Origin of the sequence: Streptomyces sp. NBC_01508, assembly GCF_045040315.1 — a bacterium.
In the GTDB taxonomy this organism is placed as follows: Bacteria; Actinomycetota; Actinomycetes; order Streptomycetales; family Streptomycetaceae; genus Streptomyces.
This window is the reverse complement of record NZ_CP109419.1, coordinates 630,334-685,564: the sequence shown is the minus strand read 5'-3', so window position 1 is coordinate 685,564 and position 55,231 is coordinate 630,334. Positions and strand designations below refer to the sequence as shown.

Annotated in this window: 59 protein-coding genes and 3 pseudogenes (2 of these 62 running past the window's edge); 32 read left to right on the top strand and 30 right to left on the bottom strand. The window is 69.7% G+C overall.

Annotation, left to right across the window (positions count from 1 at the left end; all coding sequences use genetic code 11):
• A protein-coding gene (locus OG700_RS03170) for a hypothetical protein (RefSeq protein WP_405608515.1) crosses the window boundary here: on the top strand, positions 1 to 472 show its 3' portion. The gene continues 35 nt to the left of window position 1, outside the view; only the last 472 of its 507 coding nucleotides appear in the window; the start codon falls outside the window, past its left edge; its stop codon occupies positions 470 to 472.
• 35 nt (positions 473 to 507) lie between these two features.
• On the opposite strand, the gene OG700_RS03165 is transcribed toward OG700_RS03170, so the two are convergent.
• Positions 508 to 732: a dodecin gene (locus OG700_RS03165; RefSeq protein ID WP_405608512.1), complete on the bottom strand. Its 225-nt coding sequence runs from the start codon at positions 730 to 732 to the stop codon at positions 508 to 510.
• A gap of 225 nt (positions 733 to 957) precedes the next feature.
• On the opposite strand from OG700_RS03165, the gene OG700_RS03160 reads away from it, so the two are divergent.
• Positions 958 to 2,199, top strand: a complete 1,242-nt coding sequence (locus OG700_RS03160; RefSeq protein WP_405608509.1) for an extracellular solute-binding protein — start codon at positions 958 to 960, stop codon at positions 2,197 to 2,199.
• 477 nt (positions 2,200 to 2,676) lie between these two features.
• Here OG700_RS03160 and egtD read toward each other — a convergent pair whose 3' ends face one another.
• The 4 genes from egtD to egtA are packed head-to-tail and all read right to left on the bottom strand — an operon-like array spanning position 2,677 to position 7,090.
• A complete protein-coding gene (egtD, locus tag OG700_RS03155) occupies positions 2,677 to 3,639 on the bottom strand; it encodes an L-histidine N(alpha)-methyltransferase (protein ID WP_405608506.1) in 963 nt (320 codons plus the stop codon).
• Positions 3,636 to 4,391 (bottom strand): ergothioneine biosynthesis protein EgtC, encoded by a 756-nt coding sequence (gene egtC, locus OG700_RS03150; protein WP_405608503.1) that lies wholly within the window; start codon positions 4,389 to 4,391, stop codon positions 3,636 to 3,638. The genes egtD and egtC overlap by 4 nt, the downstream gene beginning before the upstream one ends.
• Before the next feature lie 6 nt (positions 4,392 to 4,397).
• Positions 4,398 to 5,819: an ergothioneine biosynthesis protein EgtB gene (gene egtB / locus OG700_RS03145; protein ID WP_405608500.1), complete on the bottom strand. Its 1,422-nt coding sequence runs from the start codon at positions 5,817 to 5,819 to the stop codon at positions 4,398 to 4,400.
• Positions 5,816 to 7,090 carry an ergothioneine biosynthesis glutamate--cysteine ligase EgtA gene (egtA, locus tag OG700_RS03140; RefSeq protein ID WP_405608497.1) on the bottom strand — a complete coding sequence of 425 codons (1,275 nt, stop codon included), beginning with the start codon at positions 7,088 to 7,090 and terminating at the stop codon, positions 5,816 to 5,818. The genes egtB and egtA overlap by 4 nt, the downstream gene beginning before the upstream one ends.
• Positions 7,091 to 7,253: 163 nt before the next feature.
• On the opposite strand from egtA, the gene OG700_RS03135 reads away from it, so the two are divergent.
• On the top strand, positions 7,254 to 8,129 hold the full coding sequence (locus tag OG700_RS03135; protein ID WP_405608494.1) for a TIGR02452 family protein: 876 nt from the start codon (positions 7,254 to 7,256) through the stop codon (positions 8,127 to 8,129).
• Here the strand turns inward: OG700_RS03135 and OG700_RS03130 are convergent.
• Positions 8,114 to 8,374 (bottom strand): annotated as a pseudogene (locus tag OG700_RS03130) (type II toxin-antitoxin system PemK/MazF family toxin); the annotation flags it as partial. The gene OG700_RS03135 and the pseudogene OG700_RS03130 sit on opposite strands and share 16 nt — an antisense overlap.
• Before the next feature lie 12 nt (positions 8,375 to 8,386).
• Between OG700_RS03130 and OG700_RS03125 the strand changes: the two are divergent.
• Positions 8,387 to 9,310, top strand: coding sequence for a hypothetical protein (locus OG700_RS03125; protein WP_405622254.1), 924 nt, complete (start codon positions 8,387 to 8,389; stop codon positions 9,308 to 9,310).
• On the opposite strand, the gene OG700_RS03120 is transcribed toward OG700_RS03125, so the two are convergent.
• Both OG700_RS03120 and OG700_RS03115 read right to left on the bottom strand, forming a co-directional pair.
• Positions 9,240 to 10,133 carry a virginiamycin B lyase gene (locus OG700_RS03120; protein WP_405608491.1) on the bottom strand — a complete coding sequence of 298 codons (894 nt, stop codon included), beginning with the start codon at positions 10,131 to 10,133 and terminating at the stop codon, positions 9,240 to 9,242. The genes OG700_RS03125 and OG700_RS03120 overlap by 71 nt on opposite strands.
• Before the next feature lie 32 nt (positions 10,134 to 10,165).
• A complete protein-coding gene (locus OG700_RS03115; RefSeq protein WP_405608488.1) occupies positions 10,166 to 11,074 on the bottom strand; it encodes an alpha/beta fold hydrolase in 909 nt (302 codons plus the stop codon).
• 228 nt (positions 11,075 to 11,302) lie between these two features.
• Here OG700_RS03115 and OG700_RS03110 point away from each other — a divergent pair, with 228 nt between their 5' ends.
• The 3 genes from OG700_RS03110 to OG700_RS03100 are packed head-to-tail and all read left to right on the top strand — an operon-like array spanning position 11,303 to position 12,128.
• A complete protein-coding gene (locus OG700_RS03110; RefSeq protein WP_405608485.1) occupies positions 11,303 to 11,497 on the top strand; it encodes a hypothetical protein in 195 nt (64 codons plus the stop codon).
• Positions 11,482 to 11,769, top strand: coding sequence for a hypothetical protein (locus OG700_RS03105; protein ID WP_405608482.1), 288 nt, complete (start codon positions 11,482 to 11,484; stop codon positions 11,767 to 11,769). The genes OG700_RS03110 and OG700_RS03105 overlap by 16 nt, the downstream gene beginning before the upstream one ends.
• Before the next feature lie 2 nt (positions 11,770 to 11,771).
• The gene (locus OG700_RS03100) at positions 11,772 to 12,128 is read left to right on the top strand and encodes a hypothetical protein (RefSeq protein WP_405608479.1); all 357 of its coding nucleotides are present in this window, start codon (positions 11,772 to 11,774) and stop codon (positions 12,126 to 12,128) included.
• A gap of 344 nt (positions 12,129 to 12,472) precedes the next feature.
• Here OG700_RS03100 and OG700_RS03095 read toward each other — a convergent pair.
• Together OG700_RS03095 and OG700_RS03090 are read right to left on the bottom strand one after the other, a co-directional pair.
• Positions 12,473 to 12,687, bottom strand: a pseudogene (locus tag OG700_RS03095) (hypothetical protein); the annotation flags it as partial.
• A gap of 171 nt (positions 12,688 to 12,858) precedes the next feature.
• Entirely contained in the window at positions 12,859 to 13,566 is a 708-nt protein-coding gene (locus OG700_RS03090) for an alpha/beta fold hydrolase (RefSeq protein ID WP_405608476.1), read from the bottom strand.
• Between the two features lie 98 nt (positions 13,567 to 13,664).
• Between OG700_RS03090 and OG700_RS03085 the strand changes: the two genes are divergently transcribed.
• The 3 genes from OG700_RS03085 (at position 13,665) to OG700_RS03075 (ending at position 16,426) form a co-directional block, all read left to right on the top strand.
• A complete protein-coding gene (locus OG700_RS03085) occupies positions 13,665 to 14,768 on the top strand; it encodes a LacI family DNA-binding transcriptional regulator (protein ID WP_405608473.1) in 1,104 nt (367 codons plus the stop codon).
• 81 nt (positions 14,769 to 14,849) lie between these two features.
• Entirely contained in the window at positions 14,850 to 15,137 is a 288-nt protein-coding gene (locus tag OG700_RS03080) for a hypothetical protein (RefSeq protein ID WP_405608470.1), read from the top strand.
• Positions 15,138 to 15,235: 98 nt separating this feature from the next.
• The gene (locus OG700_RS03075) at positions 15,236 to 16,426 is read left to right on the top strand and encodes a thiolase family protein (protein WP_405621394.1); all 1,191 of its coding nucleotides are present in this window, start codon (positions 15,236 to 15,238) and stop codon (positions 16,424 to 16,426) included.
• A gap of 176 nt (positions 16,427 to 16,602) precedes the next feature.
• Here OG700_RS03075 and trxA read toward each other — a convergent pair whose 3' ends face one another.
• On the bottom strand, positions 16,603 to 17,067 hold the full coding sequence (gene trxA / locus OG700_RS03070; protein ID WP_405608467.1) for a thioredoxin: 465 nt from the start codon (positions 17,065 to 17,067) through the stop codon (positions 16,603 to 16,605).
• Positions 17,068 to 17,148: 81 nt separating this feature from the next.
• Between trxA and OG700_RS03065 the strand changes: the two genes are divergently transcribed.
• Both OG700_RS03065 and OG700_RS03060 read left to right on the top strand, forming a co-directional pair.
• On the top strand, positions 17,149 to 18,588 hold the full coding sequence (locus OG700_RS03065) for a dihydrolipoyl dehydrogenase family protein (RefSeq protein ID WP_405608464.1): 1,440 nt from the start codon (positions 17,149 to 17,151) through the stop codon (positions 18,586 to 18,588).
• Positions 18,585 to 18,767: a hypothetical protein gene (locus tag OG700_RS03060; protein WP_405608461.1), complete on the top strand. Its 183-nt coding sequence runs from the start codon at positions 18,585 to 18,587 to the stop codon at positions 18,765 to 18,767. The genes OG700_RS03065 and OG700_RS03060 overlap by 4 nt, the downstream gene beginning before the upstream one ends.
• 138 nt (positions 18,768 to 18,905) lie before the next feature.
• Here OG700_RS03060 and OG700_RS03055 read toward each other — a convergent pair whose 3' ends face one another.
• Positions 18,906 to 22,031, bottom strand: coding sequence for a tetratricopeptide repeat protein (locus OG700_RS03055; protein WP_405608458.1), 3,126 nt, complete (start codon positions 22,029 to 22,031; stop codon positions 18,906 to 18,908).
• Positions 22,032 to 22,297: 266 nt separating this feature from the next.
• Between OG700_RS03055 and OG700_RS03050 the strand changes: the two genes are divergently transcribed.
• Together OG700_RS03050 and OG700_RS03045 are read left to right on the top strand one after the other, a co-directional pair.
• Positions 22,298 to 24,001 carry an NB-ARC domain-containing protein gene (locus OG700_RS03050; protein WP_405608455.1) on the top strand — a complete coding sequence of 568 codons (1,704 nt, stop codon included), beginning with the start codon at positions 22,298 to 22,300 and terminating at the stop codon, positions 23,999 to 24,001.
• Between the two features lie 5 nt (positions 24,002 to 24,006).
• Positions 24,007 to 24,648, top strand: coding sequence for a tetratricopeptide repeat protein (locus tag OG700_RS03045; RefSeq protein ID WP_405608452.1), 642 nt, complete (start codon positions 24,007 to 24,009; stop codon positions 24,646 to 24,648).
• Between the two features lie 27 nt (positions 24,649 to 24,675).
• Here OG700_RS03045 and OG700_RS03040 read toward each other — a convergent pair whose 3' ends face one another.
• The 5 genes from OG700_RS03040 to OG700_RS03020 form a co-directional block, all read right to left on the bottom strand.
• On the bottom strand, positions 24,676 to 25,095 hold the full coding sequence (locus OG700_RS03040; RefSeq protein ID WP_405608449.1) for a hypothetical protein: 420 nt from the start codon (positions 25,093 to 25,095) through the stop codon (positions 24,676 to 24,678).
• Between the two features lie 14 nt (positions 25,096 to 25,109).
• A complete protein-coding gene (locus OG700_RS03035; protein WP_405608446.1) occupies positions 25,110 to 26,393 on the bottom strand; it encodes a hypothetical protein in 1,284 nt (427 codons plus the stop codon).
• 243 nt (positions 26,394 to 26,636) lie between these two features.
• Complete coding sequence (locus OG700_RS03030; RefSeq protein ID WP_405608443.1) at positions 26,637 to 30,026, bottom strand: hypothetical protein; 3,390 nt, start codon at positions 30,024 to 30,026, stop codon at positions 26,637 to 26,639.
• A gap of 128 nt (positions 30,027 to 30,154) precedes the next feature.
• On the bottom strand, positions 30,155 to 32,395 hold the full coding sequence (locus tag OG700_RS03025) for an ATP-binding cassette domain-containing protein (RefSeq protein WP_405621392.1): 2,241 nt from the start codon (positions 32,393 to 32,395) through the stop codon (positions 30,155 to 30,157).
• 143 nt (positions 32,396 to 32,538) lie between these two features.
• Entirely contained in the window at positions 32,539 to 33,630 is a 1,092-nt protein-coding gene (locus OG700_RS03020; RefSeq protein ID WP_405608440.1) for a magnesium and cobalt transport protein CorA, read from the bottom strand.
• Between the two features lie 178 nt (positions 33,631 to 33,808).
• Between OG700_RS03020 and OG700_RS03015 the strand changes: the two genes are divergently transcribed.
• The 6 genes from OG700_RS03015 (at position 33,809) to OG700_RS02990 (ending at position 36,949) form a co-directional block, all read left to right on the top strand.
• The gene (locus OG700_RS03015) at positions 33,809 to 34,603 is read left to right on the top strand and encodes a VOC family protein (RefSeq protein WP_405608437.1); all 795 of its coding nucleotides are present in this window, start codon (positions 33,809 to 33,811) and stop codon (positions 34,601 to 34,603) included.
• A 191-nt stretch (positions 34,604 to 34,794) separates the two neighbouring features.
• A complete protein-coding gene (locus tag OG700_RS03010) occupies positions 34,795 to 35,055 on the top strand; it encodes a hypothetical protein (protein ID WP_405608434.1) in 261 nt (86 codons plus the stop codon).
• Positions 35,056 to 35,090: 35 nt separating this feature from the next.
• On the top strand, positions 35,091 to 35,483 hold the full coding sequence (locus tag OG700_RS03005; RefSeq protein ID WP_405608431.1) for a hypothetical protein: 393 nt from the start codon (positions 35,091 to 35,093) through the stop codon (positions 35,481 to 35,483).
• Between the two features lie 298 nt (positions 35,484 to 35,781).
• Entirely contained in the window at positions 35,782 to 36,279 is a 498-nt protein-coding gene (locus tag OG700_RS03000; protein ID WP_405608428.1) for an ATP-binding protein, read from the top strand.
• A 121-nt stretch (positions 36,280 to 36,400) separates the two neighbouring features.
• Positions 36,401 to 36,577 carry a hypothetical protein gene (locus OG700_RS02995; protein ID WP_405608425.1) on the top strand — a complete coding sequence of 59 codons (177 nt, stop codon included), beginning with the start codon at positions 36,401 to 36,403 and terminating at the stop codon, positions 36,575 to 36,577.
• Positions 36,578 to 36,949, top strand: a complete 372-nt coding sequence (locus OG700_RS02990) for a WhiB family transcriptional regulator (RefSeq protein ID WP_405608422.1) — start codon at positions 36,578 to 36,580, stop codon at positions 36,947 to 36,949.
• Positions 36,950 to 36,985: 36 nt separating this feature from the next.
• Here OG700_RS02990 and OG700_RS02985 read toward each other — a convergent pair whose 3' ends face one another.
• Positions 36,986 to 37,339: a tetratricopeptide repeat protein gene (locus tag OG700_RS02985; protein ID WP_405608419.1), complete on the bottom strand. Its 354-nt coding sequence runs from the start codon at positions 37,337 to 37,339 to the stop codon at positions 36,986 to 36,988.
• Between the two features lie 145 nt (positions 37,340 to 37,484).
• Between OG700_RS02985 and OG700_RS02980 the strand changes: the two genes are divergently transcribed.
• On the top strand, positions 37,485 to 38,450 hold the full coding sequence (locus OG700_RS02980) for a pirin family protein (protein ID WP_405608416.1): 966 nt from the start codon (positions 37,485 to 37,487) through the stop codon (positions 38,448 to 38,450).
• A 618-nt stretch (positions 38,451 to 39,068) separates the two neighbouring features.
• Here the strand turns inward: OG700_RS02980 and OG700_RS02975 are convergent.
• A complete protein-coding gene (locus OG700_RS02975) occupies positions 39,069 to 39,407 on the bottom strand; it encodes an SDR family NAD(P)-dependent oxidoreductase (protein ID WP_405608413.1) in 339 nt (112 codons plus the stop codon).
• Between the two features lie 169 nt (positions 39,408 to 39,576).
• Here OG700_RS02975 and OG700_RS02970 point away from each other — a divergent pair, with 169 nt between their 5' ends.
• On the top strand, positions 39,577 to 39,801 hold the full coding sequence (locus OG700_RS02970) for an ArsR/SmtB family transcription factor (RefSeq protein ID WP_405608410.1): 225 nt from the start codon (positions 39,577 to 39,579) through the stop codon (positions 39,799 to 39,801).
• A gap of 473 nt (positions 39,802 to 40,274) precedes the next feature.
• Positions 40,275 to 40,928, top strand: coding sequence for a hypothetical protein (locus tag OG700_RS02965; RefSeq protein ID WP_405608407.1), 654 nt, complete (start codon positions 40,275 to 40,277; stop codon positions 40,926 to 40,928).
• A 1-nt stretch (position 40,929) separates the two neighbouring features.
• Here OG700_RS02965 and OG700_RS02960 read toward each other — a convergent pair whose 3' ends face one another.
• On the bottom strand, positions 40,930 to 41,853 hold the full coding sequence (locus tag OG700_RS02960) for a class I SAM-dependent methyltransferase (RefSeq protein WP_405608404.1): 924 nt from the start codon (positions 41,851 to 41,853) through the stop codon (positions 40,930 to 40,932).
• Between the two features lie 337 nt (positions 41,854 to 42,190).
• Here OG700_RS02960 and OG700_RS02955 point away from each other — a divergent pair, with 337 nt between their 5' ends.
• Positions 42,191 to 42,391 (top strand): hypothetical protein, encoded by a 201-nt coding sequence (locus OG700_RS02955; protein WP_405608401.1) that lies wholly within the window; start codon positions 42,191 to 42,193, stop codon positions 42,389 to 42,391.
• A 170-nt stretch (positions 42,392 to 42,561) separates the two neighbouring features.
• Here OG700_RS02955 and OG700_RS02950 read toward each other — a convergent pair whose 3' ends face one another.
• Both OG700_RS02950 and OG700_RS02945 read right to left on the bottom strand, forming a co-directional pair.
• Positions 42,562 to 43,194: a hypothetical protein gene (locus OG700_RS02950; RefSeq protein WP_405608398.1), complete on the bottom strand. Its 633-nt coding sequence runs from the start codon at positions 43,192 to 43,194 to the stop codon at positions 42,562 to 42,564.
• 148 nt (positions 43,195 to 43,342) lie between these two features.
• A complete protein-coding gene (locus OG700_RS02945; RefSeq protein WP_405608395.1) occupies positions 43,343 to 44,026 on the bottom strand; it encodes a hypothetical protein in 684 nt (227 codons plus the stop codon).
• Positions 44,027 to 44,070: 44 nt separating this feature from the next.
• Between OG700_RS02945 and OG700_RS02940 the strand changes: the two genes are divergently transcribed.
• Positions 44,071 to 44,547: a hypothetical protein gene (locus OG700_RS02940; RefSeq protein WP_405608392.1), complete on the top strand. Its 477-nt coding sequence runs from the start codon at positions 44,071 to 44,073 to the stop codon at positions 44,545 to 44,547.
• A gap of 23 nt (positions 44,548 to 44,570) precedes the next feature.
• On the opposite strand, the gene OG700_RS02935 is transcribed toward OG700_RS02940, so the two are convergent.
• Positions 44,571 to 45,017, bottom strand: a complete 447-nt coding sequence (locus OG700_RS02935; RefSeq protein WP_405608389.1) for a hypothetical protein — start codon at positions 45,015 to 45,017, stop codon at positions 44,571 to 44,573.
• A gap of 86 nt (positions 45,018 to 45,103) precedes the next feature.
• Between OG700_RS02935 and OG700_RS02930 the strand changes: the two genes are divergently transcribed.
• The 3 genes and pseudogenes from OG700_RS02930 to OG700_RS02920 form a co-directional block, all read left to right on the top strand.
• Positions 45,104 to 45,271, top strand: coding sequence for a hypothetical protein (locus tag OG700_RS02930; RefSeq protein ID WP_405608386.1), 168 nt, complete (start codon positions 45,104 to 45,106; stop codon positions 45,269 to 45,271).
• Between the two features lie 118 nt (positions 45,272 to 45,389).
• Positions 45,390 to 46,886, top strand: coding sequence for an IS110 family transposase (locus OG700_RS02925; protein ID WP_405608383.1), 1,497 nt, complete (start codon positions 45,390 to 45,392; stop codon positions 46,884 to 46,886).
• Positions 46,887 to 46,902: 16 nt separating this feature from the next.
• Positions 46,903 to 47,130 (top strand): annotated as a pseudogene (locus OG700_RS02920) (transposase family protein); the annotation flags it as partial.
• Positions 47,131 to 47,150: 20 nt separating this feature from the next.
• On the opposite strand, the gene OG700_RS02915 reads toward OG700_RS02920, so the two are convergent.
• Positions 47,151 to 47,666 (bottom strand): hypothetical protein, encoded by a 516-nt coding sequence (locus OG700_RS02915; protein WP_405608380.1) that lies wholly within the window; start codon positions 47,664 to 47,666, stop codon positions 47,151 to 47,153.
• Between the two features lie 266 nt (positions 47,667 to 47,932).
• Here OG700_RS02915 and OG700_RS02910 point away from each other — a divergent pair, with 266 nt between their 5' ends.
• Positions 47,933 to 48,151: a cold-shock protein gene (locus tag OG700_RS02910; protein WP_405608377.1), complete on the top strand. Its 219-nt coding sequence runs from the start codon at positions 47,933 to 47,935 to the stop codon at positions 48,149 to 48,151.
• A gap of 150 nt (positions 48,152 to 48,301) precedes the next feature.
• Here the strand turns inward: OG700_RS02910 and OG700_RS02905 are convergent, their stop codons facing one another.
• Together OG700_RS02905 and OG700_RS02900 are read right to left on the bottom strand one after the other, a co-directional pair.
• Entirely contained in the window at positions 48,302 to 49,636 is a 1,335-nt protein-coding gene (locus OG700_RS02905; protein ID WP_405608374.1) for a peptide ligase PGM1-related protein, read from the bottom strand.
• 161 nt (positions 49,637 to 49,797) lie between these two features.
• The gene (locus OG700_RS02900) at positions 49,798 to 51,267 is read right to left on the bottom strand and encodes a class I SAM-dependent methyltransferase (protein ID WP_405608371.1); all 1,470 of its coding nucleotides are present in this window, start codon (positions 51,265 to 51,267) and stop codon (positions 49,798 to 49,800) included.
• Between the two features lie 185 nt (positions 51,268 to 51,452).
• Here OG700_RS02900 and OG700_RS02895 point away from each other — a divergent pair, with 185 nt between their 5' ends.
• Positions 51,453 to 51,776 carry a hypothetical protein gene (locus OG700_RS02895; protein ID WP_405608368.1) on the top strand — a complete coding sequence of 108 codons (324 nt, stop codon included), beginning with the start codon at positions 51,453 to 51,455 and terminating at the stop codon, positions 51,774 to 51,776.
• Positions 51,777 to 52,011: 235 nt separating this feature from the next.
• Here OG700_RS02895 and OG700_RS02890 read toward each other — a convergent pair whose 3' ends face one another.
• From OG700_RS02890 to OG700_RS02875, 4 genes are all read right to left on the bottom strand, one after another.
• A complete protein-coding gene (locus tag OG700_RS02890) occupies positions 52,012 to 52,701 on the bottom strand; it encodes a transposase (RefSeq protein ID WP_405608365.1) in 690 nt (229 codons plus the stop codon).
• A 100-nt stretch (positions 52,702 to 52,801) separates the two neighbouring features.
• Positions 52,802 to 53,389, bottom strand: coding sequence for a GNAT family N-acetyltransferase (locus OG700_RS02885; RefSeq protein WP_405608362.1), 588 nt, complete (start codon positions 53,387 to 53,389; stop codon positions 52,802 to 52,804).
• Between the two features lie 324 nt (positions 53,390 to 53,713).
• Positions 53,714 to 53,860, bottom strand: coding sequence for a hypothetical protein (locus tag OG700_RS02880; RefSeq protein ID WP_405608359.1), 147 nt, complete (start codon positions 53,858 to 53,860; stop codon positions 53,714 to 53,716).
• Positions 53,845 to 54,096 (bottom strand): hypothetical protein, encoded by a 252-nt coding sequence (locus OG700_RS02875; RefSeq protein ID WP_405608356.1) that lies wholly within the window; start codon positions 54,094 to 54,096, stop codon positions 53,845 to 53,847. Before OG700_RS02875 ends, OG700_RS02880 begins: the two co-directional genes overlap by 16 nt.
• A 73-nt stretch (positions 54,097 to 54,169) precedes the next feature.
• Between OG700_RS02875 and OG700_RS02870 the strand changes: the two genes are divergently transcribed.
• Positions 54,170 to 54,934 (top strand): transposase, encoded by a 765-nt coding sequence (locus tag OG700_RS02870; RefSeq protein WP_405608353.1) that lies wholly within the window; start codon positions 54,170 to 54,172, stop codon positions 54,932 to 54,934.
• Between the two features lie 171 nt (positions 54,935 to 55,105).
• On the top strand, positions 55,106 to 55,231 hold the start of the coding sequence (locus OG700_RS02865) for an IS1380 family transposase (RefSeq protein WP_405608350.1). 1,296 nt of this gene lie beyond the right edge of the window; 126 of the gene's 1,422 nt are visible here — the first part of the coding sequence; it begins with the start codon at positions 55,106 to 55,108; its stop codon lies off the right edge, out of view.

Below are 55,231 nucleotides of genomic sequence, written 5' to 3'. Positions count from 1 at the left end.
ACCCCTGGCCGTATTCGATCTGGACGGGACGCTCGCCGAGACCGCGCACCGCCAGCACTTCCTGGAGGGCAGACCGAAGGACTGGAAGGGCTTCTTCGACGCGGCGGGCCGGGACACACCGCTGCCCGAGGGGGTGGCGCTGGTCCTGACGAGCGCCGAGGAGTGCGAGATCGTCTATCTGACCGGCCGTCCCGAGCGCTGCCGCAAGGACACGCTGGCCTGGCTGCGGGCGAACGGCCTGCCCGACGGCCGGGTGTTCATGCGCCGCAACGACGACCGCAGGCCCGCCCGCACCACCAAGGTGGAGCGGTTGCGCGGGCTGGCCGCGGGCCGGGTGATCCGCATGCTCGTGGACGACGACGAGTTGGTGTGCGACGCGGTGGAACGTGCGGGATTCCGGGTCGTACGCGCCCGCTGGGCCGACACGTCACAGGCACTGAAGGACGGGCAGGAGCGCGAGGGGCGCACCTGACAGCGCTCGGGGCCGCAGGGCCGGCGCCCGGGTGGTCAGACCGCCGCGTCGCCGTCCTCCAGACGGAAGCCGACCTTGAGCCCCACCTGGTAGTGCTCGATCTCGCCGTCGACGATATGGCCGCGGACCTGCGTCACCTCGAACCAGTCCAGCCCGCGCAGGGTCTGGGACGCCCGGCCGATCCCGTTGCGGATGGCCTCGTCGACGCCCACCTCGGAGGTGCCGTAGATCTCGGTGACCCGGTAGGTGTGCTTGCTCATGAGGTCGTTCTCCTCTGCGCGCGGTCGCGGGTGTCGTTCCACCGTGCCCCACCACGCGGCGGTGCGCGCGGCAGAAGAAGGGCGCCGCCGCGGCCTCGGGTAGCGGCGCGGGGCTTGACCGGCCACCTGGTCCATACCAAAATCGCGCCAATGCCCGTGCGAGCACCCTTGCTCCCCCCACGTCGGGTTTCACTCTTTCGTGCCGCACGCCAGAAGGTGACCTACGTGAAGAACCGCTTCCTACTCGGCTCCGCCGTGTTCGCGTCCTCCGTCGCGCTCGCGGGATGCGGAATGCTCCCCGGCGGTGACGACAAGGTCATCACCGTCTGGCTCATGAAGGACAGCGTCTCCACGGCCTATCTGGAGCGGTTCACCGAGGCGTACGAGAAGGAGAACCCCTCGATCCAGCTGGACGTCAAGATCCAGGAGTGGACCGGGATCGGCAAGAAGGTGATGACCGCGCTGGAGTCCGACGACTCGCCGGACATCATCGAGGTGGGCAACACCCAGGTCGCGCAGTACGCGGAGAGCAACGGCCTGCGGGACCTGACCCTGGAGTCCGTACGCGACCTGGGGAGCGAGGACTGGCTGCCCGGCCTCGCCGAGCCCGGCAGCATCAACGGCTCCCAGTTCGGCATACCGTGGTACGCCGCCAACCGCGTGGTCATCTACAACAAGGACCTCTTCGCCGAGGCCGGCATCGACGGGCCGCCCAAGACCCGGGCCGAGTGGCTGGACATCACCGCCGAACTCGACCAGGGGGACCAGCAGGGCATCTATCTGGCCGGTCAGGACTGGTACACCCTCTCCGGCTTCATCTGGGACGAGGGCGGCGAGCTGGCGGTCGAGGCGGGCGGCGAGTGGGAAGGCCGGCTCGACACCCCCGAGGCGATCAGGGGCATGAAGTTCTACAAGCAGTTGCAGGCGCTCGGCGACGGCCCGAAGGACTCCGACGAGGTCAAGCCGAGACAGGAGGGCGAGTTCGCGAAGGGCGATATCGCGCAGATCATCGACACCCCCAACTCCGCCGTTCAGATCGAGGAGAAGAACCCGGACCTCAAGGGCAAGCTCGGCTTCTTCCCGATCCCCGGCAAGACCGCCGAGGCGCCGGGCGCGGTCTTCACCGGCGGCTCCGACCTCATCGTCCCCAAGAACTCCTCGCACCGGTCGGCGGCGGTCGAGGTGGTCAAGGCGCTGGCCGGCGAGAAGTGGCAGACGGAGCTGGCCAAGACCATGAGCTACGTCCCGAACAAGACGACGCTCGCTGACGTCATCGAGGGCCAGGAGGCCACGGCAGCGATGGCGGCGGGCGCGGCCGAGGGGCGCGCGACGCCCAACTCGCCGAAGTGGGCCAACGTCGAGCTGGACAACCCGATCAAGCCGTACATGACGGCGGTGCTTGAGGGCGAGGACCCGAAGACCGCCGCCGAGGTGGCGGTCGCGAAGATCTCGGCGGCGCTGCGGTAGCTCGCTTACTCGCTCGCTCGCTCGTGGGTGGGTTCGGCGGTCCGCCGGTCCGCCGGTCCGCCGATCCGGCAGTCCGGCGGTCTGTCGCCTCGTCCCGGAGCGCCGGACGAACCGGGCGCGGCCGTTCTGCCGACGCGTGACCCGTCGGTTCCGGCCATTCAGCCGTCTCACATCCGCGCTCCGCCGGGCTGTCATGTCGAATCCGGCCGGTCACGGAAGAAACAAGGTGCCGGGTCGCCGCGCCAGTGGCGTCCCTCCGCCGCTCGTTCTTCCGTCCGGCGCAGGAGACAGCCATGTCCGCCGTCCCGTACGGATCGGTTACCGCCCGCTGGGTCCCGCCGCCTTCGTCGGGGACGACCCGCCCGCCGTGTCACTGTGGCGGATCGTGCCGGCCCGCGGGCGCCCGGCGGAGATCGAGGTACTGCCCCCGATCCCCGCCGGGCGCCACGCGGACCGCCGTTCGCCGGCCGGCGCCGCTCAGCGCGCCGTCGCCAGCGACAGCGCGAACCGCCCGGCGTCATCCGTCCACCAGTGCGTCAACTCCATTCCCGCATCCGCCAGTTCGGCACGGACCCGGTCCTGAGTGAACTTCGCCGACACCTCCGTACGCATCTCCTCACCCGCCTCGAAGGTGACCACCAGATCCAGCTCGGGGATCTTCACGGCGAGAGCCCGGCGCGCCCTGAGCCGCATCTCGATCCACTGCCGCTCGGGGTCCCAGCGCGCCACATGGTCGAAGTCCGCCGGGTCGAAGTCGGCGCCCAACTCCCGGTCGACGACGGCCAGTACGTTCTTGTTGAAGGCGGCCGTCACACCTGACGCGTCGTCATAGGCCGTGACCAGTACGGACTCGTCCTTCACCAGGTCCGTCCCCAGGAGCAGCGCGTCGCCGGGCGCGAGCAGCGCGCGCACCGACGCGAGGAAGTCGGCGCGCTCGGCGGGCAGCAGATTGCCGATCGTGCCACCGAGGAAGGCGATCAGCCGGGGCCCCGGCATCTGTGGCAGCTCCATCTCTTTGGTGAAGTCGGCGATCAGCGCGTGCACCTGGAGGTCCGGCCGCTCGGCGAGCAGCGACTCGGCGGCCCCGGTGAGCGCGCTCTCGCTCACGTCCACCGGCACGTAGCCGCGCAGCAGCGGCAGCGCGTCGAGCAGGTGCCGGGTCTTCTCGGAGGACCCCGAGCCCAGTTCCACCAGCGTGCGGGCGCCCGTCGCCGCGGCGATCCCGGGCGCGCGGGCGAGCAGGATCTCCCGCTCGGCGCGGGTCGGGTAGTACTCGTCGAGCGCGGTGATCTCCTCGAACAGCTCGCTGCCCCTGGCGTCGTAGAACCACTTGGGCGGCAGGGACTTGGGGCTTCGGGTCAGCCCGTGCCGCACGTCGGCGCGCAGCGCGGCGTCGGTGGCGTCCTCGGGCAGGGTGCGGGTCAGCTTGTACGGGCTCACGCGGGAGGCTCCTTGAGGGGAGTGAGCAGGACGTCGGTAGGGGTCGCCGCCAGCAGGGTGTGGTCGGGGACCTCGCACCAGCGCGGATCGTCGTCGTAGGGCTCCGAGGCGACGACGGTGCCCCGGCCGGGCTCGGTGAGATACCAGAGCGTGTCGCCCCAGGCCGTCGCCGTGACCGTCGCACCGTCCGTGAGCAGCAGATTCAGCCGGGAGCCTGGCGCCGCCTCCGCCACCTCCAGGACCGTGTCGGACAGGGCCTGGCCCATCCCGTCGCCGTCCCGCAACCGGTGCAGCACCAGCGCCCACACGAGTGCCGAGTCGGTGCGGGCGTCCAGCGACAGCAGTTCGGCGGGGGAGAGGTCGGCGGCCAGGGGCGCCAGGCTCGACGGCCAGCCGCGCACGGCGCCGTTGTGGCTGAAGAGCCAGGGTCCGGAGGCGAACGGCGCCGCCGCGGCCTCACCGTCCGCGCCGGACTCGGTGGCGTCCCGCACGGCGGCGAGCAACGCACCGCTCCTGACCACCCTGGCCAGGTCGACGACGCTCTGATCGCCCCAGATGGGTCCCGGGCGCCGGTAGCGCGCGGGCACCGGGTCGCCGTCCGCGTACCAACCGACCCCGAAACCATCGGCGTTGACCGTCCCGTACCGCTGCCGACGCGGCTCCCAGGACTGCCGGTACAGCGCGTACTCGGGGCTGACCAGCACCGCGCGCAGAGCCAACGGCTCTCCCACGTAAGCGATATGACGGCACATCACCTCTCACGCATCCCCGGCGACGGCGCTGCGCGCGGTACGGAAACCGGCGAAGATCTGCCGGCGCACCGGCAGGTCCCAGTTGCGGAAGGTGCCCCGGCACGCCACCCGGTCCACGGCGAAGGAGCCACCGCGCAGCACCTTGTGCGCGCCGCCGAAGAACACCTCGGAGTACTCCCGGTAGGGGAAGGCGACGAAGCCCGGATAGGGCAGGAAGTCGCTCGATGTCCACTCCCACACATCACCGATCAACTGCCTTACGCCCAGCGGCGAAGCGCCCCGCGGATAACTGCCCGCGGGTGCCGGGCGCAGATGGCGCTGGCCGAGGTTGGCGTGCGCGGGGGTCGGGTCCTCGTCGCCCCACGGATGGCGCCGCGAGCGGCCGGTGACCGGGTCGTGCCGGGCCGCCTTCTCCCACTCCTCCTCGGTCGGCAGCCGCCGCCCGGCCCAGCGGGCGTACGCGTCCGCCTCGTACCAGCTGACGTGCAGCACCGGTTCGTCGGCCGGGACGGGCTCGACCGCCCCGAACCGGCGGCGCAGCCACTGCCCGGCCTCGCGCCGCCAGAACAGCGGTGCCGCGATGGAGTGTTCACGGATCTGGGCCCACCCCTCCGGGGCCCACCACCGCTCGTCCGTGTAGCCGCCGTCCTCGATGAAGCGCAGATAGTCGCCGTTGCTCACCGGCACCGTGTCCAGGTGGAACGCGGGCACGAGCCGGTGGTGCGCGGGCCGTTCGTTGTCCAGGGCCCACGGCTCGGCCGAGGTGCCCATGGTGAACTGCCCGGCCGGTACGAGGACTTCACCCGGCAGGTCCGCCGTCTCCATCGGATCGGGAGCCGGCGGCTCCGGCGCCGTGAGCGCGGCCGGGCCACGGCGCAGCTGATGGGTGATCAGCATCGTCTCGTCGTGCTGCTGTTCGTGCTGCGCGATCATCCCGAAGGCGAATCCGGCGTCCAGCAGCGGACCGCCCCGCAGCGGACTGTCGCCGAGGATGTCCAGGACCCGGCCCCGGATGTCGGAGGCGTACGCCCGCGCCTCGGCGGGGGCGAGCAGCGGGAGCGTGGGACGCAGCGCGCGGGGATGCTCGAAGGCGTCGTACACGGAGTCGATCTCCGGCCGGACGGCCTGCCGGCCGCCGACCGTACGGAGCAGCCACTGCTCCTCCTGATTGCCGATATGGGCCAGGTCCCAGACCAGCGGTGACATCAACGGCGAGTGCTGCGCGGTCAGTTCGGGCTCTTCCACGCAGGAGGTGAGCAGCGCGGTGCGCTCGCGGGCGGTGGTCAGCGCGTCGAGGGCCCGCCGCCGCAGGGTGTCGATGTCCTGGGCCTGGACCGTGTCGGCGGATATCCCGGCGGTGTTTCCGTCACTTGCCCCGTCGGTGGTCCCGTTCGCCGTCCCGGCCGGTGTCCCGGCGTGCTCGCTCATGTGCGGATCTCCTTCCCGGCCACGGGGACGCTCATGTCGTCGGCGGGGCAGCGGCCCGGCACGACGTACCGCTCGGTGAAGGCCGCGACGGCCTCCCGCACGGCCTCGGACGCTCCCGTACGGGGCAGCGCCTCCCGCGCGACGGCGAAGCACTCCACCGCCGCCGCGTGCAGCTCCGGGTCGGTGAGCCCGTCCCGCGCCGCCGTGATCCACAGCGGATTGCCCGGCGCGGGCAGCGGGCCCGCCGTCTCGGCGAGCGTCTTGACCGTGCGGTACACCGTCTCGGCGGCCTCGGGGTCGTCGAACAGCGCGGTGGTCACCGCCAGCGGCACCATCCAGCCGTCGTTCCCCGGCTGGGCGTCGATCATCCGCAGTTCCAGATGACCGCGCGGACGCACCGGCGGGAAGAGGGTCGTGATGTGGTAGTCGAGATCGGCGCGCACCGGCGGGCGCGGCAGACCCGAACGGATCCACTCACGGAAGGTCAGCCCCTTGGGCACGGCCCAGGGGCCGTCCGCCGTCCGGACGCACATCACCGGCGCGTCCATGGCGTACGCGGCCCAGGCGGCACGCGGCTCCCGCCGTGTGTCGGGCGCTCTGGTACGCGCCGGGTCCAGGTCCGTCCACAGCGCCTGCCGGGTGGACCGCCAGCCGGTGGTACGGCGCGCCTGGACGGGCGAGTTGGCGAACGCGGCCACCAGCACCGCGCCCAGCAGATGGGCGAGCTGCCAGCGCCTGCCGTACCCGAGCGGGCCCGGCTCCTCGGTACCCGCGTCCAGGCAGACCTGGATGGAGGCGGAGGAACGCATCATGGCGCGGCCCGAGGGGCCGATCCGGTCGAGGTAGGTCTCCATCGCGTCGTACCGCGGCTCCTTCAGGAGCCTGCCCGGTGCGTGCCACGGATCCTGTCCGAGGCCGGTGAGCGTGAGACCGGCCGCACGCAGTTCGTGGCGTACGGCGGCGAGGTCCGCCGCTGTGGAGTCGACGCACTCCATCAGGGAGGCGGCGGGCGCCGAGCTGAGTTCCAGCTGGCCACCCGGTTCGAACGTCAGCGCTGATCGCAGAGGGAGGTCCCGCAGGCCACCGAAGGCCTTGTCGAGACGCGCGGTCCGAACGGGCAGTTCGGGGTCGTACAGATCGTGCACGAGCCATTCCAGTTCGACACCGACGATGCGGGGCGGCCCTGTCTTGAAACATATGCCGCGCAGCAGCGCCTCGGCGTCGTCCTCGCGGAGAGATGGACCCTCAGCTGCGAATTCGTCCGACGGCATGGCCGGATCCTCCTGTCGAAGACCGTGACCGGACCCCGTCCCGGGGGTCGGGGCGGGGTGCTTCGTCCAACCTAAAGCCACTCCCGGCGTTCCGCACAAGAGTGCCCTTCCGGGCGGGAAACCTGGTTGCCCCGAGTGCGTTCCCCGCCGCACGATTCCTGCTATGAGCGCACGGCTGCGGGGGATCGCGAAGCACACCGAGGAAATCGTCGAAGCGGGTGAATACCGCGCGGGGGACGGCCGCCCGGTGCCGCTCGCCGCACTGCTGAAGGCCGCGACGGAAGGGACCCGGCTGTACGGTCCGGAGGCTGTTCCGGTCACCTTGGACACCTCCCGTACGACAGCCTTCGAGGTCACCGGCGAGAGCAGCCTCCAGGCCGCCCGGCGGATGACCTCCGCGTCGCCCGGCCCCGTCGCCGTCCTGAACTTCGCCTCCGCACGCAACCCGGGCGGCGGCTACCTGAACGGCGCACAGGCCCAGGAGGAGGCGCTCTGCCGGGCCTCCGCCCTGTACGCCACCCTGCTGCGCGCCCCCGGCTACTACGCGCACCACCGGGCCGACCGCAGCCCGTTCTACAGCGACCGCGTGATCCACTCGCCCGGCGTACCGGTCTTCCGCGACGACCGGGGCCGGCTGCTCGACACCCCGTTCACCGTCGGCTTCCTCACCTCGCCCGCGCCGAACGCCGGGATCGTCGCACGCGACCACCCCCGGAAGAGCCATCGCGTTCCGGCCACGCTCGCCTCCCGTGCCGAACGGGTCCTGGAGGTGGCGGTGGCGGGCGGCTACCGGCGGCTGGTGCTCGGGGCGTGGGGCTGCGGGGTCTTCCGCAACGACCCGGCACAGGTCGCCGGCACGTTCCGGGCGCTGCTCGTGGGGCCGTCGGTGTCGGAGGGGACGGAAAGGGGCGCCGGCCGGTTCGCCGGTCACTTCGACCAGGTCGTCTTCGCGGTGCTCGACCGGACGGCTGATTCGGCCACGCTCGCCGCCTTCCGCCGGACGTTCGCCGACGACGACCCGGCTCAGCGCCAGCCGTAACGCTCCCGCAGCCGCCGTACGACCCGGTCGAACCGCGCCCGGTCGAGCGCGCACGCCTCGCGGCGCATGCCCGCGTCGTGGATCCGCGGCACCCGGTCCAGATCCACCCACGACTCGCGGCCCCGCCGGTCCCACGGGCCTACCCCGATCGGCGCCCACTCGTGGTCGCGGTCGTGCCGCTTGCTGGAGAGCTGGACGGCGAGCAGGGTCCCGGCCGGCTCGCGGGCCACCACAAGCACCGGCCGGAGCAGGTGCCGGTGGAGCTGCTGGCCCGTTGTCGTACGGAGCGCATCGAGCCGCCTACCCCGGGGCGGTGCGACCGGATCGTGGGCGCGGCGCTGCGAATCGCCGAGGAGACACTGACGGCGCGGATCTCGGCACGGATCACGGTAGAGAGCATCGAGCGGATCGTCGCCCTGATCGCCGGCGCCGACCAGGAGGACGACGCCGAACTCGGTGACGCCGGGACTGGCGAGGGCGAGGACGGACCGCCGGTGCTGGCGAAGGTCAAGGAAGTGCCAGGCAATGTGAGCCTGGAGACGATGCTCACCGAGATCGACAAACTGCTCGCGGTCCGCGCGATCGGGCTTCCGCTGGATCTGTTCACGGACGTCGCGCCGAAGGTGGTGGCCGGATGGCGGGCGCGGGCCGCGGTGGAGTCGCCCTCCCATCTGCGCACGCACCCGCTGCCGTTGCGGGTGACGCTGCTGGCCGCGCTGCTGCACGAGCGGGAGCGGGAGATCACGGACACGCTGGTGGAACTGCTGATCCCCACGGTGCACCGGATCGGGGCGCGGGCGGAGAAGAAGGTGACCGAGCAGCTGATCAACGCGTTCAAGAAGGTGTCGGGCAAGGAGAACATCCTCTTCAAGCTCGCCGAGGCGTCGATCGGCACCCCGGAGGGCACGGTCCGCGAGGTCGTGTTCCCGGCCGTGTCGGGCGGTGACCAGACGCTGCGGGAGCCGGTGCACGAGTTCAAGACCCGGGGTCCGGCTCCACCGTGGAGAAAGCATGAACCTGTGCGGGTACAGCACGTCGATCGGGCCGTGCCGGCGTCTGGTGTGACGCGACACCGACACACGGCTGACCTGGGTGGTTCTCCGTCCCGAGCTACGGTTCCAACCGCGCGACCCCTCCCGTCTCAAGGGCCACCCACAGAGCTCCGTCGGAACCTATGGTGATGCCGTGCGGCTCGGACGACGGTGACGGCAGGCTGTACTCGGTGATCTCGCCGCTATCGGTGATGTGGCCAATGCGGTTGGCTCCCCATTCGGTGAACCAGCAGTCCCCGGTGGACGCCGCGACGATGGCGTGGGGTTTGGCTGTGCGGTCAGGGAGCGGGAACTCCTTGATCCCGCCATCCACCGAGATTCTGCCGATCTGGCCCGCTGCGATCTCAACGAACCACAAGGCGGCGCCGTCACTGGTGATGCCCACGGGTGCGGCACTGGGGGTGGGGAGTGGGTGTATGACGATATCCCCATGGACAGTGATGCGGCCGATTGCGTTCGCCTGGTTGAGGGTGAACCACAGGGCACCATCAGGGCCTGCGGTGATTGCCGAGGGATAGGCGCCCGTACAGGGAAGGACGAACTCGGTGATCTCTCCCTTGCAGGTGATGCGGCCGATACGGTCGGTGTTCATCTCCGTGAACCACACCGCACCGTCTGGACCGGCAGTGATACCGAAGGGTCCGCTGTCGGGCGTCGGCGTGGGGAAGGACTCCCTTTCGCCGTCGGCGGTGACGCGGCCGATCCGGTGGTCCTGGGACCGGGTGAACCACAGTGCTCCGTCGGGCCCGGGAGTAATGACCGTAGGGCGACACTCAGACGAGTCCAGGGGGTATTCGTTGAGTTCGCCGTCGAGGGTGAGACGCGCGATGCGGCCACTGTGCGCGAAGGTGAGCCACAGCGCACCGTCAGGTCCGGACGCGATGCCGTAAGGCCCCGCATCCTTGTCCGCCACGGAGATCTCCCTGGTGGCCGGGGCATCAGAATGGTGCACAGCAACTCCTTGCAGGGGTGGTGGGGTGAGGATCAATCGACATTCCTGGCCGATGTCGCAGCTCGGTCTCGCACCAGGTTGAGAATGATCGCAGCGAGGTCAGCAGGCCGGGTCATGGGGACGTTGTGGTTCGAGCTGATGTCGATCAGCCGGCGGCCAGGGACGGCATCGACGATGGCACGCACCTCGTCGCGCCGTGAGGCGTAAAAGCCATCCTCGGCCAGCACGATCGTCATCGGACAGGTGACGCGGGCGTACACATCGACGGCTGGGAAGACTTCCGCGTCGGGCTCCACGGCAGTGACAGTCGCGACCTCCTCGATGGCGGGCCGCCGTACCCACCAGTGGCCGCAGCGCATGAAGGAGCGCCGCGTAACCTCCTCGACAAGTCCGGGCCGTGCTCCGGCGTTGAGCCAGTCGCCTCCGGCCTCCCGCACGCACTGCTCGACATAGGCGTGCATCTGGTCGTCATCGGCTTTCCAGCCGTAGCGGAACATCGTCCGCAAGCGGTCCGCCGCCTCGGTAGTCCGCACGTCAGCATGCTCGGCGATTGACGCGTTACGGTCATCGAGCACTATGCCGTCCACGATGCAGAGGCCGGCCGGTTCCACAAGTCCACACGCAGTGGCGGCCGTCACCGCGTACCCGCCGGTGGAATGGCCGACCAGCACGGGGCGGTCCCAGGCCAGCGCGGTGACGACGCTACCGATGTCTCGCCAGTACTGCTCGGGATTGGTGGAGTCGAGCCGGGTCTGCCCATGGCCACGCAGGTCGAGGGCAATCGGATGGCACTCGCTCACCAGATGGGACGCCACATCCATCCAGGCCGCAGCGTTGTGTCCGCTGCCGTGGACAAGCAGCACGCCCTCACCGTGACCGCCGAAGTCCACACCGGACAGGACCCCATCCACGACGGGGAGTTCGATCTCTGTTCTGGTCACCACCGCACCCTGTCTGCGAGAAGACAGCCAGTGCAACTGCCTTTCTCACAGGGAGTCAGGGCGGGGTGAGGATTCGTTGAGACCGCGCCGTCGCAACTGTCGCAGTGGATACCGGATTTACTGCGACGGAACCCCTGCGGTTATCTTCGCGACCTGCGGCGTGTTCTCCGGCCGCCGCAGGCGAGGTGTACGCATTTACTGCGGCAGTGCCGGAAGAGCGGAGCAGGCATGGCGATCGAACCGGTGCCCGAACTCGGAAGCGGGAGCGCGCTGCGTGTGCCGCGCGCCCGGGTGGTGCCCCTGACCGCGCCTCCGGCCACGTACACCGCGGCGGTCGAGCGGTACCTCACCGGCGCCGGGATCCCGTCTTCCCCGTCGCCGCGATCGACGACCCGGCACTGCCCGAGGTGCTCGCCGAGCTGACGGCGGCCCGGGCGGACGAGATGGACGCCGACACCGTCAACCAGGAGCTGTCCATCGCGCGCAAGGCGATCGGCTGGTGGCAGCGCCAGGGCTGGATCGAAGGCGATCCGACGATCGGCATCGAGCGGCGGCCGGTGCCACCGGACCGCACCAAGGCCCTGGCCAGAACCAGATCGCCGCCCTGTGACGCCTGGACGTCGGGCTCAGGGAGAAGACGTATTGGAAGCTCCTCTACGAAAGTGCCGCACGGGCCGATGAGGTGCTGTGCCTGAACGTGGAAGACCTGTACCCGCAGGACAAGCGCGGCAGGATCACCGCCAAGGGCGGGGCGACGGAGTGGATTCACCGGCAGTCCGGCACCGCCCAGCTCCTGCCCCGCCTCATCGCCCGCCGCACCCGCGGCCCACTGTTCCTCGCCGACCGCAAGGCCCCGGCCGGGACGCCGACACTCGACGTGTGCCCCGAGACCGGCCGGGCCCGGCTCTCCTACCGCCGGGCCGAGGAAATCTTCGAGGAGAACACCCGACTGCTGGCCAACCCGCTCGCCTCACCCGAGGACATCGAAAACCTGGACGGCTTCACGCTGCGCCGGACAGGGCCTAGGGTCTGTCGTTTGGATCGGGCCGGATGAGGGAGCGGGGTCTGGTGCCGTGGATCGCGAGGCGGAGGAGGGAGGCATGGCGGGAGCCGTGCCTGCCCTTCCGCCGTCAACGCGGCGAGGCGCGGTGCCAGGGACCGCGAGCCCGGCAAGATCCAAACGAGAGGGCCTAGGCCACAGCGCCCTGACACACGACGCGGAGGGCGGCACCTCCACCGCCGTGCTGCTGGCCCGCTCCCGCCACGCCTCCGTCCGCTCCCTGGAGCGGTACGCCCGCCCTGGCGTCGACGCAGTCGCCCGACACGTCGCCGAACGCGATCCCGCTGCACGTCGCCGCACGTGACACCCACCGTTTGCAGCTGGTGACAGCGTTCTTACCGGCAGCCCTTCTCCTCGTACGGCACCCAGGTCCAGACGATCTCGCCGGGATCGGGGTCGCCGTCCCTGTCGGGCGCGTACGAGGTGCGTACGCGCCGGCCCCCCACAGCACGGGGTCGGCCTCGGCGGTGGCCGAGGGACCGCTCCTGCCCGGGAGTTCGGGCTCGGGGGAGTGGTCGGGGGCGCCGGATTCGGAGTCGGTGAAGGGCTCCATCCGACCGAAGGTAGAGCCTCGGCACCCCCGACCGCCGACCGGGTCCGCGCGGACCCGGTCGGCGGTCCGCCGGTCGCCGCCCAGCCGGCATTCCGTCAGATCCAGGTCGGCATCCCGCCGGCATTCCGTCAGATGGCCGTCAGATCCAGGCCGGACTCCGGTCGGAACCCGTCAGATCCAGCCGTCCAGCGCGGCCATGAACGCGTCGAAGTCGTCACGGTGCGCCGTGTGCCCCGCGCCCTCGACCGTACGGACCTCGAAACCGCGCGAGCGCAGTACCGCCGCGTCGGCGGGCGAGATCATCGGGCTCGGATCGGCGAGCGTCACCAGCGAGGGCACCGCCGGACGGGCCGGCCGTAGGTCCGTGCCGAACGCCGACGCGATGCCGTACGCCGTGCCCTCGTCCCACGCGGCGAGGCTCGCCAGCTCAAGGTCCACATCCTCGTCCTCCCAGAGGGGATTGAGCGCGGCTATCTCCTCGCGTGACAACGTCTTGGCCGCCGCCAGCCGCGCGGGCCCCTCGATCTCGGTCGCGCCCGCCTCCGGGCCCGGCAGATGCCAGGCCGGATCGCAGTAGACGGCGCGGCGCGGCGCCAGCCGCTCCACCGCGAGCGCGAGCGCCATCCCGCCCAGGGAGTGGCCGATCGCCACCTCCGCGCCGACGGGCAACGTCTCCACGAGATCGTCGGCGAACTCCTCGCGCCCGTAAGGCCCTTGGCCGCTGGCGCCGTGGCCGCGCAGGTCGACGGCGATCACGCGCAGTCCGCGCGAGGCCAGTTCGGGGCCCACTCGCCGCCACGTCCGGTGGTCGGCCATGATGCCGTGGATCAGGAGCGCGACGTGGTCGCCCTCGCCCCAGGTGTGGGTGTGCAGTCGCAAGACGGTCCCTTTCACAGCTTTCGTACGAAGGTGCTTTCACGTGCGCTGACCGGTCAGTCCGACAGGCCCCGGATCCCGCCCGTGAGCCGTCTGGAAGGATGCCGAGGGCGATGAGCCAGTTACCTGAACAGTCCTCCTTCCCGCGGCCGTCCCCGCGGCCGTCCATATCCTCCGACGAACGTTCCCCACGCCGCCCCGCCGACCGTCCGGTGCCCACCAGCGCCGACGTCGCCCGGCTCGCCGGAGTCTCGCGGGCCACCGTCTCGTACGTCCTCAACAACACATCGGCCGTACGGATCAGCGAGCCCACCCGCCGTAAGGTCCGCGAGGCCGCCGAGGAGTTGGCGTACGTCCCCCACGCCGCCGCGCGCAGCCTGCGCGCGGGGCACACCAGAATTGTCCTGCTCCCCACCGCGCACGTCCCCGTCGGCCCCCTCTACAGCCGCTTTCTCGACGAACTCCAGCGGGCGCTGCGGCGGTTGGACTACACCGTCGTCCAGTACGGCAGCCTCGGCCTCGACGGCGACGGGGCGGCACGCGCCTGGGCCGAACTGCGCCCGGTCGCCGTCGTCTCCCTCGGCGAGATCGCGCTCACCCCCCAGGGGGTGGAAATACTCAAGCGCTCCGGCGCGAAGGCCGTCATCACACTCGGCCCGCAGCGGGTCGAGGGCGCGCACGCCCTGGTGATGGACCAGCGCGAGATCGGCAGCCGCGCGGTGGACCACCTGCTGGAGCGCGGACGCCGCCGGATCGGCGTGGTGATGCCCGAGGAACCGGGCCTGGGACTCTTCTCCGAGCCCCGGCTCGCCGGGGCGCGGGCCGCCGTCGCGGCATCGTCCACCGGCGCCCACGTCGAACCGCTGCCGCTGTCCTACACGGAGGAGTCGGCGGCCGGGCTCGCCGCCCGCTGGGACAGCCTGGGCCTCGACGCCGTCTACGCCTACAACGACGAGTACGCGATGCTGCTGATGCGCGCCCTCCAGGACGCCGGTGTCGGCATCCCCGGCGACACGGCGGTGCTGGGCGCCGACGACCTGCTGCTCGGCAGGCTGCTGCGGCCCCGGCTCTCCACCGTGCGGATCGACCTCGTCACCGGGCAGCGGCTGGCGGCCCTGGTCGACCGCGTGGTGCGCGATCCCGGCGGTGAACCGGAGCGCCACGACCTGATGGGGGCGCGGGTGGTACGGCGCGAGTCGACCTGACACCGTCGTTCCCAGGGCCTGGCCGGTCCCGGAGCGCCGGACGACATGCGCGCCGCGGGCCGGTTGTCTAGCGTCACCAGCATGAGCACTCACTGGCACCCGGCTCCGCAGCGCTTCGAGATCCTGCTCGTACCGGAGCACACCGACGGACACACCGGCCCGCCGGACGCGGCGACCGCGCTGCGCTCGGCCGTGGTCGAGGCCACGGGAGAGACCGGCGAATCCGGATACCCGCGCTACGCGGGCGGCGGCATGGTGGCGGACATCGACCCGGAGACCCGCACCGTCGAAGGTCTGCTGATCGACGGCTTCGAGGTGGACTACGGCCTGTCGGCACGCGTTGTCGACGCCCGGACCGGCCGGCCCTGACCGGGCAGCCCCCGCCTCCCGTTCGGCTCCGCACGCCCCTCCCATAGAGTGCGCGAGCGAACAGCTGACCGAAGGGGAGAGAGCCGATGAGCGATCCGATGACCATCCGCGACGTCTACGTCCTGGACGCCGTCCGCACACCGATCGGGAAGTTCGGCGGCGCGCTCTCCTCCGTACGGCCGGACGACCTCGCCGCCCACGTCGTGCGGGCCCTCGTGGACCGTACGCCGGAACTCGACCCGGCCAGGATCGACGACGTGGTGCTCGGCGCGGCGAACGGCGCCGGTGAGGACAACCGCGACGTCGCCCGTATGGCCGCGCTGCTCGCCGGGCTGCCCGTCTCCGTCCCCGGCGTCACCGTGAACCGGCTCTGCGGCTCGGGACTCGAAGCGGTCATCCAGGCGGCGCGCGCCGTCGCGCTCGGCGACGCGTCGATCGTCGTCGCCGGGGGCGTCGAGTCCATGTCGCGCGCCCCATGGGTGCTCCAGAAGCCCGAGCGGGCCTTCCCCGCCGGGCATCAGCAGTTGCACTCCACGACCCTCGGCTGGCGCATGACCAACCCGGCGATGCCCGCCGAGTGGACCGTCCCGCTCGGCGAGGGCGCCGAACTGATCGCCGACAAGCACGCGATCAGCCGGGAGGCACAGGACGCGTTCGCCCTGGAGAGCCACCGCAAGGCGGCGCGGGCGTGGCGCGAGGGGCTGTACGACGCGGAGGTCGTGCCGTACGCGGGAGTGGAACTCGTACGCGACGAATGCGTCCGCGACAACACGTCGCTCGAAGCCCTCGGCAGGCTCAGGCCCAGCTTCCGTAAGGAGGGCGAGGGCACGGTCACGGCGGGCAACGCCTCACCGCTGAACGACGGCGCCGCCGCGCTGCTCCTCGTGGACGAGGCGGGCCTGCGCGCGACGGGGCGCGAACCCCTCGCCCGGATCCGGACCTCCGCCGTCACCGGTATCGAGCCGCAGCTCTTCGGCCTCGGCCCGGTCGAGGCGGTACGCCGGGCGCTGGCCAAGGCGGGCCGCGACTTCGCCGACCTCACCACGTTCGAACTCAACGAGGCTTTCGCCGCCCAGTCGTTGGGCTGCTTCGCCGAATGGCCCGAGCTGGACCCCGCCGTCGTGAATCCGCGCGGTGGCGCGATCGCCATCGGTCACCCGCTGGGTGCCTCCGGCGCGCGCCTGGCGGGGTCCGTCGCCCACCAGCTGGCGGCGGCGGGTTCAGGGACCGGTCTCGCCGCCTTGTGCATCGGAGTCGGCCAGGGCCTCGCGCTCGTACTGGACCGCTGACGCAGGTCCTAGGGTCTTTCGTTTGGATCAGGCCGGATGAGGGAGCGGGGTCTGGTGCCGTGGATCGCGAGGCGGAGGAGGGAGGCATGGCGGGAGCCGTGCCTGCCCTTCCGCCGTCAACGCGGCGAGGCGCGGTGCCAGGGACCGCGAGCCCGGCAAGATCCAAACGAAAGACCCTAGGCGTCTTCGCCGGTGCCGGTGGTCCCCGCACCCGGCGACTCCGCCTTCGCCGCGGCCTCCGCCTCGGCGACCGACTTGCGGACCTCTTCCATGTCGAGCGCGCGTGCCTGCCCGATCACGTCCTCCAGGGCCGTCTCGGGCAGCGCACCGGGCTGGGCGAAGACCGCGACGTTGTCCCTGACGATCATCAGCGTCGGGATGGAACGGATCTCGAACGCCGCGGCCAGCTCCTGCTGCGCCTCCGTGTCGACCTTGGCGAACACCAGGTCCTCGTGGCGTTCGGACGCCTTCTCGTACACCGGGGCGAACTGACGGCACGGACCGCACCAGGAAGCCCAGAAGTCGATCAGGATGAAGTCGTTCTCCGACACCGTCCGGTCGAAGTTCTCCTTGGTGAGTTCCACAGTGGCCATGACCTGATACCTCTTCCTGTTCTCTCCGGATGAAGCCGCCTTCGACAACGGTGGGCGCCACCGCCGTATTCCTGGCCCATTCCCGAAGATCGTGTGGCCATGCGACGGACACCGCACGAGACTGTCCCCATGACGGAAGCGATGGAGTACGACGTTGTGGTGCTGGGCGCGGGGCCGGTCGGGGAGAACGTCGCCGACCGGGTCAGGGCAGCCGGTCTGAGCGCGGCGATCGTCGAGAGCGAACTGGTCGGCGGCGAGTGCTCCTACTGGGCGTGCATGCCGAGCAAGGCCCTGCTGCGCCCGGTGATCGCCCGCGCGGAGGCACGCCGGGTGCCGGGCCTGAGCCCGTTCGCGCAGGGCCCGCTCGACGTACCGGCCGTCCTCGCGCACCGCGACGACTACACCTCGCACTGGAAGGACGACGGCCAGGTCGCCTGGCTCGACTCGATCGGCGTCCCCGTCCACCGGGGCCACGGCAGGCTCGACGGCAAGAAGCGGGTGACCGTCACCGACCCGGAGGGCGACGAGCGGGTCCTCACCGCCCGCCACGCGGTCGCCGTCTGCACGGGCACCAGCGCGGTCCTGCCCGACCTGCCGGGCCTGGCGGGCGCCAAGCCCTGGACGAGCCGCGAGGCGACCAGCTCCCCGAGCGTGCCGGACCGGCTCCTGGTCGTGGGCGGGGGAGTGGTCGGTGTCGAGATGGCCACGGCCTACCGGGGGTTCGGCTCGGACGTCACGATGCTGGTACGCGGCGACGGTCTGCTGCCGCGGATGGAGCCCTTCGTGGGCGAACTGGTCGCCGAGTCACTGACGGAAGCGGGCGCCTGGGTACGTACGGGCGTCTCCGTCGCCTCGGTCGAGCGCGCGGGCGGCGGCGGACCGGTCACGGCGGTCCTCGACACCGGCGAGCGGATCGAGGCGGACGAAATCCTCTTCGCGACCGGCCGGGCGCCGCGCACCGAGGACATCGGTCTCGACTCCGTCGGACTCGGCCTGACGCCGGGCTCCTGGCTGACGGTCGACGACAGCTGCCGGGTGGAGGGCAGCGACTGGCTCTACGCGGTCGGCGACGTCAACCACCGCGCGCTCCTGACCCACCAGGGCAAGTACCAGGCCCGCATCGCGGGCGCCGCGATCGGCGCGCGGGCGCAGCACGTCCCGCTGCTGGAGAGCGACCGCTGGGGCGCCCACGCGGCGACGGCCGACCACGACGCGGTCCCCCAGGTCGTCTTCACCGACCCGGAGGCCGCCTCGGTCGGCCTCACCCTCAAGGAGGCCGAGGAGGCGGGCCACCGGGTCCGCGCGGTCGACTACGACATCGCCGACGTCGCGGGCGCGGGCCTGTACGCGACCGGCTACCGGGGCCGCGCCCGGATGATCGTGGACCTGGACAGCGAGATCCTGCGGGGCGTGACCTTCGTGGGCCCGGGGGTCGGCGAACTGCTCCACTCGGCCACGGTGGCGGTCGCCGGCGAGGTCCCGATCGACCGCCTGTGGCACGCGGTGCCCGCTTATCCGACCATCAGCGAGGTATGGCTCCGGCTGCTGGAGACGTACCGGGGTCCGTGACGGAATCTTCCGTCGACGGGATGCAGTGGTCCGTGCCGGTTTCCGGCGGCGAGGGAATTTTCCCGGTGTACTGGCTGACAGTCATGGACTCCGTGAATGGAGTCGACACCGACGGGCCGACCTCGGGGGTCGATGTTATTTCCTCCGAGGCGGTCGCCATTTCGTACATTCCGGGCTGAACGATCGCCGACGGGACCAGCAGTTCAAGCATGTTGAGCGAATCCTTAATTCGTGCACCAGTAACTGAAGAAAGGATAGCACTCCAACGGGTGACTCATTGACGCTGTATGTTCATTCTTGAACGGGCTTCCCTGGGTCTATTCGCGTAGATGCCGGGCTTGGCGGAGTCGGGTCAGCTGGGACCTGACGCGGCTGGATTCGAATTCGTTTGTCTGCTGATAGATGGCAAGGGCTTTCTCCAGGTGTGGGAGTGCCTCTTCGGTGCGTCCGGTCGCGATTGCCAGGTCTGCCAGGCCGGCGTGGGCGTGCGCCACCTCCGCGGTCGCATGGGTATGCCGTGCCCATGATAAAGCGGCTTCGAGCTGCTCCGAGGCCGCGGCGTGGCGGCCTGAACGGAGCTCGGCCATGCCCAGTCCCCGGTGCGCCTCCGTCTGTTCCTGGGCAGCGCCTATCTTCTGCGCGAGGATGAGGGCCGTCTCGTGATGAGCCGATGCTTCTACGTATTGGTCAGCCCGGTAGAGAGTCTTTCCGATCTCATTGAGTGTGACTGCCTCGGTGCGCCTGTCGCCAATCTTTCGGAAGATGGAAAGCGCCTCACGCTGGAGAGTGAGGGCGCTCTCCAGCTCTTCCGGGATGTGGAGAACGCTCGCTTTGTTGAGTTGCGCGGTCGCTTGTTCCGAGCGGCTTCCCACTCTGAGGAAGATATCGAGCGAGCGGCTGAACGCATTCCGAGCGGATTCCTGCTCCCCCATGCGCAGATAGCCGTCCGCCAAATTGTTCAAAGCTTGGGCCTCGCCCCTTTCGTTCTTTCTCTGGCTAAAGCCGACCAGGGCATCCCGAAACAACTGCATTGCCGCCGAGTGGTCTCCCAGGTGAAGAACGGCGATGCCCAAATTATTCTTGCACCTGGCAATTCGGATGGAATCGCCGGACTTCAACGCTCCCGCCAGAGCCGCTTCCTGGAGGGTCAGCGATTCGTCGAGCCGCCCCAGGTTCCAGCACAGCAGACCCAGCACCCGTAGCGCGTCCGCCTCCGCGCCTGAATCGCCGATCGCGCGAGCCGTATCCAGGGCGCGTTGCCCGCTCGCCTCCGCTTCCGGGTACCGGCTCCGCTGGGACTGGACGGCGGCGAGGTCGATCAATGCCTGAGCCTCGGCCTCCCGGCTTCCTTCCTCGTGCCAGTGGTGTGCCGCGTACGAGTGAGCTTCCTCGGCCTCTTCCCAGTAGCCCTCGGAGTCCAGGAACTCGGCGAGAACATGCGCGAAAAGGGCAGCTCGGTCGGGATGTCCGTGGCTGCGCGCGTGCCGTACGGCCGCTGTCAGGGCCGTGTGTTCGGCGATGAGCCATGTCTTGGCCTGCCGTGCGTCGGTCCAGGCCGGCGAGACGAACGGGGTCCGGCGTTGCGGCGGATCAAGGCGTGGCCGCAGCGTGTTGAGCGCATGGTCCGCCTCTGAGGCCGCCTGTAGATAGAAGTCCGACAGCCGGTCGAGAGCGGCCTCGCGCGCCGACTGTGAATCCTGGGAGACCGTCAGGGTGAGCGCGTACTCGGCGATCAGGTCGTGCTGGCTGAAGCGCTCCGGTGAGGGTTCTTGGATGAGGTGCGAATCCTGGAGCGATTCCAGGATCCGCTCGGCTGTTTCCAGTGGGAGGCCGGTCAGCGCGGCCGTGGAGTGCGCACCGAAGTCCGGTCCGGGGTGGAGGCCCAGCAGGCGGAACACCTTTCGCTGATCGGCGGGCAGTGTGTTGTACGAAAGCGCGAAGGCGGACGAGATCTCCACCCCGCCGTCGCGCAACTCGGCGAGCCGTCCGGGCTCCCGTGACATGCGTGTGACCAGGTGGGAAACGGTCCATGTCGGGCGGGAGTTGAGACGTCCGGCCGCCAGCTCCAGAGCAAGTGGAAGATGGTCACAGAGGCCCGCCAGTTCGGCGACTTCCTGTCGGTCCTGGGTGCGCTCCGTACCCACCAGGTTGATGAAGAGATCCACGGCCTCCTTGGTGGAGAGGATGTCGAGGAAGATGTGGCGGACCCCTGGCAATCCGCTCAGCCGACGACGACTCGTGATCAGAATCAACGAGGGCGATGTGCCGAGGAGAAGCGGCGCGACCTGTTCCGTGTCGGACGCGTCGTCAAGAATGATCACGGCTCGCCGGGTGCTGAGCATCGTGCGCCACAGGGCCGTCAGGTCGGTCAACTCCCGAGGGATCGCGGAGGCTGGAACACCGAAGTGCCGCAAGAGTGTGGCCAGCGCGGTCTCCGGGGTCAGCGCCCGCCGGCTCGGCGAATGACCGTGCAAGTTGATGTGCAGTTGGCCGTCCGGGTAGTGCCTGGCGAGCCGTCGCGCCGTGTGCAGGGCGAGCAGGCTCTTGCCGATGCCGGCCATACCGGAGATCGACTGCAGCGCGATCACGCCCGGTAACGGTGTTCGCAGAGCCCGCAGTTGCTCGGTCCTGCCGATCAACTCGCCATGAGCGGGGAGGTTGTTGGGCGGCGGTGCGGTGGTGCCCGGCGGCTTGCCGGACAGCAGGTCGGCGACCGGGGTGTGGTCCAGGATGCGGCGATACGTGCGTTGCAGCGCCTCGTTCGGCTGTGTGCCCTCCGCGCGCAGCAGACGCCGCACGGAATCGTAGGCACGCAGGGCGTCGGTCTGCCGACCGCAGCCGTACGCCGCCGTCATGAAGTGACGGACGACGACTTCGTCGGTCGGGTGCCGCTCGGTCAGGGCCGACAGCTCACCCGCCAGGTCGGCGAAGTGGCCCATGCGCAGCCCGATCTCGGTGCGCAGGAGTGTCGCGGCCAACCGCCGCCCGTCGAGTGTGCGACGCGTCCGTTCCGCCCACAGGCCTGACATGCCCGTCAGTGGTTCACCGCGCCACAGGGCTGCGGCCTGCCGCAGGAGAGCCAGGGCCTGTGCGTCATCGCCGCTGGCGGCCAGCGAGCGCGCCTGGGTGGTCAGCCGTTCGTGCCGGTGGTGGTCCACCGTGTCTGGATCGAGGTCGAGGGTGTACGCGTGGGCCTGGTGGACCAGCCGGTCGGCACCCAGTTTCCGGCGGAGGCGGGTCGCGTACGAGTGGAGGGACGAGCGCGGCTTGCCGGGCGGGGTGTCGTCCCACAGGTGTCTGACAAGCGTGTCCAACGGCACCGGGCGACTCACATCGAGAGCCAGTGCGGCGAGCAGTTGGGCGTCCTTCGCCGCCCCGTACAGCTCACGACGCCCGTCCCGCCGCAGCTCCACCGGCCCCAGGATCAGGATCTCGAAGTTCACCAGCACCCCCTGTAGCCGGTCCACCCCGCGGATCCCAAGGGTGTCATGCGGTCAACTTCGGCCGATAGGGTTGCTCACTTCGGGGCATTTGTTGGCCGAAACGTTGCTTTTCTTGTCGTGGCCTGACTCCCAAGGTCGTACAGGAGCCGTACAAGACCCGTACAGACGCGCAGTGCGAACCGTACAGCTGGTGGTCACCCGCTCACACAGGGCGATCGTGGCTCTACGCTGTGGGGCCGGGGCGGACGGCGCAGGGGGGCGGCGGCATGGATCAGTTGACGGTTCCCGGGCTGGTGGCCGCGCTCGGCAGGGCCGACGAGGCCGCGCGGCGGACCTTGGCGGGGCTGGTGCCCGGGGAGCGGCTTCCGGCGAACGCCGATGACCCGCTCGTGACGAACGCGTTCGCCGTACGTCTCGTGGCCGCGGCCGACGCCCGGCCGGAACTGGCCGACGCGCTGCGCCGATGGCTGACTCCCGCGCCCAGCACCCCACCCGCGTCCGCCGCCAACTCCATCGCGGGCGGCGCCCGGATCGACGGCAGCGCCGTCCAGGCCGGCGAGATCCACGGCGGCGTCCACTTCCACGACCACGGCCGGCAGCGGTCACGGACCCCCGTCCCGCGTCAACTCATCCCCGGCCCGGCCCACTTCACCGACCGGGCGCTCGATCTCGCGGCTCTGGACGCCCTGCGCGCCGCGCACCCGGGCACCTCGTCGCTGATGATCGTCGTCACCGGGACTGCGGGGGTCGGCAAGACCGCGCTGACATCGCGCTGGCTGCACGGACTCACGGCGGACTACCCGGACGGTCAACTGTACGTCGATCTGCGCGGTCACTCGAAGGACGGACCGGTACGGCCGGGCGCGGTGCTCGGGCAGTTCCTGCGGGCGTTCGGGCTGGACCAGGCGCCCGCAGCCCTCGCCGAACAGGCGGCTCTGTGGCGCACCGTCACCGCGGAGTTGAGGATCGCCGTGCATCTGGACAACGCCCTCAGCGCCGCCCAGATCCGACCGCTGCTCCCCGCCGCGGCGACCGCCCTCGTCGCGGTGACCAGCCGGAACCGACTGCCGGGGCTGAGCGTCGACGGCGCCGCGTTCCATCAGCTCGACGTCCTCGATCCGGCCGCCGCCGTCGAACTGCTGAGCCGCCGCCTCGGCGGCGAACGGGTGGCGCGCGAGAACGAAGCGGCGTACCGACTGGCGCAGTTGTGCGCGGGACTGCCGCTCGCCCTGTGTGTGGCCGGCGCCCGGATGGCCGCGCGCCCCCGGCAGCCACTGACCGCGATGACCCGGGCGATGAGCCGGGAGGGTGGCCGGCTGGCCACCCTGGACGCCGGAGGGGACCGCGCGGTGGAGTCAGCTCTGGACGAGTCGTACGAGGCGCTGTCGACCGAAACGGCCAGAGGATACCGGCAGTTGGGGCTGCCACCGGTCGCCGAGCTGTGCACCGCCGTCGCGGCGGCCGCCTGCGACCTCACCGTGGAGCGGGCCGAGCGGCTGCTGGACGAGCTGATCGAGGTCAACCTCGTGGAGGAGCTGGGCCCCGACCGCTACCGCTTCCACGACCTCGTACGGCTGCACGCCGCCCAACTCGCCGCCGCCCACGATTCGTCCGAAGCCCGCGACGGCGTCGTACGCCGGGTCGCGGACTGGTACCTGGCCACCGCCACGGCAGCCGAGGCGCTGTTGTCCCCCTCGCGCCGCACCCTCCGCCGCGACTACGCGGTTGCGCCCACGGGCGTGCCACGGTTCGAGGACACCCGAGCCGCCCTGGACTGGCTCGACACCGAACGGCTGCATCTCATGGCCCTGTTGAGGACCGCCGTCGAGCATGGCTGGGACGCGACCGCCTGGCAGCTCGCCGACAGCAGCCAGCCCCTCTTCCTCCGGCTCCGGCCCTACGACCTCTGGGTCGAGGCCCACCACGCCGGACTGGCCGCCGCGAAAGGGCGGCGCATCCGGAGGGCGTGAGCCGGATGCTCACCACCGGAGGCAGCGGACTGTACAACTCCGGCCGCTACGACGAGGCGATCGACTGGTTCACCCGGGCCCTGGAGGACGCCCGCCGCAGAGGGGACCGCCGCGCGGAGGCGCAGGCCCTGCACGGCCAGGGCCAGTCCCATCGGCTCGCCGGACGGCTCGAACAGGCCGCGTCCCTCTTCACCGAGGCACTCGCGCTGCGTGAGGAGATCGGTTACGGGCGGGGCGCGGCGCTGTCGCGACTGTGCCTCGGCGACATCGCGCTCGCGTCCGGTGAATCCGCGAAGGCCGTCGCGCTGCTCACCCGGGCCCGCGACGACCTCCTCGCCGTACCGGATCCGTACGACGCCGCGCGGGCGCTGGCCTTTCTGGGGCGAGCCCACGCGGCGCCCGGGGCAAGGGACTTCGGGTTGGCCGAGCGGCTGCTGAGGCTGGCGGTCTCGGAGTTCGCCGCCACCGGGTCGGCGCACTGGCAGGGCCGCGTCCTCGAAATGCTCGGCGAGACGGCCGAGGACCAGGGCGACGGGGAGCGGGCCAGGGACTGGTACGCACAGTCCCTGGCCCGGTACGAGCCCGTCAGTCCGAAGGATGCCCGGCGACTGGGGGAGCGGTTACGGGCGGTCCGTGACGCGAGCTGAGCGCCGGCGACGGCCCGTTCGGCTCGTTCAGCCCCTACCTTCGTGGAGCCCGTTCAGCCCGTTCAGCCCGTTCAGCCCGTTCAGCCCGTTCAGCCCGTTCAGCCCGTTCCTTCCGTTCGTCCCGTTCAGGGCGTACAGCCGGTACAGCGCGGAGACGACCCGCGCGTGCTCCCGTTCGTCCCGCACCCGGCCGGCCTCGATCCGTACACCGTCACGCGTCACGGCCGTGCAGCGACCGTCCGCGCGGTCCCTGACGCAGGCCAGCAGACAGCCGGGATGGTCCGCCAACACCCTTACGGCCATGGCCGGTTCGCCGATGCCGTACAGCGCGTCCGCGCAGTCGCGCCACGCCCCGGACGCGTCGCTGTCGAGGTCGACCCGGACATGATCGGGCAGGACGGACACCCCCACAGGCACCGTGCCGACGCCGTCCCCCGGTGCCGGCACGCGCCGCCGGCCCCTCATGCCGCCGCCCGCCTCTCGATGTCGTGCAGCGCGGGCGGCAGCGGTACGGGGTCGGTCGTCGGCGGGTACGCGGGCTGGCCCAGGCCCAGCAGCCGGTACATCAGCCGGCGCATGTTCCGGTTGAAGGCGCCCGGCTCGGAGCTGAGCCGGGCACCGATCCGCGCGTACTCCTCACGCGGATACTGCGCCGCCGCGTAGTCGAGCTGCTCGTCGAGCCGACGGGACGGCGAGAGCGCCGGAGTGGCGAGCGCCATGGCGACGCCGGGGGAGACCGGGTTGGCGTCGCGATGCGGATAGCGGGTCAGCAGGATGGGCGCGTCGGTCATGGTGGCGTACAGGGTGACCGAACCGTAGTCGCCGATCACCGAATCGGCGGCGACCAGCGGCGCCCGCCAGTCCACGTCCGGCGGCAGGACGATCACACCCGCGCGTCGGCAGTCGGCGAGCCATGAGTGGATCTGCCAATGACCGTACGTGCTCCACACATTGGGGTGCACGAGCAGCGCCGCCCGGTACCGCCGGTCGGGCAGCTCGGTCAGTAATCGCGGTAACAGCGCGTCCAGTTGGTTGAACGACGACCGGCGGCCCCAGGTCGAGGCGGCGAGCACCAGATGGTCGTCCGTTCGCAGGCCCAGCGCAGCCCGGTAGCGCTCGCGCAGGGGCAGACTCGCCGCGATCCGGTCGTAGCCGGGATCACCCACCACCTGGGCCACCGGCAGCGCCTGCGGGCACCACCGTTCGAGGGCGGTGAGATCGTCACGGTGCGGCAGGGCGACCGCACGAGGAACGACGACACCGTTCCAGGTCAGATAGCCGGGACCGGTGATGCCGGCGGGTCCTCGGACACCGCCCGTCACACTCCGGACGTCGGAGCCGCCCGAGCCGTCACCGCCGTGGGTGCGGTCGGGCACGCGCTCCAGGGACATGTGCCCCGCGCCGTGCGAGATCCTGACGAGCGGTCCCCGCACCTGCTCCATTCCCTGCGATCCGGCGGCCAGCACCAGGTCGAACTCCGTGTGGACGGCCTCCCGCCAGGGCAGCACCGTCGCGCCCAGGCCCCGCAGGAACCGCGCCGCACCCTCGTTGAACGCGTGCGGGGCGACGGTGAACACCACCTCGATCCGCAGATCGGATTCGAGCAGCGGCAGCAGGTCGTTCAGCCGCCTGCCGTACACCTCCGTGTGTACGAGGACCAGCACCCTCTTCTGGCCGGGCAGCGTCCGCCACTGGCCGCCGCTCGCTTTGCGCGTCGCCTCCGTTGCCTCCGTCGCCCGGTTCATGGCGACTTCCCTACCGTCTCCGACATTCCCGACTGACATGACTCCCCCGTGAACTTGATCCCTTGCGCACGGGTCCCGATCGGATCCCGTGCAGAAGAGGCCATGCCCGAGGGGCGCGTCGGAAGTCTTGCGGGAGGCTTGACGAAAGCTTGCAGTGCAGGCAAGCCGGGCCGCCCGCGCCCCGCGTACCGCCTTACGGAAGCGAACCGCGCGTACAACCGCCAGCGGCCAACCGCCCTCGGCTCACCCCGCCCGGAAGAGCACCACCCCCAGCGCCGCGTCCCGCACGTCCGCCGACGCGTGCCCCCGAAGCCCGCGCAGGGCGGTGCGCCACTCGGCGGGCCAGCCGAGCCGGCTGCCCGTGCCGGCCACCAGGGCGACGGCCAGGAGCCCGGTGGCGTGGTCGCCGGTGGCGGCCAGCCGGGTAGCTGCGGTCAGGACCGTCGCCGGGTCGGCGGGCAGCCTGCGGCGGCTGAACCGGCTGCGCAGTTGGCTCGCCGTGGCCGCCGCCAGCGCGGGGCGGCCCTCCGCGCTGGCCGCCAAGTCCCCGAGCCGACCGGTGAGTTCGGCAAGGCCGGCATCCAGGTCCACCAGGGCGCGCAGAAGCCCGGCGCGGGCCTCGGCGAGTGACGGCTCGTCGGCGAGCAGCGCCGCCACGGCCTCCAGCACCGGATCGCTCTCGCGGCCCGGCTGCCCCGGCAGCGCCCGCAGCAGCGCGAGCGCTCGCTGCCGGGCCGGGAGGTCCCGGTCGTCCGGCGCGTCGGGCTCGCCCGCGGCGATCGCCGGGAGCAACGCCACCAGCGCGTCGTGCAGGGGACTTCCCGGCGCCGCACCGCCGACGGGATGCGGCAGACCGGAGACGGCCAGTCGCCCGATCGCCGGCACGACGGCCCGTACGGCGGCGCGTGTCCCGGCCCCCTCGCCGAGGTCGGTGGCCCGCTCGCACAGCCCCTCCACCACGTCGGGGGCGTAGCGCGCCCACGTGGGCAGGACATGCAGCCCGGCCGTCGCCGCCTCCGGGTCCGCCGCCCGGCACACGTCGCCCACCAGGCGGGCGTACCGGGACCGGTGGAACTCCGGCAAGGATTCGGCCGAGGGCCGAACGACCGCCTGGAGCACCTGCGGTGGGCCTTCGACGGCCGCCGCGAGCAGCGACCAGGTCCGCTCCTCGGAGAGCAGTTCGGTCGAGAAGGCCACGACCGTCGCCTGTACGTCGGGGTGTTGGGACGGCGCGGCGAAGGCAGTGGCGAGCAGTGCCGCGGCGCGGGGGAGTGGCAGGAGGGTGGCCGCCAGCCGTACCGCCTCCTTGCGGCTCGTCACCTTCACCCCCTCGTCGGCGGTGAGCACCGCGCCCAACTGCTCGGCGAGTCGCGACGGCGCGGCGAAGCGCGCGGCGCGGGTCGCGGCGTACACGGCGGCCCGTGCGCGGTCGTCCCCGACGTGGGCGAGCAGCGAAGCGAGCGCGTCCTGCGGCTGGTCCGCCCACGCGAGCGCGGCCAACGCGGCCTCGGCCAGCACCACTTCGGGGGAGTCGGCGTACCGCAGGGCGAGCGCGCGCCCGTGCTCCGAGATCGCCGCGGCGGCCCGGATCGCCTCGGCGCGACTGTGCAGCGGCTGCGACTCGTCGCCGGCCACCGCGGCGGCCAAGGAGCCGGCCGCCGCCTGCTGGCGCGGCAACCATCGCGCGGCGCGGCGGAGTTCGGGCAGCGGCCGTCGCGTGCCGCGCCTGAGGAAGCGGCCGTACGGCGGCGGCCCGCAGAGCAGCACGTCCAGCAGATCGGTACGACGCTCCGTCAGAATCCTTGCGACGGGCGTGAGTACGGCCGCGGACGGTTCGAGCTCCAGAATCCTGGCCACCCGCTCGTCCCGGCCCGAAGGCGGCTCCAGCCAGTACCCCACCGCCGTCTCGAACGCGAAGTCGCCGCCGTACTTCAGGGCCTCTTCGAGCAACCCCTGGAGGACCGGCATCCGATGGGCCCGCCTGCCGAGCGAACCGGTCAGTGTGAACAGCAGTCGGTAGTCGGCCTTGTTCATCGCCGCGTCCAGCCACGGGCGCAGCGCGTCGAGCACCTGATGCTCCTGGCCGCGCCGCAGCGTACGGTCGAGTGCGCCGAGACGCCCCATACCGACATGGCCGGCAATCCGTTCCAGCGCGCCGAACGACCAGGTCAGCAGGGCCTGTTCACCGTCCGCCGCGTTCTCCCGCAGCAGGCCGGTCGCCAGTTTCCGGACTGCCTCTCTCGTGGTGTGGGAGATATCCCGCGCCTCCAGGGCATCCTGGAGGATCCGGTCCAGCGCCGGCAGGGAATCGGCCGTGAACAGGTCGGGGCGCACATCGGCGAGCGCGCCGAGGGCCGCGCGGCGCACCGGATCCTGTTCGTTGCGCAGTCGCGGCAGCTCGACCAGTGCCTCGTGCACGGCCGTGCGGTCACGTGTGCGGGCGGCGTTGGCCACCAGCAGTTGCCAGGCACGTGCCCGGTCGCCCGCGTCCGGGCGGCGGGTGCCGGCGAGCAGTTCGGCGCGTGCCTCGGCGACGGGGCCGTACGCGATCAGCTCCAGGATCTCGTACCAGGAACCGCCCGTCTCGCGGCGCCGGGCCGCCCACCGGCGGGCCTCCGCCCAGCGGCGTTCGCGCGGCAGCAGGGCGAGCACCGGCAGCAGGTCGCCCGCTTCCTTGCTCTCGATCCCGGCCGTCGCCAGGTCGAGGAAGTCGCTCCGGCGGTGCGGCGGCAGCGCCTTGAGCAGCGCGGCGAAGTGCGGGCGGCCGATCCAGTAGCGGCCGAGCGCGGGCAGCGAGGGAGGGTCGGCCCACCCGATCCGCCGCAGGGCGGACGCCGACGGAATCTGCGAGTACGGCTGGACGGCCCCGTCCGACGGGAGCAGCAGCCGTACGGTGCGCTCCGGGTCGGCAGCCACGAGTTCGTTGAACCGCGCGAGCAGAGCGGGGGGCAGTGCGTCGAATCGGTGCCGCTCCAGCATCGCCAGCACCCGTTCGGCGCGGGCGGGGACGGCCGCGGCCACGCCCTCCGCGTACCGGTGCCAGATGGCATGCCGCTCGGGGCGCGGGCGGTCCGCGAGGTCCCGTTCGGCGTGGTCGAGCACCTGGTCGGGGAAGTTGAGCCCGAGCCTGGTCCAGGACTCGACGGCGTAGGCGAGTTCGGGCAGCACCGCCGCCACGAACTCCGCCGAACAGACCGGCAGCAGCTTGGCCGCCGGGTGGTCGCCCCACCGCTCGCGCACTTGCGGGACCAGCCGCTCGGCCAGCGCCGTACGCCCGCTCGCCAGCACGACCTCGCCGAGGCGCTGCCGGATGTCGGCCGACGCGTCCTCGTACGCCGCCTCGATCGCCGCGTCCGGGACCGGCAGCGTGCGGGCGGCCCGCATCGCGTACGCCCGGACCACCGGGTCCCGGTCGGTCAGCGCCTCGGCCAGGAAGTCCGTGTGCCGCCCGACCAGTGCGGCGAACACGGCGAGCCGTCGCTCATAGGTGCCGCGCCGCGCCAACTCGGCCACCAGGGCAGGCAGTTCGTCGGTGGGGTGCAGTGAGCGGGCGCTGTGGGCGAGGTGCTTGAGGCGCTCCGGGTACGACAGTGGTTCGAGTGCGACAAGCAGACGGTCGACCGTAAGTGACATGACCGCGATTGTGCCGGGGAGGGGCGCCGCGAGCCCAGCGGATATCGGCGGAGGCGCCTGCCCCGCGCCGCCGGGCTCGCGCCGGGGTGGCGGCCCCTCCCGCCGCCCCTCCCCGTACAGCCTCCGGACTACGCGTCCGTACCGACGTACTCCCGCAGATGCCGCGCCGTGACCGTGTCCGAGTGCGCCACCAGATCGGCCGGCGTACCCGTGAACACGACCTCCCCGCCGTCGTGCCCACCGCCCGGTCCCAGGTCGATCAGCCAGTCCGCGTGGGCCATCACCGCCTGGTGGTGCTCGATGACGATCACCGTGTTGCCCGCGTCCACCAGCCGGTCGAGCAGCGCGAGCAGCTTGTCCACGTCCGCCATGTGCAGCCCGGTCGTCGGCTCGTCCAGGATGTAGATGGACGACTTCTCCGCCATCTGGATCGCCAGCTTCAGCCGCTGCCGCTCACCGCCCGACAGGGTGTTCAGCGGCTGGCCGAGCCGCAGATAGCTCAACCCCACGTCGTCGAGCCGGCCGAGGATCGCGTGCGCCTGCCCGGTGGGGAAGTAGTCGTACGCCTCCGCGACCGACATGGAGAGCACCTCGCTGATGTTCTTGCCGTTCAGCCGGTAGGTGAGCACCTCCGGGGTGAACCGCTTCCCCTCGCACTGCTCGCAGACCGACGCGACACCGGCCATCATCGCGAGGTCGGTGTAAACGAGCCCGATCCCGTTGCAGTTGGGGCAGGCTCCCTCCGAATTCGCGCTGAACAGCGCCGCCTTGACACCGTTGGCCTTGGCGAAGGCCGTCCGGATGGGACCCAACACCCCGGTGTACGTGGCCGGGTTGCTGCGCCGCGAGCCCCGGATCGCCGACTGGTCGGCGACCGCCACACCGTCCCTGTTGGAGAGGTAGCCGTGGATCAGTGAGGACTTGCCCGACCCCGCGACGCCGGTGATCACGCTCAGCACACCGGTCGGGATGTCGACACTCACGTTCTTCAGGTTGTGCAGATCGGCGCCCTCGACCGACAGCTGTCCGTTCGGTACGCGCACCGACTCCCGCAGCCGCGCCCGGTGTTCGAGATGCCGCCCGGTCAGCGTGCCCGAGGTGCGCAGCCCCGCCACGTCGCCGGTGTAGCAGATCTGCCCGCCCGCCGTACCGGCGCCGGGACCCAGATCCACCACATGGTCGGCGATCGCGATGACCTCGGGCTTGTGCTCGACCACCAGCACCGTGTTGCCCTTGTCGCGCAGCCGCAGCAGCAGGTCGTTCATCCGCCGGATGTCGTGCGGGTGCAGCCCGATCGTCGGCTCGTCGAAGATGTACGTGGCGTCGGTGAGGCTGGAGCCGAGATGCCGCACCATCTTCACGCGCTGCGCCTCGCCGCCGGAGAGCGAGGACGAGACACGGTCCAGACTCAGATAGCCGAGCCCGATCTCGACCAGCGACTCCAGCAGGTCCCGCAGATTGCCGAGCAGCGGTGCCACTGCCGGGTCCTCGATCTTCCGTACGTACTCGGCCAGATCGCTGATCTGCATCGCCGAACACTCCGCGATGTTCACGCCGTTGACCTTCGAGGACAACGCGGCGGTGCTCAGCCGGCTGCCGCCGCAGGACGGGCACTCGGCGAAGACCACGGCCCGGTCGACGAACGCCTTGACGGGAGCCTGCATCGCATCCCGGTCCTTGACCAGAATCGTCCGGTTGACCTTGGTGATGAGCCCTTCGTACGTCATGTTGTTGGAGCCGACCTTGACCTTGGTCGCGGTCTTGTGGAGGAAGACCTCCCACTCCTCGGGCGTGAAGTCCTTCAGCTTCTTGTCCGGGTCGTAGAAGCCCGAGGCGGCCATGATCTGCCAGTACCAGGCGTCCACGTTGAAGCCGGGGACGGTGATCGCGCCCTCGTTCAGGGAGAGTTCACGGTTCACGAGCTGGTCGATGTCGATCTTCGACACCTGACCGATCCCCTCGCACTCGGCGCACATGCCCTCGGCGGCGTTGAAGCTGAAGGCGGACGAGGTCCCGATGTGCGGGGTGCCGAGCCGGCTGAAGATGATCCGCAGCATGGTGTACGCGTCGGTCGCCGTGCCCACCGTGGAACGGGAGTTGGCGCCCATCCGCTCCTGGTCGACCACGATCGCGGCGCTCAGATTGTGCAGCGAGTCGACGTCGGGGCGGCCCATGCTCGGCATGAAGCCCTGGATGAAGGCGCTGTACGTCTCGTTGATCAGGCGCTGCGACTCGGCGGCGACGGTGCCGAAGACGAGCGAGGACTTGCCGGATCCCGAGACGCCGGTGAAGACCGTGAGCCGGCGTTTGGGGATGTCGAGCGAGACCTCCCGCAGGTTGTTCTCGCGGGCCCCGCGGACCTGGATCACATGGTGACTGTCGGCGGCTGGGATGTTCACGGACTGCTCCCCTTGATTCTCGGCGAGCCGCTAGCGTACATCGTACCCAATGGGAGTCGTACATATTTTCGAGTCTCGGTCCGCAAGTGCCCCCTCCGGCCGACTGCGAGCCGCTACAGCCAGCCGTTGCGGCGGAAGCTCCGGTGCAGGGCGTAACAGGCCGTGGCCATGAGCGCGACGATCGACGGATAGCCGTACGTCCACCCCAGGCCGGGCATGCGCTCGAAGTTCATCCCGTAGATACCGCAGACCATGGTGGGCACGGCGATGATCGCGGCCCACGCGGTGATCTTGCGCATGTCCTCGTTCTGCGCGACGGTCACCTGCGCGAGATGGGCCTGGAGGATCGAGTCCAGCAGGTTGTCGAAGGCGGCGATCTGGTCGGTGAGCCGGGCCAGATGATCCGCGACGTCGCGGAAGTACGGCCGTACGCCGGCAGTGACACCCGGCAACGTCCGATTGGCCAGCATGTCGAGCGGCCGGTCCAGCGGAGCCACGGCCCGCTTCAGCTCCAGCAACTCCCGCTTGAGCTGGTAGATACGCCCGGCGTCACCCCGGCCGGCCCGGCCCGCCGATTCGTTGAAGACGCCGTTCTCGACATGGTCGATGTCGTCCTGGACGGCGTCGGCGACGGCCAGGCAGTCGTCCACCACCTGGTCCGCGATCGCGTGCAGAACGGACGACGTCCCCATGGCCAGCCGCTCGGGCGCGGCCTCCAGCCGCTCCCGGAGGGGGCCGAGCGAGCCGTGCCTGCCATGCCGGATCGTGATCACGAAGTCCTGCCCCGTGAAGACCATCAACTCGCCCGTGTCCACCACTTCGCTGGTGGCGGTGAGTTCTTCGTGCTCGACGTAGCGGCAGGTCTTGAAGACCGCGAACAGCACCCCGTCGTACTGCTCGACCTTCGGCCGCTGATGCGCGTGGACCGAGTCCTCGACAGCCAGCGGATGGAGCCCCAACAACTCGGCGAGCCCCTTGAACTCGGACGCTTCCGGCTCGTGCAGACCGATCCAGACGAAGCCCCTGCCGGACCTCCGGACCCGCCGTACGGCTTCTTCGGCCGGGCAGTCGCCCGGCTGCCGTATGCCGTCCTCGTAGACCACGCAGTTCACGACCGCGCTGCCGAGCGGCGACCGGGCCGGATGGCTGAGGTCGACGGTGCTGCGATAGACGCGCCGCACCGCCCGGCGGAGACGACGGATCATGGGCACCAGGGCTCCGTTTCGAAGGATCGGCGGCCAGTCTGCCACCACCGGAGGGGCGCCGTCCCCGGGCCCCGGTTCCGGGCGACATGCGGGCCGCGTGCTGTGCTGGCACAGTCGTCAGGGAGCGGAGGGGAACGCGGGGGCATCCACTGGCACGACCGGAGTGAGGCGAGCGGTCATGGCACCGAGGCATCCTGTGTTCGGGGCGCCGTGCTGGGCGAGCCTGCTGGCCCGCGACCTCGCGGACACGCAGGACTTCTACGGTGCCGTGCTCGGCTGGACCTTCCGCCCGGCCAAGCTCGGCGACCAGTTCGTGGTGGCCGAGACCGACGGCGTACCGGTCGCGAGCATCGGCGCGCTGGCCCCCACCCTCCAGGTGGCCGTGGCCTGGACGCCGTACTTCGTCGTGAGCGACGTGGACGCGACCGCCTCCCGCATCAGGGAGCGCAGCGCCACGGTCGCCGTGGGGCCGCTGGCCTTCGAGATGGGGCGGGCGGCGCTCGCCGCCGACCGGGACGGTGCCGTCTTCGGGTTCTGGGAGGGCGAGCCGCTGCCGGACGCCTCACCCAAGCTCGGCGGACCCGCGTTCCGGCTGGAACTGCGGACCTACGACGCGATTGCGTCGGCGATCTTCTACGGCGAGGTGCTGGACTGGGCCGACGACGGACTCGGCGGCGGCATCGACGTCAGCTACGAGAAGGACCACGTCGTGCTGCGTACGGGGCGTGGCTCCGGGCACGTCGTGGCGCGAATAGGCAGCGGCGGCATCGAGGCGGCGACCAACCCGCATCTGCGGCCGCGCTGGCACGTGTCGTTCGCCGTGGACGGGGTGAAGGCGGTCAGGGCGGCGGCCGAGACCGCCGAGTCGATGGGCGGCGCCGTGGTCGCGGCGCGGGACGCCGGGTACGAGGACGGGGAACAGGTGACGCTGCGCGACCCCGACGGCGGGCTCTTCACCCTGACGGACCGCTGACGGACCGCTGACGGACCGCCGGTGACGGCCGGTCGGTGACCGGTGACCGGTGACCCGCGTGAGAGCGGGTACGCGGCTCGGCGGGGCGAACACCCCGGCCGACGGGCGGCGCGGCGACTACGGACCAGCTACGGGATCAGCGCCGGATCAGCGACGACCTGTCGACACCGTGCGGCGACGAAGGGAATCACGTGAACCACCGACATCCGGACGACACCGAGGGCAACGGCGCGGCCGTCCCGAGGGACCTGCCCGACCAGCACGCCGGCCCCGGACACGATCCGCTGGACGTGGACGTCGAGGGCCTCGGCACGTCCGACGACCCGGACGACCCCGACGCGCCCGACCACGCGGTGCCCGACCCGGACGAGGCCGGCGCCGGCCGGCGCGGCAACCCCCGACCGGGCGGGACGCATCCCGAACAGCCCGTCCCCGACGAGCCGTCAGGCTGACCGGCCCGGCGCCCACCCCCAGCGGAGGAACCACGGTGAACAGCACGCAAGAGCCCACGGCGGCCCACGGCGCCGACACGGAAGTGACGGTGGAGATCAGCGGCTGCGAGACGGAGGACGCGCACGCCGTGTTCGGCGCGCTGCGCACCGTCTTCGCCTCCGACCGCGCGTCCGACGACCGACCGCGGGAGGTGGCGGGCGCCCGCCCGACGGTATGGAGCTCGACCTTCGACGTGTCGGAGGTACGGGAGCGGGCCCGCCCGACCCGGCTGAGCGAACCGGTGACCGCGGACGTCCAGGGCGGCTACTGGGCGGTCGCGAGACTGCGGGAGGAACTGACCGCGGCGTTCGCCGTGCAGGTGTTGGGCACGGCCGCGGGGGACCAGGAACAGGAGGTCCAGCTGCGGCTGGCCACCCGCCGTTCCTGAGCGGTGGCCGCGGCTTGAGGGTGTACGCGGATCCGGCCGCTCGTCCCTACCGCATCCGCCGGACCGCCCGACCGGCCACAGACCCGCTCCGACCTGCGCGTATCGCGCACCACCGCTCCCGGACACCGACCCGCACCGTGTCCGGGAGCAGCCGCGAGCAGCCGAGAAGTTGCGCATTCGGCTCCGTCGGGTCAATCTTTTCAGTGACCCAGAAGTGGCTAATGCTCACGCTTCGTATTCGGGGGTCGTTGCAACAACGAGGTGAAGTACGTGGGCCTCTGTGTGAGGAGCCTCGACCATGACGATTCCACTCGCCCGTTACTACGTGGTGGAATTGCACGCCTCTCCGGAGCGCGTATCGCAGATTCGGCGCATCGTCGCCGCACACCTTCGACACTGGAATCTCGACTCGCACGTCGACCCGGTCTGCTCCGGCATCGACGAACTGCTGACCAACGTCCACCGTCATGTCGGTGGGGACAGCAAGTGCATGGTCGAGATCCGCTGGACCGGCCGCTATCTCACGGCCGCCGTCTCGGACAACGGTCCTGAGCTGCCCCGGCTGCCGTCGGCCGGTGGCGGCGGACTCGCCCGCCTCGCCTCACTCAGCGACAGCTGGGGCACGTGCGGCACGGCGGAGGGCAAGGTCGTCTGGTTCACCCGGAGCGTCGAGGCCCCGCAGAACGTCCTGCGGCTGCCCGTCGTCCCGGTGGGCGGGACCGACGCCGCGGCGCAGGAGCCGGTTCCGGCCCTGACCCGGGTCCCGGCGTTCGTACCGTCGCTGGCCTCGGCCTGACGCGTGCGCCGTACGCAACCGTAACCCCGGTCCGCGCTTTTCGGCCGGGGGACGACGGGTACGCGCTCCGGTGAGAGCCCGCGCCCGGGTGGCGCGGGGACAGGCGAACAAGGAGTCGGAGATGGGAACGGACCGAGGCCCGCGGCCAGTTCGCGGCCGATCGGCCGAGCGCGAGGGGCAGCTGCGTACATGCCTGCCGGCCCGCGTCACGATCCACGAACGCGAGGCGAGAGACGACGGCCCCGCACAGCAGGAGACGGTGGATCAGGAGTGGAACGTGGTACGGGGAGAGGACTGAATGACCGCGCGGACGCACATCGATCAGACCGGAACGACGGACGAGGCCCGGACGGGCTCGGGCGCCGACGCGTGGGAATGGCTGCGGGACGCGGCCTGCGTGGGCGCCGATCCCGAACTGTTCTTCCCGGTGGGGGATTCCGACCCCGCCACCGAGCAGGTGCGGCGCGCCAAGACGGTGTGCCACAGCTGCCCGGTGGAGAGCCGGTGCCTTGACTGGGCGCTCAACACCGGCCGTACGTCCGGAGTCTGGGGCGGTACGGACGAGGAGGAACGCCGCCGGCTGCGCCGCAACGGCCGGCGCAGGGTCCCCGCGCCCCGCGCCAGGCAGGCATCGGGACCGGGCGGCACGCGCCGCCCCCGTACCCACTGATGCCTGTCGGCGCGGCGCGTCGGGGTCGTTCGACGGTCACGCGCTGTCGGGGAACTCTCCCGCCAGCGCGGCGGCCATCCGCAGCTGCGGTCCGGCTTCGGCCGCCCGCCCCTGCCGCTCCAGCGTGCGGCCCAGCATGAGGCGCGCGTACTGCTCGACGGGGTCACGCTCCAGTACGGCGAGCAGTTGCGTCTCGGCCTTCCGCAGCCGCGCGGAGTGGTAGTAGGCGCGGGCGAGCAGCAGCCGCGGCGCGACCAGGTCAGGCGTCTCCGCCACGAGCCCTTCGAGGATGCGGGCCGCCGCGACGTACTCCTGGGCGTCGAAGAACTGCTGAGCGCGTACCCAGCGCTCGGCGGCGGTTCCGAAGTCGTAGTACGTGCTGGTGTTCACTCGCCCTCCCGTTCGTTGTCGCGTACACCCGCCCACAACACCGGAGGGTGGCCGAACATTCCGATGGTTGAAAGTTCGACTACCTGCTCGACTGTTATCGCGTGGATGCTGCTCTCGGGTGCCCGACGGGATTAGGTTGTGCGACATGAGCAATCTTGATCGCCAGGCGACGCTCTCCGTCTGCGGCGGCCGTGGCTTCGTCGTCGCCGAGCCGGTACGCGAACTCCTCAGCCCCCGCCACGTCAAGCTCGGCGAGTCCACCGAAGTGCGCCGACTGCTGCCCAACCTCGGGCGCCGCATGGTCGGCGCATGGGCCTTCGTCGACCACTACGGCCCCGACGACATCGCCGACGAGCCCGGCATGCAGGTGCCGCCCCATCCGCACATGGGACTCCAGACGGTCAGCTGGCTCCACGACGGCGAGGTCCTGCACCGCGACAGCCTGGGCAGCCTCCAGACCGTACGCCCACGGGAACTGGGCCTCATGACCTCGGGCCGCGCGATCAGCCACTCCGAGGAGAGCCCCCGCCCGCACGCCCGGCTGCTGCACGGCGCCCAACTGTGGGTCGCGCTCCCCGACGCCCGCCGCGACGTGGACCCGCACTTCCAGCACCACGCGGACCTCCCCGTGGTCACGGCCCCGGGCCTGACGGCCACCGTCATCCTCGGCACCCTGGACGGCACCACCTCACCGGGCACGACGTACACCCCCCTGGTCGGCGCCGACCTGACACTCGCCCCGGGCACCGACGCGCGCCTGCCCCTCGACCCCGACTTCGAGTACGCGGTACTGGCGATGTCGGGCGAGTCGGAGATCGACGGCGTCCCCGTCCCGGCGGGCTCGATGCTCTACCTCGGCTGCGGCCGTACGGAACTCCCGATCCGCACGGACACGGCGGCCGGCCTGATGCTGCTGGGCGGCGAGCCGTTCGAGGAGGAGATCGTCATGTGGTGGAACTTCATCGGGCGTTCACACGAGGAAATTGAAGTGGCGCGCAAGGACTGGATGGAGGGTCCCCGCTTCGGTGAGGTGACGGGTTACGACGGCACCCGCCTCCCCGCCCCGGAACTCCCGCCGGTAGCCCTGAAACCACGTGGCCGGGTGCGCTGACCTGGCCTGATTGATCCTGCGGCGGCATGCCGCGTGGCCTTCGCTGAGCCCCCTCACCGGACCGACGAGGGGGCTCAGTTGTGCCTGCTGGTGGTGTTCCCTTGGAGTGGGTGGCGGTTGCAGGTGTTGGCACCTGTGACCAGGTCTAATCAAACACTTGCTGACCCTTTGCTGACCTTACTGGCGAGTAATCAGATTTCTGTCACCGAGATGCTGATCAGGCTGGGTGTCGTACGGTCGTTGGTGCGATGCCGGACGAGTTCGCGTTGACAGCCGTGCCGATAGCCTGCTTAGTCATACACGGGGAGGGTGTGCCGCCCAAACCGCACGCGGGAAGCGAATCGTGAATAGCGCCGGTATTTCCTGCCGAGTCGGCGGTGGTCGAGCGGAACTTTTACCTGTTTTCGATGACGCGCCACGTGGAGTGCGTTGCCATCCTTGAACCCATCGCAAAGTCCTCCTGACCTGGGGTTTTGTGAGTGCGCATTATGTGCACTGTGGGAGTTACGAGCGATATCTTAACGCTGAAATGACGCTCGTGACGCTCATTTGACGCTCGTTCTGATGGGTCGTCAGGCTGCTTTCCGGCCAGGTTAGGCTCTGCGAGTCGGCGGGACATCAAGCCAGGCTGCCGGTCGCGGTGGCCTGAGCCGGCGGCATCGCGGCGAACACCCCGGCGTTGTTGACCAGGACGTCGATACGAGCCCACCGGTCGAAGGCGGCTTGGACAATCGCCTCAGGGGCGTCGTCCTGGATGACATCGATAGGAAACGACTCGATGGCGGGATGCTGTGCGGCGCTCCCCGCGAGGGCGTCCGGTCGGCGGCCGACCCCCAGAACGTGAGCACCCGCGGTGGCGAACGCGGCCGCGGTGGCGCGTCCGATCCCCGATCCCGCTCCGGTCACGATCACGACCTGGTCGGCGAAGTGACTGTTCGTCGGCTCTGGTGCGGGCACGGCAACCCCAATGTTCGATGTTCGTCGATTATCGAATGAAGGTGGCATGGGGGTATGAGAGATCCACAGCACCCCGACCCGAGCGAGATCACGCTCCCCCGCGTGCTGGCCGCGCTCAGTGACCCGATCCGGCTCGGGCTCGTGCGGCTGCTGGCTGACGGTCAGGAGCGTGGCTGGGGGGGAACTGCGGGCACCAGTCGCCAAATCCACCTTGAGCCACCACCTCGAAGTCCTGCGGGACGCGGGCGTCACCCAGACCCGCCAGGAAGGCACCCGCTGCTTCGTCCAACTGCGCCGCACAGACCTCGACACCCGCTTCCCGCAGCTGATGGCGGCCCTGCTCTCCGTGGCGGCCGCCGACGACATCGGCGGAGACGTCACTGCGGCCAGATGAGGCCCGCCACGGTAATGCCGTTGCCACCGAACCCGACCTCAAGTCAACCCCCGAAGGACTTCCGGAGCCGACCACTAAGAACTTGGGCTGGCACAGCGTTGTGCCCGGTACCAACCGTCGGCCGGTACCAACCGTCGGCCGGTACCGGCCTGGACGATCTCGCAGTCCACGTGCAGCACTGCCATGTTGCTGCCGTCCAGGGCGCAGCCCTTCGGATGCGGCGGTCGATCACCTCGATGCCTCCGTCCGGGCCGTGCCACGTGTGTGACCACTCGGTCGTCTCCTGCCCGCCGGGCGGCAGGAACGCTCGGCGACACAGCAGAAGGCCATCATCCCGCCGGGGACCAGGGAGTTGGCCAGGGCCGCCACGAACGCGTCGTGCGGCGACGCTCCGCCGCGCACCCTAAGACTCATAGTGATCATTCTGATACTTTCTGTGATGAATTCGCCCGCTCACTGGAGGTACCCCGTATATGAACCGCTCCTTCATCCGCTCCGCCGTCGTTGGCGCGGTCGGTATTCTGTGCCTCGCGGCGCAGCCCGCGACCGCCTATGCCCCCTCCTACGACCGGGGTGACTACGAAGTGGTCGCCGAGAGCATCAGGATCTACGGCATCAGCACCAAGATCGACCGGGGGCAGCAGTGCGCCGAGATCTACGGGAAGGTGACGGTCAGCCGGGGCAACAAGTCGATCACACTCTTCCAAGCCGAGCCGCGCAACTACAAGCAAGCGTGCGAGGACTCGACACCCCTGAGCGTGGGATCGCCGAACGCGCTGCTGCGCGGCACAACGGAGAAGAAGCTGGTCCAGGCGTTCAGCGGCGACAAGGCGAAGGACGAACCGTTCGTCTTCTCCGTGAACCTGTGGGAACTCGACGGCCCCCACCACGCGGAGCCTCTCGTCAACCGGCAGAAGGTGAAGGTCTGGCCCGCCCGAGAGGGAGTCATGACCGAACTGGTCTCCTTCCAGCGGGACAACGAAGCCCTCGTGAGCGTCAACTACACACTCCGGCCCGACACGACCCGGGCGTGCGCAGAAGCCAAGAAGAAGCTGGGCGGAGGCGCGGGCTACACATGCGACCAGGCCATCGGCATCGTCGCAATCGGGGAAATCCCGATGTTCTGAGCTAAGACCTCGGTCCGGCACAGCGATTTGCCCGGTACCAGCAGCATGGCTCGCCGAGCATGCCCAGATCACCGATGCGGTCGATGCGGTCCCGGTGGTAGGGCGACCAGTCGGCGACCGGGCCGGCGTTGTCCAGTTCCAGTCCTGCGGCGGCGAACTGGCGGACCAGCAGGGCGTCGGGAACGATCAGTTTGCGGTAGGAGTGGGCGGCGACCACCGGACGGCCGGTGGTCGCCTGGAGGATCTCGCAGTCCACGTGCAGCACCGCCATTCCACTGCCCTCCACCGGCTCAATCCGGCGGGTGCGGCGGTCGATGACCTCGATGTCGCCGGCCGGGCCGTGCCACATCTGTGACCACTCGGTCGTCTCCTGCCCGCCGGGCGGCAGGTAGCGGTCGGCGGCATAGTCGAAGAGCAGCATCCCGCCGGGGGCCAGGGACTTGGCCAGGGCCGCCACGAACGCCTGGTGGCCGGCCGGGTCGGTGATGTCGCCGAGGCTGTTCCCTCCGAGAAACGCCAGATCCACTCCGCCCCGGGGAAGCACGGGGGCGGCGGCGCGGATGTCGCCGTGGTGCACCGAGAGGTGTTGGCGCAGCTCCGTCGGGACGTTGCGGGCCAGCCCGGCGAGCAGGCTCGGCAGTGACAGGTCCACCGCGACCACCTGTCCGGCGCCCTGCTTGAGGAACGCTGCCGCGTGGCGCAGGGTGCCGCAGCAGGGCAGGTACACGATCTGGGGCAGCGGCCGGCCGTAGACCTGGGCTGCGGCTACGACATCCGCCCGGCTCAGGGCGGTGTCGAAGTGGATCTCTCCGGCGAGGCGCATGAGCGGTTCGTTGTCGTAGTGAGCACGCACCATGTCGGCCAGGTCCGCCTCGGCGGTCCCGGCCGCAGCGAGGGTGTGCACCCGCACTGGCGGAGAATCCACGGATCGCCTCCCGGGGGCCGGTATCATCCCTGCCCACCCCTTCGAGGGGCCACACGGCACCTTCCGGCCGTTGAAGGCGGTACGCCGGCCGGTACGTTGGCCGACGGTACGGTCCCGCTACGACCGGCTGAGTTCGATCTTTCCCCGCCTTGGCCCTCGCTCCCGCCGATCGCGGACGGGCCGACCGTCCTGCTCGTCCGCGATCTATCTACGGGTAGGCGGCAACGAAGCGGGACCCTTCGGCCCTTGAGGAGGATCGGAACGACCAGTAGCGACAACTGGCCGATCTTGATTCCGGTTCGATGACTCGCCCTGTTTCCGCTGTTCACTGGTCTGGGTGGTCGACGCGTGGCCGGCGATCGAGAAGGTCGTGCCCCCCGAGCAGCTCGCCGAGGCCCTGGCCGTCTTCGGAGCGCTCCTGGTGGCGCTGGCCAAGGTCAGTGCTGTCCCGTCTCATTTGATCTTTCTCGTGAGCAACGCTGCGACCTGGGCGGATGCAACGGCAGGTGAGACGAGTTCGGGCCGGAGTCTCAGGTGACGTTGCCTCTCAGGTGCACTTCGGTGCGGTTGTCTCACTTTGCGCTGTCGGTCAGTTGTCGGCGGAACAGTCGAAGTGCCCAGCTGGCTACACGCGGACATGCTCACCGTGGCGCGCACGATGACTGTGCCAGGCTCGGTCTGCGTTGGCTGGCGGATCTGGGCCCGCTGTTACTGCTCGGCCGGTAGGACCGGTGCGGGCAGGTCGAGGACCCGGGCGAGGGCGGCGGTGACGGAAGCATAGTGGCCGGGCAGGTGCTGATGGACCCAGTCGGCGGCCAGCGCGAGGAAGTCAGCCAGATCACGCTCGGCACCAGCGAGCAGGTGGCGGAGTTCAACGACGGACACTTCGATCACCGGGCTGTCGCTCTGCTCAGCGTTGACCGTGAGCCGCACGATGCCGCCGAAGCGCTCCGCAACCGGTGACACGGGGTCGTGGCCGAAGCCGAGCAGGCCGCCGCCGTCGACGAGCCGGTGCCAGTCGCGCCAGTCCTCCAGCCCGTCGCAGCAGCCGGGTAGGAACGTGATGCCGGTGGAGTCATCGGTGACCCGCAGGCCGCCGGCTGCGAAGAGGTTCTCGAAGGTCAGCAGTCCGTGAAGGAAGGAATCGAGCGGGTCGGAGCGTCGGGGCGGGCGGTCGCCGTCGGGGTCGATGTCATTGCATCCGGCGATGCGCATCATCGCCGTTCCTACCTCGGCGGGCGAGAGCTCGCCGCTGAGGGGCAGGAAGCTGAACGGCACCACCTCGGCGACAGGCCAGAGGTCGAAGCCGTCAGGGGTGTTGATCTCCAGAACGGGCTGCATCACGAACACCTGGCGAAGTGTCCCGCATCCCCCGTCCGTGACGCCTCCCGATTACCCAAGCATCCTCGCCTCTGCCGAGCCTGAACCAGCACGGGAGCTGAGCACCTTCGGTTGTGCCGCCCTGGGCAGATACAGGTGTACGCCGACATCAGTCGTAGAGTGCCGTGCGCTGGCGCCAGGCAGCTTGCCGACAGCGGTGTGAGCAGTAGACGGCGTCTTGGCGTCGGTCGTTGCCGCTCGTCCAGGTGGCGCCGCAGGCTGGACACTCCACCTTCTGCATGGAGGACGAGGGATCGCTGAGTGCGCGTTGGTGCTGTTCGAGCCTCCAGTTGCGTGATCTGCATGCGGTTGAGCAGAACCGTGTCCTCGAATTTCGGGCCATCAACTGGCTGCCGCAGCTGGCGCAACGGGTCCGGTCGTCAGAGGCGAGCATGGCGGCCCGGCGGGGAAGTTCGTCCAGCCTCTTTGATTTGTCCGCTCGGGGCTCGTCCGGCTTCGGCCACGGGTGGTCGGGCAGGGTGCGGTAGTAGCGTTCCTCCTCGATCCAGCGGACGAGTGGGTCAGCAGCTCCGGCGCCTTCGTAGCGGTAACCGGGGGCGACTCGGTCAAGGACTTCCTTGATGAACCGGCGGAAGTCGCCGGTGTTGCCAGTGAAGGGCAGGCTCCGGAGCGTTGGCGAGGCCAGAAGGCCGGCAAGGGCGACGATGCTGGGGTAACCGCTGGCGGTGAGTCGGGGGTCGTCGCGGTAGTGGGACCATCCGGGGGCGCTGAGGGATTGTGCCCTGCCGTCGGGCGGTGGTGGAACCTGCGGCCATTCCACCAGTGTGAGCACCAGTCGGTCGCCTCGCGCATGGCGATCTCCACGGTCTGCCACCCGTGTTGACGGACCAGGCGGTGGTGGTCGTGTTGTGCCTGGCTGACCTCGGGAAGCGGGCGGATGTCGATCTGCTGGCCGTGGGTGTCAGTCCAGCGCCCGTGGCGGAGACAGAGCCGGGTACTTTGGGGAATCCAGCACCGGGCTTCGGTGAAGACGCCCTTGCTGGCAAGGCAGAGTGTGCAGGCGGCCTGGAGCCGCCAGCTGCGGTCGAGCGGCTGGCATGCCGCGGGCAGATGTCGAGCGAGATCCGGGGTCCGCAGGTCGGGCAGGGCTTTCAGAAGCCGGTCGCGAGGATGGCCGGACAGGCTGCTGATGGCGTCCAGCAGGGGCAGTGGAGCGGGGTGGATTCGATGCCGGCTGTTGATGTGTTCGTGGAGTTCGAGGTGGGCGATTCGATTCGCCAGGGCGAGCCGATTGACGTAGGAGCCCCAGCTTTCATGGTGCAACGGGGCGACGGTGTGTGGGAGGCGCCGTAGGTGCGGTGGCGGCAGGTGCCGGATCATGCCGCGTCGTCGGCCTCATCGTCCTCCTCGCCGACGGGGCCGGGGCTGTCGGACTGGGTGTTGTGGTCGACCGGGACGGACTCCAGCAGACGACGGGTGATCCGTTCGCTGCCGTCGGCGATCGCGCTGATGGCGCCCGCGCGGACGAGGTGGGACAGGCTGCTGATGCTGCCGCCGGTGCGGGCGTGGAGATACTTCGCCAGCCGGACCAGGCTGCCGGGCTCGTGCTGGTGCAGCCGCAGGGAGCCCTCCATCGCCGCGATCATCGAGCGCCATTCGGCCTGGTAGGGGAAGTTCCCCGTGTACTTCATCACGCATCTGGCCGCGATCTGCTTGCCGCGGACCCCGGTGAAGAGGCCCTCGCGTTCAACGTTGATGCCGGCGTAGATGAACGTGGCCGGGATGTGCTCGTTATCTTGAGCCCGTACGAGCGTCTCCTTCATGTGTGTGAAGCACTCTGAAGTTGCCCCAACTTCCTTCGTGGATGCGGTTATCTGCCGCCGTCCAACACGGAAGGGGTGGATGCGCGATGCGCGTACAGAGGGTGCTGGCACCCGGGTCGGCGACGGAGTCGTGGACGCTGCTGGGGGATGATCTGCGGCCGGTCGATCCAGTCGAGTCGTTCCTGGCCTACCTGACGGCGATTGAACGGTCGCCGAACACCGTCAAGGCGTACGCCCACGACCTGAAGGACTGAGCCTTTTTCAACCCGACCGCGATGCCGCGCTGTTGGGGGTCAACGGGCTGTACGTAACGACGAAGCTCCTGGTAGGCGGGTCTCGACCAAGATCACCCGTGTTCGCCAGGAGCTTCTCGTGCTCGTCTACCCATCCTCGATCGATCTGTCCAGCAGCACCCTGCGGTACCTGACCGAGCAGCTCGCAGTACGGCAACGGGAGATCGGTACGCGGTGGCGGCGACTGCCCGCCAGCCGTCAAGCCCTGCTCGCCCTGGCCCACCTGCGGTGCGGAGACACCTACGCCCAGCTTGCCGCCGGCTTCGGAATCGGCATCGCGACTGTCTACCGCTACATTCGCGAGGCCATCGAAGTCCTGGCTGCTCTCGCACCGACCCTGGCCGAGGCGATGGAGACCGCCCGGACGAAGGCATTCGTGATTCTGGACGGCACCCTGCTGCCGATCGACCGGATTGCCGCCGACGGCCCGTACAACTCGGGCAAACACAAACGGCACGGCATGAACGCGCAGGTCCTCACCGACCCGTTCGGTCGCCTGCTCTGGGCATCCCCGGCCCTGCCCGGCTCCACCCACGACCTGACGGCCGCACGGACGCACGAGATCGCCGACGCGCTCGCCGCCGCGGACCCGCTGGGACGTCCACTCGGCGACCGAGAGTTTCCCACGACCACCCAGGGATACCGCGCCCTGTTGATGTGGCTCATCACGTTCGGCCACGTACAAGTGGTGGGTGTGGAGTGCACCGGCTCCTACGGCGCCGGACTGACGACGGTGCTGAGCGCGGCCGACCTGACGGTGGTCGAGGTCAACGCCCCCGACCGGGGCACCCGACACACCCGCGGCAAATCCGACCCGATCGATGCCTATGCCGCCGCCCGCGCAGCAGCCTCAGGACGAGCCACGGCCATCCCCAAGTCCCACACCGGCACGGTGGAAGCCCTTCGCCAGCTGCGTGTGGCCCGCGCGTCCGCGATCAAGGCCAGAACCCAGGCGATCAACCAACTCATCGGCCTGCGGGTAACCGCTCCCGAGCCTCTGCGCGCGTCGCTCACAGGGCTCACCCGCACCACCCTGGTCAACCGCTGCCTTCGGCTGCGGCCAGGAGCTGACCTCACCTGTCCCACGGAGGCCGCCCGCTACGCACTGCGGCAACTGGCACGCCGCATCCGCATGCTCACCGAGGAGATCGACGAGGTCACTGAACGCCTGACAATGCTCACCACGTCCGCCGGTCCTGAGCTCGTCGCACTATTTGGCGTGGGTACAGAGACCGCCGGTCAGCTCCTGGTCACGGCCGGCGACAACCCCGAACGGCTGCGCACTGAAGCCGCGTTCGCCGCTCTATGCGGCGCCGCTCCAGTTCCGGCTTCCTCCGGACGCACCGACCGACATCGACTCAGCCGAGGCGGAGACCGCCAGGCCAACCGCGCCCTCCACATGATCGCGGTAGTGCGGATGCGCTACTGCCCCCGCACTCGCGCCTACGTTGCGCGCCGCACCCAGCAGGGACTCTCCAAGAAGGACATCATCCGTTGCCTCAAACGCTTCATAGCCCGCGAGGTCTACCACGCGCTCACCCGCACCCACAACGGCAGCACCGCTCCGTCGACTTGACTTCTATAGGAGCATCAAGGCGTACCAAGGCGCCGGCCGACAGATCCGCGTCCCCTTCCGTGGCCGCCGGCTCAAGCGATGGAAGCGACGACACAACAGCAGCCACGCCAAGATCCGGTGCGTCGGCGAGCAGGCCATGGCCGTCCTGAAAGGCTGGCGCCTACCGCGGAAGCTCCGCTGCAGCACCAACCGGATCACCGACATTGTGAAGGCCGTCCTCGTCCTTCACCACGCCTCAACTTGAGGTTGGAAAAGGCTCACTGGCTATTTCGCAAAGGTCCACTCGCGGGTGTTGGGCGGCAGGACATCGGCGTAGCCGACGTAACCGGCGTCGAAGAGGCGTTCATTCCATCCCATTTTGCCCACGTAGGCCCAGGGAGTGGGCTCCCGCAGCCGGGCGAACTTCGTCAGGGTGGTGGACTTGCTGCCCTCACCGATACCGACCGCCCACCACAGTCGGCTGTACTCGACGCCCTTGGCCGCGCAGACCTCGTTCTTTCCGTCCGGCGAGACCACGAGAGGCCATCCGTCGTGCTGGCCGCCGACACAGCTGATCGTGAAGTAGACCGCGTGGCTGTCGTAGGTGAGCTCCTGGGCCCGGAAGTGGTTGGTCCAGTCCTTCCCTGCGTGCTCGTTGTGCCAGCCTTCGAGGTGGTTGTTGCCGGGCTTGACCCACATCGACCAGGCCGCCTTCGACTGGCCGGTGGGGATCTCGATCCGGAACTTGTCGGCGAGGGTGAGATCGACCTTCTCGTGCTCGACCTCCCACCCGAGGGACACTCCGCTGCGAAGCGCATCAGGAGATCCCGTGCTGAAGAGCGACGGATGACGAACCGGCGCCATCCCAAGAGCACGTGATGGCCACCCTTCGGGGAGAGACAGCCGTCGGGATGGGCTGCTCGGAGGTAGCGCATCGCCGTGAGGAGGAGATTCCGAAGAGCCGGATCAGGTGTACCGGATCGTCTGTGTGCTTGGCCTCGTCGAGGGCGGTCCGTGCGCCGTGTGCCGACTTGGAGACCGATGCGTGCGAGCGGTCTGCTGACGGCTTGGGGACGGACGCGGGGGTGGGTGTCGTCGGCGGAGGTCCGCGCGGTGACGAGCAGGTGCGGGTTGGTGCGGGTTGGTACCCGGACGACGGCGGTGCGGAGGTGTTCGTGCACCACACGTCGGTCACCGCTTCCGGGTTCCGCAATCTGGATGAGGGCCAGGCAGTCGAGTCCGACGTGACCAACGGGCCCAAGGACCTCGGACCTCAGCGGGGGTGATGTGCGTGACCAGTGATCAGACGACGAGTGGAGTCCGCCCTCCCTGGCGGGGGAGCAGGCTCCGTCGCCCACGCAGCTGCCGCCAGCGGATCCGCGGGTGTACGCGGACCGCGCCCTCTAAGAACGTCTGGATCGCCTGTGCCCAGGTGGCTACTGCGACAAAGTCAACTGCTGTGCGAGGTAGTGCAGTTCTCGCATGAGCGATGCCGATTGAGCGCGGCTTCGGCCAATACAGAGGGCGCCGAACTTCCCGAACTCCGTGACGGGGCTCATCATGTGCAGTACCACGCCGGTCTTCCGTACCGGGTCGAAGTTGATCGGTGAACCGGTGACGGCCTTGATGAGCTGGGCCGGGCGCAGCCCCTTATAGCGCTGGTCCATGATGGCGTCCGATGCCTCATAGACGCGCTCGGTGTTGTTCACGAAGAGACGCCCGTCCACAGTGGGTTCTGTGCCGAGAAGGCCCAGGGCCATGGTGAAGGGGTGTTTGGTCGCTGTGGCACGGAGATTGATCTCGCAGCCGAGCAGGCGCCACCCGGTCCCTGATCGCGCGGCGAGGAAGTCCACGCCGTAGTCCCCGCCGTTGACTCCGCGTTCCACCAGTACCTCGCCCACCCGCAGCCCGTACTCGATGGTCAGCCGCCGGTAGTCGGCGTGGGCCGGGAAGGTACAGCCGTGGTAGCTCTGGCCGTTGGCACCGAGGACCTGGTCGTGGGTGGACACGGCTTCCACGGTGCCACTGTCGGTCAAACGCCCCTGGAAGCTCGGGCTGGGCAGTGGGTCATCCGTGATCATCTCCTCGGCGATCGCCCCGGAGTGCTTCATCAGGGTGACGTAGTCGTCCCAGGTGATCTTGGGGTCCATCAGGGACGAATGAGGTAGCGCCCGGCAGACCTGTTCCTCGACGCTGTCATCGGGCGCCGAGGTGATCCCGTCCTCCAGGTCGAGCAGAGCGTTGCCCAGGCCCCCGCCGTACGCGGTGCTGTTGAGCTTCAACACCAGTTGGTGTTTCCCGGCCCTGACCAGTCTGGCCACCTCGGCCGCGAGTGCCGCGGTGTCATGGCACACGCTGCTGCCCGCCGGTACCGGAATGCCCGCAGCGGCAAAGATCTGGCGGCCGGCGTGTTTGGTTCCCAGCGGGATGTGAGAGGCGGAAGGCTGAGTGCCAGGCACCTCCAGGTCGCGGGCCAGCTGTTCCAGCGGTTGGGAAGGCTCGAAATAGCTCAGCCGCACATCTGCGCCGGTGCGCCGGTGCGTTTCCACGAAGTCCCGCAGCGCCTCCCGCGCACAGGCTGACCGCGTGCTGACGGGATCGAGAACCTTACTGCTCAGCCAACGGGGGGAGACATCATCAAGGTGCACGATGCGGACCAGGTCGCGCTTCCGCCGCAGCTCGCCGGCACCGGACTCGTGAGCGCCGCCCGACAGGAGGCCCAGGTAGTAGTCCACCTGCTGGTCGGCGTCGATCAGGCCCGGGGCTGTCACGTACAGCAGGTGACCGTCGCGACGGCACACTGTGTTGACGATCGCGGGCCCCAGCAGCCGTTCGGGAAAGTACGTCGCGCCGGTCAGCCGCTCCAGCAGTTGTGGGCTGCACTCACGGCTCTCGATGTGGATACGGGCCGTGGGGCGTCGGTGCGGTTCAGTCACAACGTCCTCGAAGCTATGGGCGCCGGGTGGGGATTACGTAAAGCAACAACATGGGTACCCGCATCGAGGTCACGGCCTCCCACCGTGGCGTGGACACGGCGGTGTTCGACGGGCTCCAGCCCCTCGTCCTGAGCCAGGGTCATGAAATTCTCCACCCAGGTTTTGCGCTCTACGTCGTAGTCGACTCCAGCCACCAGGGCTTCGAGTTCCAGAACGCAGAAGCGCACGCGCTGCCACGGGCTGTCATCCCCGATATGGAACCACCGGTCCTGGCGCACTTCTTCGAGGAGGTCCGCCAAACGCTCCGGTGTCCGTCGGTCCGTATCACGCAGGGCGCGGATACGGCGCTGCTCCACAGGCGGGAGACGGGAGTCCGGAACGTGTGCGAGCGCCTGGTCGATATAGACGAAATGGTGGTCGATGACGGCCCGTGACCGCTCGGATTCCGACGCATAGGGAGCGACCATTTCGTCCGCGACAACAATCAGCCCCCCGGGCGCCGTGTGCCGCTTGAGGCCACGCAGGAACATACGGGTGTCCATGTGGTGGGAGGCACCGACCGAAACTGTCACCGGGTAGTCGCGAGGCCCGGCGAAGTCGGTAATCCCTGTCCTGTGCAAGGTCACCGCATGTCCCGCCGTGTTCTTCACCAGATGCGGGATGGCCGCCGGGCTGGGCTCCACCGCGTCGATCCGCGCGCCCGGGAACATTTCGGCCAGCATCACCGTCGGCAGGCCGGGCCCGCTTCCCACATCGAGCACCGCGTCGGGCAGAGCGCGGCAGTGCGACCGCACCATGCGGCCCAACTCCACCATCTGCACCGCATAGCCCGGGTGTACCGCTTCGAAGAGCGCGTACTCGTCGACGCTGACGCGGGCCTCCCACACCTCGGTAAACGTACCGTCACCTTGGGCGGAATCCCCCCTTCCGACGCTTTGGTGGGGATCGTGGTCACGCACGAATCGCGGCACCGCCGGGACCCCGGACCGGTTCAGCACATCACACGCGAGCGTGGCCACCAGCCAGCTCTCGTGCTTCAACGCGGCCCTGAGCCGTTCCTCGTCCCCGGTGAACACGGAGCCGGCCCCGGCCGGCGGAGCCGTGAGGTACTCGGTGAGCTGCCAGACTTCCGTGGCCTGCACCGGCGCCGGTAACAACGGGCGATCGCGAACAACGCCGGGTCCGGCGCGATAGCCGTGGACCACGATGGAAGATGCGCGCTCCTCGATCGTCACTACCGCTCGCGGAAGCCGCATCCGCAGGCCGCTCTCCCATTCCTCGACGGACGCCTCGATCCGGCGCCCATACGTGTCCAGACACTTCCGCAGGGCCGGCCAACCGACGTCGCTCGACAGATGGATCATCCGTTCCGGCAGCCCGTTCTGGCACTCCTGCACTACTTTGGCCACCACGGATACAAGACGCTCAGATGAATTGATCATCAACTCGGGGCGCGACAGTTCCACGTCGTCCTTCCGGGAGGAGCGGTCCGGTCCGCGGCCGGAGCGGATCGTGCCAACAGCATCGCGACAACGGGGCGTGACGACGATTTCGTACCGCCCCCGTTCCTCGGAACAAACAAGGCTCAACTCTGACGGAGCCGCCCGACTCAGACAAGACTGCCCTTCGCGACGCACCCACCGTGGCGGCCGTGGCGACGGTGGACATGTCCGTTCTTCCGTCGGTTTCGGCTCGGGCCAGGCCGGTGCCGCTCTGTCCGGCGGTTGTCGGGGTCTGTGCCTGGACGGAGGCCGCCTACGAGGGCGAGTTGCGGATCCTCTTCGACGAGGAGCAACTGGTTCGGCCGGCCGCGCGGAGCGTGTCGAACCAGGACGTCCAGCCGTGGTGCTTCTACGAGCGCCAGGTCTTCGACACCCAGTCGAAGATGAGGGAGGTCGGCTCGGGCAAGGCTGTGTCGGACCTGGGCTTCGACGACCGCTCCGCCCAGCAGGGCGCCTGCCAGCGGGAGGGCTGAGCCGGACCGGCTCGACCTTGCCAAGGCCCTGGCCCAAGCCGAGGTCGCAGCTTGGATGTACCGGCGAAGAGGAGCACTTGGGCCCTCGCGCACGCCCCCAGCGGCAAAAACGAAGAGCGCACATCCCGCGTGCGCCGGCCCCGACCAGTGGCAGACCGCGAAGCGGACATATCCCTGTGCGACTCGAACCGCTTAGCCTGTGCAGCACCAATCGGGGACAAGCCGTTGACGCTGGTCAGCGCGTTGTGTGAAACACCCTGCGTATGCCGGTGCAGCCGGCCTCGACGGCGGTGGCCAGGGCCTCGCTCACGAATTTCGGGGCGCCCCGGGAGTCGGCTGCTTTGCCGCGGCGCATCCGCACCCCGGCGATCACCGGCCGCGAGGTGGGGGTGCAGAGGGTGGCGATCAGGGGGTGCAGGGTGCGGATGCCCTTGAACCGGCCGTACTCGGCGCCCTGCTTGGTCCGGCCGTAGACGCGTTTGTGGGTGGAGTCGACATCGATGAACGCCTTCGAGCCCGAGCCGGGCAGCAGCGGGGCGTGCGCGGTCAGCTCGGCGAGGAACTTCCGGTGCACGGCGTGGAGTTGGAGGGCATGACCGTGGGTGAACGCGCGAAGGAAGGTGCCCAGTGTGGACGGGGCGCGGATACCGCCGAACAGCGTCGGCATCGCACCGTGGCGCAGGACGTCCAGGTCGTCGATGCTGTCCGCACCCGCGACCATCCCGGCCACAAAGCCGGTGATCTTGGCATCCGCTGCGGCGTCCGCGCTGTTCTTCGCCCTGCTCAGCTTCACCTTGGCCGCAGCCAGACGGGACAGCCCGCACCGCTCGGCCAGTCGCATCACCGGGACCAGCCCCGCGTACGCGACCAGATTCATGTCATCGAACGAGGCGGACACCGCCGCAGCGGCATGGGAAGATTGCATCTCGCGGATGCACTCCGATTCTGTGGACATGGAACCCTAGGAAATCCCATCATCCCAGTTCAGAGGGCATCCGCGTCTCCATGTTCAAGCACTGGAATGGCTATTGACCGGCAGATTGGTCGAGGAAGCGGCTCATGTACAGTGCCGTCTCCCCTTCGGACTCGGTTCCGCTGTAGAGGGAAGTGTCCAGGCCACAGAAGGTGAACCCCATCCGCTGATAGACCCGGATGGCCGGAGCGTTGATGTTCGTCACCTCCAGCCAGACGTGCCCGGCATCGCATGCCCGGGCCCAGTCGATGGCGTGGCTCATCAGCGTGCGCCCGATTCCTCGGCCCTGGTACGGCCCGGCCACCTCGATATCGGCAATGACCAGCCGCCGGTTCCAGGGCTCATACTCCGTGTCGACATACCCGCACACGCGATCGCTATCCAGCGCGACGAACCGGCGCTTGCCCTCCGACGCCCTATCGCCCTCGGGCTCGTCGTCGGGGAAGACCTTGTGAACCGGCGGGTCCAGCCGAGTGGGTCGAATGGTGAACCCGCTGCCGGAGCCGACCACTTCGAAGACGGTGTCCGAGCTGAACTCGCCCTTGATAACGGCGGACCTGTCCCCCTCGCTCTCAGCCACGCGATAGGTGATTGCCTCCACTGCCTCACGTCCGGCTGATCCACTGTCAGGTAGCGTCATGTCTTCACCGTACCGGCCCGGCGCACCACAGCGGTCGGGTCCAATCCGCCAGCCGGACCACCGCCAACAGACCCGCGTCCGCGATCAGATTCGCTCCATCGAACCAGGCAGAGACCGCCGGAACGGCATGGGATGCCTTCACCCGAGAGATGCCTTGCCGATCGTGCGCGAAGAAGCCTTTGACAAGCCCATCATCACAGGTCACGAGGCATCTCCTACGTTCCCGCCACACATCTCCCAGGTATCACACTGGTGGATCGAGGCTAAGGGCTGTCCCGTAACTGCGGCCGTGGTGGGGTTTGGCTGTCTGGGCACTCCTCAACGTCAGCCGAAGATGAGCTCGACGCCCTCATCTACGCAGAAACGCAGGACGACAGTCAGCTGTTGGGCGTCCTGGATGTGCTGCTGGAGGATCGGTTCGTCGGGCTCCTCCTGCCACTGGCCGATGATTGCTTTCAGACGGGGCAGCATCGCAGCGCAGTCGGCGGCGTAGAGGCCGTCGCCACCGACATCCGGTGATCGAGGAGTGGCTCCAGGGGGGTGGAGATGTCGCTCCACGGCCGGTCGCCCCCGAAGCCCCACATCTCAGGGAGATTGAACCCCTCGGCCTGTGCGAGCTGTTCCCGGAAGTCGTTGAAGCGGATGCAGGACCATGTGACGTCCGGGCTGCTGTTGTCTCCGTCTCCTGGGAACAGGATCAAGCCCATGTCGTCCTCCTCGCTTGCGAAGTGGACAGGATCGCCCAGCACGAGCTACGTCGGCAACTGAAATGATCACCGGGTGGCTGGTGTGATCACGGCGTCGAAGCCGTCTTGGATAACCCCGTTCACGGGGCTGAGCCCGCGGCAGTTCGGGAAGCTGGTGACGGTTCTGCGGCGCGAGGGTGCTGACGCGGTCCGCAAGGGCCGGCCGTGGAGCCTGCCGTTGGAGGACCGGGCCCTGCTGGTCGCGGCGTACTGGCGCGCGAACCTGACCATGCGCCAACTCGCCCCGCTGTTCGGGGTCTCCAAGTCGGCGGACCGGATCATCGACCACCTCGGGCCGATGCTCGCTCTCCAGCCCCGCAAGCGGTTCGCCAAGGATGCCGTGCTCATCGTGGACGGCACCCTGGTGCCCACCCGCGACCACACCGTGGCCGCGCAGTCGAAGAACTATCGGTACTCCACCAACTACCAGGTCGTCATCGACGCCGACACCCGCCTGGTCGTCGTGGTTGGCCGGCCGCTCGCCGGAAACCGCAACGACTGCAAGGCATGGGAGGAATCCGGCGCCAAAGCCGCCGTCGGCAACACGCTGACGATCGCCGACGGCGGCTACCCCGGCACGGGACTTGTCATGCCGCACCGCCGACGCAAAGGCGAAGAGCTGGCTGAGTGGAAGCAGGAGCACAACAAGTCACACAAGCAGGTCCGAGCCCGGGTCGAGCACGTCTTCGCCCGTATGAAGACCTGGAAGATTCTCCGCGACTGTCGTCTCAGAGGCGATGGAGTGCGCCACGCGATGCTCGGCATCGCCCGCATGCACAACCTCACCCTCACCGGATAGTCGAGCGGCCCGCACCAGGGCCAACCACGCCCGAGGCGACTCGGAGATCATTTACGGGACAGCCCTTAGCCTCGCCGTTTCAGTTGGCGTGCGACCAGTTGCTGGCCGTGAACGCGAAAGTGCCTTCCGAGCTGGGACGATGAACCTTGTCGAGGGGTTCTGTCGGTCCAGGTGGAAGGCACTTTCTGCGTGCAGGGTATCGGTTCGCGTCCCAGGCTTCATGTCTCTGCTGACGGGGCGGGGGTGATCGGTCATGCCGGGGCACGGCTGCTGGCTGATCTCGCCGATGTCACCGGA

What these genes read in the sequence shown, in the direction of transcription:
- OG700_RS02875 (WP_405608356.1), bottom strand. Translation starts at nt 54,096, where the DNA reads ATGGGCTTGATCCTGTTCCCAGGAGACGGAGACAACAGCAGCCCGGAC.
- OG700_RS03065 (WP_405608464.1), top strand. Translation starts at nt 17,149, where the DNA reads ATGACGGAAGCGATGGAGTACGACGTTGTGGTGCTGGGCGCGGGGCCG.
- egtC (WP_405608503.1), bottom strand. Translation starts at nt 4,391, where the DNA reads ATGTGCCGTCATATCGCTTACGTGGGAGAGCCGTTGGCTCTGCGCGCG.
- OG700_RS02965 (WP_405608407.1), top strand. Translation starts at nt 40,275, where the DNA reads ATGAACCGCTCCTTCATCCGCTCCGCCGTCGTTGGCGCGGTCGGTATT.
- OG700_RS02935 (WP_405608389.1), bottom strand. Translation starts at nt 45,017, where the DNA reads ATGAAGGAGACGCTCGTACGGGCTCAAGATAACGAGCACATCCCGGCC.
- OG700_RS03135 (WP_405608494.1), top strand. Translation starts at nt 7,254, where the DNA reads ATGAGCGCACGGCTGCGGGGGATCGCGAAGCACACCGAGGAAATCGTC.
- OG700_RS02990 (WP_405608422.1), top strand. Translation starts at nt 36,578, where the DNA reads ATGACCGCGCGGACGCACATCGATCAGACCGGAACGACGGACGAGGCC.
- OG700_RS02950 (WP_405608398.1), bottom strand. Translation starts at nt 43,194, where the DNA reads ATGCAGCCCGTTCTGGAGATCAACACCCCTGACGGCTTCGACCTCTGG.
- OG700_RS02880 (WP_405608359.1), bottom strand. Translation starts at nt 53,860, where the DNA reads ATGCTGCCCCGTCTGAAAGCAATCATCGGCCAGTGGCAGGAGGAGCCC.
- OG700_RS03045 (WP_405608452.1), top strand. Translation starts at nt 24,007, where the DNA reads ATGCTCACCACCGGAGGCAGCGGACTGTACAACTCCGGCCGCTACGAC.
- egtB (WP_405608500.1), bottom strand. Translation starts at nt 5,819, where the DNA reads ATGAGCGAGCACGCCGGGACACCGGCCGGGACGGCGAACGGGACCACC.
- OG700_RS02930 (WP_405608386.1), top strand. Translation starts at nt 45,104, where the DNA reads ATGCGCGTACAGAGGGTGCTGGCACCCGGGTCGGCGACGGAGTCGTGG.
- OG700_RS03050 (WP_405608455.1), top strand. Translation starts at nt 22,298, where the DNA reads ATGGATCAGTTGACGGTTCCCGGGCTGGTGGCCGCGCTCGGCAGGGCC.
- OG700_RS03075 (WP_405621394.1), top strand. Translation starts at nt 15,236, where the DNA reads ATGACCATCCGCGACGTCTACGTCCTGGACGCCGTCCGCACACCGATC.
- OG700_RS03000 (WP_405608428.1), top strand. Translation starts at nt 35,782, where the DNA reads ATGACGATTCCACTCGCCCGTTACTACGTGGTGGAATTGCACGCCTCT.
- OG700_RS02885 (WP_405608362.1), bottom strand. Translation starts at nt 53,389, where the DNA reads ATGACGCTACCTGACAGTGGATCAGCCGGACGTGAGGCAGTGGAGGCA.
- OG700_RS03080 (WP_405608470.1), top strand. Translation starts at nt 14,850, where the DNA reads ATGAGCACTCACTGGCACCCGGCTCCGCAGCGCTTCGAGATCCTGCTC.
- OG700_RS03035 (WP_405608446.1), bottom strand. Translation starts at nt 26,393, where the DNA reads ATGAACCGGGCGACGGAGGCAACGGAGGCGACGCGCAAAGCGAGCGGC.
- OG700_RS03015 (WP_405608437.1), top strand. Translation starts at nt 33,809, where the DNA reads ATGGCACCGAGGCATCCTGTGTTCGGGGCGCCGTGCTGGGCGAGCCTG.
- OG700_RS02995 (WP_405608425.1), top strand. Translation starts at nt 36,401, where the DNA reads ATGGGAACGGACCGAGGCCCGCGGCCAGTTCGCGGCCGATCGGCCGAG.
- OG700_RS02980 (WP_405608416.1), top strand. Translation starts at nt 37,485, where the DNA reads ATGAGCAATCTTGATCGCCAGGCGACGCTCTCCGTCTGCGGCGGCCGT.
- OG700_RS03165 (WP_405608512.1), bottom strand. Translation starts at nt 732, where the DNA reads ATGAGCAAGCACACCTACCGGGTCACCGAGATCTACGGCACCTCCGAG.
- OG700_RS02890 (WP_405608365.1), bottom strand. Translation starts at nt 52,701, where the DNA reads ATGCAATCTTCCCATGCCGCTGCGGCGGTGTCCGCCTCGTTCGATGAC.
- OG700_RS03085 (WP_405608473.1), top strand. Translation starts at nt 13,665, where the DNA reads ATGCCGAGGGCGATGAGCCAGTTACCTGAACAGTCCTCCTTCCCGCGG.
- egtA (WP_405608497.1), bottom strand. Translation starts at nt 7,090, where the DNA reads ATGCCGTCGGACGAATTCGCAGCTGAGGGTCCATCTCTCCGCGAGGAC.
- OG700_RS03020 (WP_405608440.1), bottom strand. Translation starts at nt 33,630, where the DNA reads ATGATCCGTCGTCTCCGCCGGGCGGTGCGGCGCGTCTATCGCAGCACC.
- OG700_RS03030 (WP_405608443.1), bottom strand. Translation starts at nt 30,026, where the DNA reads ATGTCACTTACGGTCGACCGTCTGCTTGTCGCACTCGAACCACTGTCG.
- OG700_RS03110 (WP_405608485.1), top strand. Translation starts at nt 11,303, where the DNA reads ATGGCGATCGAACCGGTGCCCGAACTCGGAAGCGGGAGCGCGCTGCGT.